Origin of the sequence: Mesorhizobium sp. L2C066B000 (genome assembly GCF_000502335.1) — a bacterium.
Lineage (GTDB): Bacteria > Pseudomonadota > Alphaproteobacteria > Rhizobiales > Rhizobiaceae > Mesorhizobium.
This window is the reverse complement of the sequence record NZ_AYWZ01000023.1, coordinates 1-51,353: the sequence shown is the minus strand read 5'-3', so window position 1 is coordinate 51,353 and position 51,353 is coordinate 1. Positions and strand designations below refer to the sequence as shown.

Below are 51,353 nucleotides of genomic sequence, written 5' to 3'. Positions count from 1 at the left end.
GACTTGGTGCAGCCGGAGCCTTGACATCGGCGGGCGCGGCAGGCGCCGGCGGCAGCCTTCCGTCGGTCCCGGAATCGGCCGGCTTCTCAGCCGGCGGCGTCAGCGCTGCAATCTCCGCTGGCGGCTTGGGGTTGAGATACGGGTCGAGTGCGCCCGATACATAGGCGGTTCCGACGATCGCGACGGTCCCACCCGCCGCGAACAGAAACGCCTTCAAAGGATTAATTGCCATATTTCCCTGCCCCTTAGCCACCTAAAGCCGGTCTAGCGTGTTTTATCTGGACCGACAAGAAAAAGCCCGGGCTTGTCAGCCTCAGGGGCTTGACCCCGCATTCAGACCCAATCACCAATCACGCATGAACACGATTCGATCCGTCTGCGTCTACTGCGGCTCGTCGCCGGGCCGCGATGAAATCTATGCCAAGGCCGGGCACCTGCTTGGCCGCTCGCTCGCCAAAGCCGGCCTGCGGCTGGTCTATGGCGGCGGCACCAAAGGCATTATGGGCGCAGTCGCCGAAGGCGCGCTCAAGGCCGGCGGCAAGGTAACGGGCATCATTCCGCGCTTCCTCATCAACAAGGAGGCGACCGAAACCGCGCTTGACCGGCTCGACGAGTTGCTGATCACCGACAACATGCACGAGCGCAAGCACAAGATGTTCGAGAAATCCGACGCCTTTGTGGCGCTGCCCGGCGGCATCGGCACGGTCGAGGAAATCGTCGAGATCATGACCTGGGGCCAGCTCGGCCATCACCGCAAGCCGATCGTCTTCGCCAACGTTCAAGGGTTCTGGGATCCGATGCTGGCGCTGCTCGACCATATGGCCAGCGAAGGCTTCATCCACACCGCACAGCGGGTCAGGCCGCTGGTGGTCGAAGACCCCGAGGCAATCGTCGCCGCCATCATGGTGGCGGGGTCGTCGGTCGATGCCCCGACGGAAGGCGTGCAGTCGGTGATTGATAAGATGTGATAGTGAATAGTGAGAGAGGCCCCGCTGCCCATCACGCCGTAGCGCGAAGATCCTCGACGATAGTGCCGGAGGCAGCGACCTCAGCTTCATGGTCCGGCTCCCGCCAGGTCTCGGCGAGACCCGCCGCATACCAGTCCTGCATCGCCGGCAGGCCGAGCAATTGCGCGGGATAGGCGGCAGCAGCACCTTCGAAAGACAATCCATAGGACTGGACGCGGAACGCCACCGGGGCGAAGAAGGCATCGACTGCGGTGAAATGGCCGCCGGCAAGGAACGGCCCGCCGAACCGGGCAAGGCCATCGTTCCAGAGATCGCCCAAACGGAACAGATCCTGCTTAAGCGCGTCCGACATCGGCAACGGTTTTACCCGCAAGCCGCAATTCATCGGGCATGCGCCGCGCAAGGCCGTGAAACCAGAATGCATTTCGGCGGCGGCCGAGCGCGCCCAGGCTCGCGCCTTGGCCTCGGCAGGCCACACGCCATGGTGGCGCTCGGCGAGATACTCGGCAATAGCCAGCGAATCCCAGACAGCCCAGCCGTCATCCACCAGGCAAGGCACGCGCCCGCTGGGCGAGAACGCCCGGTAGAGATCGAAACTGGGCCCGGTCGGAAACGGCGTCAATTGCTCCTCGAACGGAATGTCGAGGGTGCGCATCAGCACCCATGGCCGCAGCGACCATGACGAATAGTTCTTGTTGGCGATATGCAGCACGTACATCGAAAGGCTCCCTACTTCGGGGCCAACGCCACCGGGCGGATTTCACGGCCACGAAACATCGACCAGGAATACATCGCCAATGCCGCCCAGATCAGCGCAAAGGCAATTGCTTGCGTGGTGCCGAACGGCTCGTCGAAAATCAGCACGGCGATCAGGAACACCATGGTCGGTGCGATGTACTGCATGATGCCGATGGTGGAGAGGCGCAGAAGCTTGGCGCCGAAGGCGAACAGAAGCAGCGGCACCGAGGTGACTGGCCCGCAGCCGATGAGCAAAGCCATATCGGTGCCGTTGCTGGAGATGAAATGGTCCTGGCCGTTGACGACCAGGAAGACGATGTAGGCAAGCGCCGGCACCGACAGCAAAAGCACTTCGAGCAGAAAGCCCTGGCTCGGGCCGATCGGCAGCGTCTTGCGGAAGAACCCATAGGCAGCGAAGGAAAACGCCAGCGCCAACGACACCCAAGGCAATTTGCCGGCATCGACGGTCAGAACGGCAACTGCGACCGCCGCCAGCAACACGGCCGCGATCTGCAGCCGGTCGAGCTTCTCGCCGAGCAACAACGCGCCGACGACGATGCTAACTAATGGGTTGATGTAGTATCCGAGCGCGGTCTCGACGGTGCGGTCGACCGAGATCGCCCAGACATAGATGGCCCAATTGACGGAGATCAGGGTCGCCGTCAACGCCGCCATGGCGATGCTGCGTGGTGAGCGGATTGCCCCCTTGAAATCGGCGGTCCGACCGGCCCAGACCAGCACTGCAGCAGCAATCGGCACCGACCAAACGATGCGGTGGGCGATCACCTCGATCAGCGGCAGATGCGCAACCGCCTTCATGTAGAAGGGCAACAGCCCCCACAAGAGATAAGCGCCGAGCGCGAGGAGAAAGCCGTTGCGGGCTTTGGAGTCGGCGTCGGGCTGGATCGTGTCGCTGGCCATGGCAAACGCTATGGCCCAGTGGGCCATCCAAAACCATCGCAAAATTATGATGGATCAATGGACTTCCGCTGATGGTTCAAGGGGCGGCGCCAGTTCCTCGCCCCGCTTCGGGGGGCGAGAAACCCACGTCTTGCAACCCTACTCCGCCGCCACCAATCCCGCCATGTCGCGGTTCTTCATCAGCTTGTAGACGATCGAATCCATCAGCGCCTGGAAGGAGGCGTCGATGATGTTTTCCGAGACGCCGACCGTCCACCAGCGTGCGCCGGTGCCGTCATGCGATTCGATCAGGACGCGAGTGATCGCCTCGGTGCCGCCATTGAGGATACGCACCTTGAAATCGGCGAGCTCCATGTCGGCGATCTCGCTCTGGAACTTGCCGAGGTCCTTGCGCAACGCGATGTCGAGCGCGTTGACCGGGCCGTGGCCTTCGGCCACCGACATTTTCTCCTCGCCCTCGACCATCACCTTGACGATGGCTTCGGAGACCGTCTTCAACTGGCCGTTGGCATCGAAGCGGCGCTCGACCATGCAGCGGAACGAAGTGACGTTGAAGAACTCCGGCAGGCCGTGCAGCATTTTGCGCGCCAACAGCTCGAAGGAGGCATCGGCGCCCTCATAGGCGTAGCCCTCGGCCTCGCGCTCCTTGACCACCGAGATCAGCGCATCGAGACGATGGTCGTCTCTGGGCACATCGATGCCGCGCCGCTTCAGCTCGGCGAGGAAATTGGCCTTGCCGCCCTGGTCCGAAACCATAACGCGGCGGCGGTTGCCTACCGCCTCGGGCGGCACATGTTCATAGGTCGCCGGCTCCTTGGCCAGTGCGGAGGCATGGATGCCGGCCTTGGTGGCGAAGGNGTGGCGAAGGCTGAGGCGCCGACATAGGGCGCCTGCGCTTCCGGAGCACGGTTCAGCAATTCGTCGAAGGCGCGGGAAAGCCGGGATATCCCGGTCAGCGCCTCGGCCGAGATGCCGGTTTCAAACCGATCGGCGAAGGCCGGCTTCAGCGCCAGCGTCGGTACGATCGAGACCAGATTGGCGTTGCCGCAGCGCTCGCCGATGCCGTTCAGCGTGCCCTGGATCTGGCGCACGCCGGCCTCGACGGCGGCGAGCGAATTGGCAACCGCCTGGCCGGTGTCGTCATGGGCATGGATGCCGATATGGCCGCCCGGAATGCCTGAAACAATGACCTTGTCGACGATGGCGCGCACTTCCGAGGGCTGCGTGCCACCATTGGTGTCGCACAACACCACCCAGCGCGCGCCGGCATCATAGGCGGTCCTGGCGCAGGCCAGTGCGTAGTCCGGATTGGCCTTGAAGCCGTCGAAGAAATGCTCGCAATCGACCATCGCTTCCTTGCCGGCGGCAACAGCTGCTTCGACCGACGCGTTGATCGAGTCGAGGTTTTCCTCATTGGTGCAGCCGAGCGCGACGCGGACATGATAGTCCCAGCTCTTGGCGACGAAGCAGATGGCGTCGGACTTGGACTGCACGAGCGCTGCCAGGCCCGGGTCGTTGGATGCCGACACGCCTGCCCGCTTGGTCATGCCGAAGGCGACGAACTTTGCCTTCGCCGTGCGCTTCTGCTGGAAGAAGGCGGTGTCGGTCGGATTGGCGCCGGGATAGCCGCCTTCGACATAGTCCATGCCAAAGTCATCGAGCAGCTTGGCAATCGCGATCTTGTCCTCGACGGAAAAGTCGATGCCCGGCGTCTGCTGGCCATCGCGGAGGGTTGTGTCGAAGAGATAGAGGCGTTGCTTTGTCATTGTTCTGTTGGCGCGCGAGCACCCCCCTCTGGCCTGCCGGCCATCTCCCCCTCAAGGGGGGAGATCGGCAGCTTTAGCGTCGGATCTTTTCCCGCAGCGACGGAGATTTGCGAAAGGCCCGATGACAGGCAATCTCCCCCCTTGAGGGGGAGATGTCCGGCAGGACAGAGGGGGGTGCCGCGCGCTGTCATTTCCCCGCAAACCCATCCGTCGCGCGTATCAGCCGATCCAGAATCCCCGGCTCCGAATAGGAATGGCCGGCGCCTTCGATGAGGTGGAAATCCGCCTTCGGCCAGGCCTTGTGCAGGGCCCAGGCGTAGCGCGCCGGGCATGGCATATCATAGCGGCCGTGGACGATTGTGCCGGGAATATCCGCGAGCTTATGGGCAACGCGCAGAAGCTGCCCCTCCTCCAGCCAGCCGGCGTGGACGAAATAGTGGTTCTCGATGCGGGCAAAGGCGATGGCGAAGTGGTCCTCGCCGAACTTGTCGCTGGTCTCCGGCTCCGGTAGCAGCGTGATCGTCTCACCTTCCCACAGGCTCCAGGCAAGGGCGGCTTCCAGCTGCGCCTTGCCATCGGCGCCGACCAACCGCCTGCGGTAAGCGGCCATCATGTCGCCGCGCTCGGCTTCAGGAATTGGCGCCAGGAAACGCTCCCATTTGTCGGGGAACATCTCGGAGACGCCGAACTGATAGTACCATTCGAGTTCGGCGCGGGTCAGCGTGTAGATGCCGCGCACGACAAGCTCGCTGACGCGATTAGGATGCGTCTCGGCATAGGCCAGCGCCAGCGTCGAGCCCCACGAGCCGCCGAACACCAGCCATTTTTCGAAGCCGCACATCTCACGCAGCCGCTCGATGTCGGCAACCAGGTGCCAGGTGGTGTTGGCCTCGAGCGAGGCGTTGGGTGTCGATTTCCCGCAGCCGCGCTGGTCGAACAGGATGACGTCGTAAAGCTTCGGGTCGAACAATTGCCGATGTTTTGGCGAGAAGCCGCCGCCGGGACCGCCATGCAGGAACACGGCCGGCTTGGCGCCCCTGGTTCCGGAGCGCTCCCAGTAGATATGATGGCCGTCGCCGACATCGAGCATGCCGGACTCGAACGCCTCGATCTCTGGATAAAGAGTACGAAGCTCACTGTTCATTTCATTGCTCATATCTTCAGGCCGTGCGCGGGCCAGTCCGTGGTTTCGTGGTCGGGATGCTGGAAGGAGATGATCTGCTCCTGGCGGGAGTAGAAATCCGGATCCTGATGCACGGGCTGGTCAAAGATCGTTTCCACCCAAGGCAATCGGACCGCGTAGTTGACCTGGATCTGCGGCGCCAGATCGGAGCGGTCGTCGAAGGCGCCGATGGCGATCTCCAGTGCGCCAGGTTGGCGATAGGTCAGCGGTGTACCGCAGCGGGCACAGAAGCCGCGATCGATGTTGACCGACGACTGGAAGTAGGTCGGCTCCTCGCGCACCCATTCGACGCCATCCTTGGGCACTGTCACCAGGGCGCCGAAAAACGACCCGAACTGTTTCTGGCACATGCGGCAATGGCAGATGGACGCCCGGCCAAGCTTGCCCTTGATGCGGAAACGGACGGCGCCGCACTGGCAGCCGCCGGTTCGAACTTCATCGGTCATAACTTTTCCTCTGGCGGCCATTGTTCGGTGTCATGATCGGGATGCTGGTAGGAGACAAGCTCGGCAAGATAAGGCGCCGACGACATGTCGGCCATCGTGTCCTCGCCCGGCAATTGCGGAAGGGTGTCGACATAAGGCAGTTTTGCCTCCGTGCCCCACTGGATCAGCGGCACGATTTCGGCCGGATTGTCGAAGGCGCCAATGGCAAGGCCGACGCCGTCGGGCGCGGTAAAGGTCAGCGGCGTGCCGCAATTGCCGCAAAAGCCACGATCGACGTGGCTGGACGAGGCGAAATATTTCGGTTCGCCGCGCGTCCAGTCGAGTTTGGCGCCACGCACCGAGACCAGGGGCGCGTAAAATGAGCCGAACGCCTTCTGGCACATGCGGCAATGGCAGATCGAGGCGTCACCTAGCGCACCCTCGACGCGAAAGCGCACCGCGCCGCACTGGCAGCCGCCGGTGTAGATCGGCCGGTTGTCGAGGCTCATGGCGTTTCACTCCGTTTCATAGTCATTCGGGCGCATGGCAGACGGCCTCGACATTGTTGCCGTCGGGATCCAAGACGAAGGCGCCGTAATAGTCCGGGTGATAATGCGGGCGCAGCCCCGGCCCGCCATTGTCCTTGCCGCCGGCGGCGAGCGCCGCGGCATGGAAGGCGTCGACCTCGGCGCGGCTGCGCGCGGTGAAGGCGACGTGCTGATGGGTCCTCGGCTTGTCATCGCTGGCCTGCAGCCAGAACACCGGCCGGTCGCGGCCATAACCGCCGACCTTGGCGCCGCCGGTATATTCCAGTGGCACCATGTAAATCAGCGAGGCGCCAAGCGGCGCCATCGCCTGGTCATAAAAGGCTTTCGACGCGCCGAAATCGGCGACATTGATGCCGAGATGGTCGATCATGAAACAAGCTCCTCCCTTGCTGGCGCCGGCACGTCGGCGCCGGCCAAGCCGGCCTCGATCACGATGTGCTGGCAGACATTGTCGATATCGCGGATGACGTCGTTGTTCCAGAAGCGCAGGATGGTCCAGCCACTGGCACTCAATTGAGCGCTGCGTGCCTTGTCGCGTTCTGCATCTTCTACGTCGGCATGCTGACTGCCATCAACCTCGACTACGAGGTGGTGGGCCGAACAGGCGAAGTCGACAATGTAGGGCCTAATCGGTACCTGTCGGCGAAAGCTCATCCCCATCAGCCGGTGAGCCCGCAACTCATTCCACAGTTTCAGCTCGGCATCGGTCATGACGCGACGCATGGACTTTGCATTCTTGCGCTGACGCGATGGAACGAGGTCGTGACCCATGCTCAGGCCACTCCGCGCTGGCCATTAGCGAAAACCGAGGCGAGGGCTGATCTCCCCCCTTGCGGGGGAGATGTCCGGCAGGACAGAGGGGNTCCTTCACACCCCCCTCTGTCCTGCCGGACATCTCCCCCGCAAGGGGGGAGATTGGCTGTCGCTGCCGCCTTCGCCAATCTTACAACGGTGTCTCGCGCCACCCTCACCGCTTCACCTCCCACGTCGTCACGCGTTCGTTGGTGACAGGATCCTTGCCGTCCTTCAGCTGCACGCCTTGCTCCAGAAGCTCGTCGCGGATGCGGTCGGCCTCGGCCCAGTTTTTCGCTGCGATCAGTTCCAAGCGCTTGGCGATCGCCTTGGCGATCGCTGCCTCGTCGACCTTGGCCGCGCCGATATCGAAGCCGAGGAACAACAGCGATGCCTTCAGCGATGCGGCCGCTTCGTTGCCCTCCGCGGCCTCACCGGCAAGCTGCGTGAGCTGCTGGAAGGCGGCATAGGTGGCGAGGTCGTCAGACAGCGCCGCCACAACCTCCGCCGGAACTTGTCCTGCCGACGGGGAGAGATCGGCGGCGCGCTTCCATTTGCGCAGCGTATTCTCGGCCTCTTCCAGCTTGCGTACGGAAAAGTCGATCGGCTCGCGGTAATGCGTCATCAGCATCGCCAGCCGCAGCACCTCGCCCGGCCATTTGCGGCCGCCGAAAGTTTCGGTCTCCAGCAGTTCGGCGATCGCGTAGAAATTGCCGACGCTCTTCGACATTTTCTGGCCCTCGACCTGCAGGAAGCCGTTGTGCATCCAGACATTGGCCATACCGTCGGTGCCGTGGGCGCAACGCGACTGGGCGATCTCGTTCTCATGGTGCGGGAAGATCAAATCGAGGCCGCCGCCATGGATGTCGAAGACATCGCCGAGATAGGCGGCCGACATGGCCGAGCATTCGATGTGCCAGCCCGGACGGCCCCTGCCCCATGGGCTGTCCCAGCCGGGCTCTTCCGGTGACGACAATTTCCACAGCACGAAATCGCCCGGGTTCTTCTTGTGAGCGTCGACGGCAATTCGCGCACCGGCCTGCTGTTCGTCGAGATTGCGCTTCGACAGCTCGCCATAATCCGGCATCGAGGCGGTGTCGAACAGCACTTCGCCGGCGGCGACATAGGCGTGGCCGCGTTCGATCAAACGTTCGATGAGGGTGATCATGTCAACCTTGCCGTCGGCGCGGCGCGCGACGAACTCGGTGGCGCGTGGCTCGACCGTCGGCGGCAAGCAGCCGAGTGCGGCGACATCCTTGTGGTACTGATCGGCGGTTTTTTCGGTGACGCGGCGGATCGCCTCGTTGAGCGTCAGGCTTCCCGACGCGATCTCGGCGCCGAAATCGCGCAGCGCGCGGGCGTTAATCTTGTCGTCGACATCCGTGATGTTGCGCACATACGTGACACCAGCCTCGCCATAGAGGTGACGCAGCAAACGGAACAGCACGTCGAAGACGATCGCCGGACGCGCATTGCCGATGTGGGCAAAGTCGTAGACGGTTGGGCCGCAGACATACATGCGCACATTCGACGGGTCGATCGGGAGGAACACGTCCTTCGTCCGCGTTAGCGTGTTGTAGAGGCTGAGACCCTTCGATGCGTCAGACATGCGTGCCCTTCCGGCCCGTTAAGTTCTGGATGGAGTCTAACCTGTGCCAAGGCACAAATCGGCTCCAGCCTGCTGGCCGGGGCGTTTGTCCACTCTGGGGAAAGATGAGGCGAAAACGTCCGGACCAGCGCGAAGCTAGCCAATAATGCAAATGCCACAAATGGCGGAAAACGTTTTCATCGGCGGCTTTATCGCCTTGGCCGGTGTTGCCGTCAAGTCGCAACTTCCGGCAAAAGCATCGCTGGTTCATAGGTCAGGCGCCGCTGAAACATTTTATTAAACATGTCGGCACAGTCATGAAACATTCGCCGGCTAGTTCACCATAGGTCACGATTCGGTCAGATTCGGCCGGCAAACGCAGACACGGAAATGTTACCAGGGAAGAGATCGATGTCACGAACCAAGCAGGAATCGAGCCGCGCCAAGCAACCGGCGCTCGCCAACCACTATCGTGCGATCGGCCCGGCCGCGATCGTCGCCGCCCTTCTCCACACCGCGAAGAATAAAAAGCCGGCGCCGAAAATCACTTCGCCCCGCGCTGCCTGAACAGGCATCGTGCCGGCCGCCGACAAGGCGTGCGCCGGAACGGAAGGCTGAGGCGCCTATAGCGCGCCTGAAACAACAGCTCTTCCTATTGAGCAGGTTCTTCCCGAAGACCGGACCTGGCTTCTTGGGAACGCGCTCTAAAACAGCGTCATCTGACTGTCGTCCGCGCCGGGCTTCTGGCGCCTGACCTTGCCGGGCTCGACGATGCCCATGTCCTGTATCTCCGGCCCGGTGTTGGCGACCTTGTTGACGAGGTCGGAGACCGGAATTGCCTCGAAGAAATCGGGCAGCGCGGGTTTGAGCAGGTCGGCCACGTCGCGCGGTTCGAGCGTGCGGCAGTCCAGCCAGCGGGCGAAATCTTCCGGCGCGATCACCACCGGCATCCGGTCATGGATATGGGCGATGCTGGCATTGGCGTTGACGGTAAGAATGGCGCCGGTGTCCATTTCCGAACCGCCCGGCTCGGCATAGGTTTCAATCAGCCCGGCAAAGGCGATCAACCCGCCATGCCGGGGCCGTATCCAGTAGGGCTGGCCCTTCTTGCCGCTGCCGGATTGCTGCCACTCATAGAAGCCGGAGGCCGGCACCAAGGCACGGCGATGGCGCATGGCGGCTTTGAACGAGGCTTTTTCAATAGCGCCTTCCGAACGCGCGTTGATGAGCAGCGGAAATTCCCTGGTGTCCTTGACCCAGGTGGGGATCAGCCCCCAGCGCACCAGCATCGCCTGGCGATCCGGGAAATTCGAGCCCGGCATGCGCGGCGGCCCCGACAACGCCATCAGCACCGGCTGCGTCGGCGCGATGTTGTAGCGGGCCGGAAAATCCTCCAGCTCCGCCAGGCCGAGCAAGGCGGCGGTCTGGTCGGGCGTCGCGGTCAGGGCAAAGCGTCCGCACATTGGCAAGCTCGATGAATTGATCCGATCGCGAACGTGGCGATGGAACCGGCGCTGCGCAACCGCTAAAGCTGCTCGCTGCCAGCCGGTCCACAGGGTGGGCCTCACATAAGCGAATCGATATCGATGAACGAGCAGCGCAAGATACTTCCCGCAGTCTCGGTCGCCGTCGTGCGCGGCAGGACGGTGCTGCTGGTCAAACGGGCGCGGCCGCCGTCGCAGGGGCTTTATGCCTTTCCCGGCGGCAAGGTCGAGCCCGGCGAGACGCTGCAAGAAGCAGCAGTGCGCGAATTGCTGGAGGAAACCGGGCTGGGGGCGCAGGACTATCGTCCGCTTCGCGACATCCACATCGACGGCAGCGGCGAGAATCACCCGGTCGACTATCTGCTGACCGTGTTCGGCGCCGTTTATGCCGGCGGCGAAGCGACGGCCAGCGACGATGCCGAGACCGCCGCCTTCTATAGTCTTGATGAAATGGCGACGCTGCCGCTCGCGGGTGACGTCATGGAGGTGGCTGAAGAGCTTTTGGCCTGAAGCAGGCCCATATCTGCCGCTCCGAGAATCGCCTTGCAGGCGACAAAATGTTTCGTCAGATAGACTTATGACCCGCACCTCGCTGTTCCTTGCCGCATGCATCGCCACCGCCACGGCTTTTGCCGTGCAGCCGGCGCGGGCCGCCGAGTCGCCGTTCGAGCCCGGGCTGATGCGACTGGCCGAGGTGCTGGGGTCGCTGCATTTCCTGCGCAATCTGTGCGGCGAAAAGGGCGACCAGTGGCGCACCGAGATGGAAAAGCTGATCGATTCGGAAAATCCCGATCCGGAGCGGCGTGCCCGCTTCATCGCCAGCTTCAACCGCGGTTACCGTTCCTTCGGCGGCACCTATACCCAATGCACGCCGTCAGCGACCGAAGCCATCAGCCGCTACATGAAGGAAGGCGAGACGCTGTCGCGCGACATCGCCTCGCGTTACGGCAACTGACGAGCGCCAGACGGCGTTTAGCGAACGCCTTTTCGAGCACCCGCCTTGTATCCACGGCACGTTGATGCAATCTTGGTGTTGCACTTGCGCAACAGTATTAACGAAACGTTAGCGCGCGAATGCGGAATTAACTCAAACTGAAGGTTTTCATCCCGCTCACCGGTCTAATCGGCTAAGTTTGAATCGGACCGAACGCAGGCGACCAAGTTTGTAAAGACGATCAAAAAAATGTCGTATTTACAGATACTTACTTAGCCTGCGTGAGATAGGGGCAGCCCAAGCCGGATCCGACCCGTCGGACCGCCGCTTGAAAAGGTGGACATCGCAAATGGAACATGGCGTCAACGACATCGACGCGCTGGTCAGGGAAGAAAAGCGCCTGACCGCGGTGGAAAGCCATAGCGAGGCCTGGGCGGAAGGTCTGTCGGCCGGCATAGAACCTGAAATCATCGCCGAGGCAGCGCTTGAAACGGCGTTCGGCGAGATGCTGCGAGCCAATGGCGAAACCTCGGCCCTTGCCCTGCTCGATCGCATGCGTGAAAAGGTGATCGCCGGCGCCTTCGAGCCGGAGCGGTTTCGGCACTAGGCGTCGCGCGTCTCAGAGGGTGCACTGCCAGCTTACCGGTTCTTTGACGACGGCGCGCCGTTTGGGCATCATGCCTGAAGAGCCTAGGCCCGAGGAGAGGCAAGCGGTGAATTTTTCGATGTCAGGCCGGCCTCGCGGCGTGGTCCTCAGCATCTGGCTTGCCGCTTCCTGCGCCGCGGTTCCGCTGGCGCTTGTCCTGACCAGCAACCCTGCCTATGCGCTGAGCGAGATCAAGCGCGAGGAGCTTCCAGCTCCAGCCGGGCCACCAGCCAATGGTGAGGCGGCGCCGTCTGAAAATTCAGTGCCAATGCCCGATCTGCCCGGCACGGCGCCACCGGCCGCCAGCCAGCCGAAATCGCCCACGGAGCCCGAACAAAGCCAACCGGAAGCCCCCGCCAACGATGGCGGCGTGGCCAACCCGCGTGCCGATCCAGAAGCGCCGGTGCCCGAAGTCGTCTATGACCTTTCCAAATTGCCCGAGCCCGTCAGGCGCATGCGCGATCTGATGGTCGAGGCCTGCGTAAGCGGCGACATCGAGAAGCTGCGGCCGCTGATCGGCAAGGGCGACACCATGACCCAATTGTCGCTGGGCGAAATCGAGGGCGACCCGATCGCCTTCCTGAAAGGGCTATCGGGCGACAAGGAAGGTCAGGAAATCCTCGCTATCCTGGAAGAGGTGCTCAATGCCGGCTATGTCCATGTAGACGTCGGCACACCGCAGGAACTCTATGTCTGGCCATATTTCTTCGCCCTGCCGCTGGACAAGCTCAACGCCAGGCAGCGGGTCGAACTGTTCAAGATCGTCACCGCCGGCGACTATGACGACATGAAGCAGTTCGGCGCCTACATCTTCTACCGCGTCGGCATCACGCCGGCCGGGCAGTGGACATTCTTCGTCGCCGGGGATTGAACGGCGATTCCCCTGGGATGGCTACTGGCTAGGGCTAGAAAGCTCGAGGCCTGTGTCAGGCCATATGCGGATACCTTCATTTCGAAGGGCCGAAATCGCTTCGACCGCCGCGTTGGGATCCATTTGCAGCACCTCGGCGGCATGCCGCAATTCTTCCTTGTCCCGCAGCCTGTTTACCACCCAAGCCACCTTGCGCTCGATATCCACGCCATAGGCCGCCTTCGCCTTGCCAACAGCGTCGCTCGGGATTTCCTTATAGATGCCAACCAGCACTCCAAGATCGATGGCATCGCGATATGCAATTGCACGGTCCTGACATCGATCCGCGTTCGCCAGCAACTTCTCGGCAAACATATCCGCCGGGACCAGGGCGGATACATTCAGATCGTCGTCGAAATGGCCTCGCAGTTTTATGCGGCCTTCGCGGATGACTTCAAACTTGATCGTTTGGCCTTTCAACCGCACGATCGTCCGCAAGCCATATTGATCGATCTGGAAGTCCCGAACAGCCTCGACCGGCTCAGGAAAGAATGCTCTGACGCCACGTTCGGCTGCGGAGGTCCGCAATTCGCGATAGCCATCGCTGTCGGCACACAGGAAGTCCACATCCAGTGAGCGGCGATATTCCCCGAATTTCATAACGATCGCAGTGCCACCGCCGAACCAGCACTGGTTTGCGGTCAGGAAATGGCGATCCATCAATCCGAGCGCTTCGGCAATGATCTGGTGCTCGGGCCTCTTGAATTCCATCATGACGCTCGCGGTGTGTCCTGTTGATATTCCGGCTGCGAGGAACGATCAGGTGAGGGAAATCAGCCGGCGGTCAAGAGCACGCCGTGACCGAATTTGTCTGCCAAACTTTGGATAAGCATCTTCTCACGCACAGTAAGACGCTTTTGATCGACAAACCGCCAATTACGCTCATACAGCGCAAATGCCTCTTCGGCCGGAATCGGGCGTGCCGCATCGCGGTTCCAGGCGAGCGCCTGGAGCTCCGGAAACTCCGCAGGGACAATCATGGGCGCGATATCTGCGTTCATAATGCCCTTAACGTAGTGGATAGCGCTTAAAAAATCCAACGCAGCAAGAAACCGCTAAGCCGGCAGCGCCTCGGAAAACTCTACCGGCCTGCCCTGTCCTGGCGTGACGATCTCGCCTTCCCACATCACGCGACGACCGCGCACGATGGTGCCGACCGGCCAGCCGGTGACTTCCTTGCCGTCATAGGGCGTCCAGCCGGCCTTGGAGCCGGCCTGCGCATTGGTGATGGTCTCGCGGCACTTCATGTCGACAACGGTGAAATCGGCGTCATAGCCTGCGGCGATACGGCCTTTCCGGGCCATGCCGAAGATGCGCTGCGGGCCGTGGCTGGAGAGGTCGACGAAGCGCTGCAGGGTCAGCAGGCCTGAATTGACGTGGTCGAGCATGATCGGCACCAGCGTCTGCACCCCGGTCATGCCAGACGGTGAGGCCGGATAGGGCTTTGCCTTTTCGGCCAGCGTGTGGGGGGCGTGGTCGGAGCCGAGCACATCGACAATGCCTTGCGCAATGCCGTGCCAGACGCCGTCGCGATGGCGGGCCGCGCGAACCGGCGGATTCATCTGGATCAGCGTGCCCAGCCGCGCATGGTCGTCGGCGGTGAGCGTCAAATGGTGCGGCGTCGCCTCGCAGGTGGCGACATCCTTGTGCTGTTCGAGGAACACGATCTCTTCAGCAGTGGAGATGTGCAGGACATGGATGCGGGCGCGGGTGCTGCGCGCGATGCGCACCAGCCGCTCGGTGCAGCGCAAGGCCGCGATCTCGTCGCGCCAGACGGGGTGTGAGGACGGGTCGCCCTCGACGCGCAAGCCGAGGCGCTCGCGCAGCCGGAACTCGTCCTCCGAGTGAAAGGCGGCGCGGCGGCGGGTGTTGCGCAGGATCGATGCGACACCCTCGTCGTCCTCGACTAGCAGGTCGCCGGTGGACGAGCCCATGAACACCTTTATCCCGGCAGCACCCGGCAGCCGCTCGAGCTCACCGACATCATTGGCATTCTCGCGTGTGCCGCCAACCCAGAAGGCGAAGTCGCAATGCATCCGGCTGGTGGCGCGGCGCACCTTGTCGGCAAGCGCCGCCTCGCTGGTGGTCAGCGGATTGGTGTTGGGCATTTCGAAGACGGCGGTGACCCCGCCCAGAACAGCGGCGCGCGATCCACTCTCGAGATCTTCCTTGTGCTCCAGCCCCGGCTCGCGAAAATGCACCTGGCTGTCAACGACGCCGGGCAGGACGTGCAGCCCGCGACAGTCGATCGCTTCGCCGGCCGAAGCTTGGCGAAGATCGCCTACTGCGACGATGCGACCACCCCTAACGCCGACATCGCGCGCGGCTTCGCCATCATGGTTGACCACAGTGCCGCCTGTCAGGATGAGGTCGTAGGTGGTGGCCATGGGCGTTCGGTCTCTTGCGGGGGGAGTATCGTCGGCTTACGTAAAGGCCGACTGTTTTGCAAGATCAGGTTCTTTGCCGCCCATGCCTTTTGCCCTGCTCAAAGACCGCGCTCTCATTTCTGTGTCAGGCCCGGATGCCGAGCATTTTTTGCAGAACATCCTCACCACCGACCTCGACACGCTGGGCGCCGGTGCGGCAAAACCCGGTGCGCTGCTTTCGCCGCAAGGCAAGATCCTGTTTGATTTCCTGATCTCGCGTAGCGGCGAGGACGGATTCCGGCTGGATTGCCGTGCCGACGTCGCAGACGACTTCCTGCGCCGGCTGATGCTTTACAAGCTGCGCGCCAAGGCCGAGATCGCGAAGCAGGATCAAGTGCTTGTGACGGTTGCGTGGGGCGATGATTCAAGCGCCTCACCTTCTGATTCAACGACACTTGCCGATGCCCGCTTCCGCGATGTGGTTGTGAGCCGTTCCTATGGCGGCGCATCCGTAGGTGGCGATCCGGCTGCATGGCAGACGCTCCGCATCGCCAATGGCATTGCCGAAAGCGGTCCCGATTATCAGCTCGGCGATGCCTTCCCTCACGACGTGCTGCTCGACGAGACCGGCGGCGTCGGCTTCAAGAAAGGCTGCTATGTCGGCCAGGAAGTGGTCTCGCGCATGCAGCATCGCGGCACCGCCAGGCGGCGCGTGCTGATCGTTTCGGCCGACCATGCCTTGCCCGCGCCGGGCTCGGAGCTGACGGTTGCGGGGCGGCCGGTCGGCACGCTCGGTTCCAGCGCGGGCACGGCCGGACTCGCCATTGCCCGCATCGACCGGGTCAAGGCGGCGCTCGACGCTGGCCAGCCGGTACTGGCCGGTGATGTCACCGTCTCGCTCGCCATCCCGTCCTGGGCGAAGTTCAGCTTTCCCAGGGAAGCCATCGGCGCGGAGGACGCCTGATGGCTGCCGATCGCGTCGGAGCGCCACCGCGCGCGTGGCAGCGCATGCTGTCGGGACGGCGGCTCGACCTGCTCGATCCCTCGCCGCTCGACATCGAAATCTCAGACATCGCCCACGGGCTTGCCCGCGTTGCCCGCTGGAACGGGCAGACCCGCGGCGATCACGCCTTTTCGGTCGCCCAGCATTCCCTGCTGGTCGAGGCGCTGTTCAGCGAGTTGCAGCCGGACGCCTCGGCCAATGCGCGGCTGGCAGCACTGCTGCATGACGCGCCGGAATATGTCATCGGCGACATGATCTCGCCGTTCAAATCGGTAATGGGCGGCTCCTACAAGGAGTGTGAGCTGCGTCTCCAGCGCGCCATCCATCAGCGCTTTTCGCTGCCGCCCGAACTCGGCGTCGGCTTGCGCAAGGAGATCAAGCGCGCCGACCAGATCGCCGCCTATTACGAGGCGACGCTGCTTGCCGGTTTCTCGACCGCAGAAGCAACCGAGTTCTTCGGCCGGCCGCGCGGCTTCAATGCCGACCGCTTCGACTTTACGCCGCACTCGGTGACCTCCGCGCAAGCTGCCTTCCTCAAACGCTACGGCAGGCTTGAAAAGCAACGCCAGGCAACGGTTGCCGTGCATTCGGCGCAGTGAACATACGCTAAATTAACCAGCGGTAACCACAGTACCGGGTTTCGATCACGGTCAGCAGGCACGCCTCATGTCCGTTGCGCACGTCAAGGGTGGTTCGCCCGTCCGCAGACGGGGAGCCGGAGGCGTGGCCGCGCCACGGCAGATCGCCGACGAACTGCGCCACCAGAACGAGCGCTTTTCCGCGGCCGTCGAGAATATGTCGCATGGGCTGTGCATGTTCGACGCCGACGAGCGGATGATCATCTGCAACGGCAACTATATCAGCATCTTCTCCCTCGACGCGAAGATCGTGCGGCCCGGCATCGCGTTCCTGGACATTCTAAAGCACAGCGTCGACATCGGTGTCGCCTCACAGAGCGCCGAAGACCTGTATGCCATCCGCAAGCCCTATATCGAGCGCGCGCAAGCCTCGACCTACGAGGAAATACTGTCGGACGGACGTATCGTTTCCATCACGCACCGGCCGCTGGCCTCAGGCGGCTGGGTGTCGATCTATGAGGACATTACGGAGCAAAGGCGGGCCGAGCAGGAACTGAAGGAGCAGCACCGCCGCTTCGATGCGGCGCTCGCCAACATGTCGCAAGGCCTGTTGATGTACGACGCCGAAGGCACGCTGATCGTGCGCAACCAGCGCTTCCTCGACCTCTACAAGGTCACGCCTGACGACTTCCCGCTCGGCATGAGCCAGCGCGCCCTGCTCGAACAGATGGTGCGACTGCGCATCTATCCGTCGATGGACATTGACGGCGAGATCGCCAACACCAGAGCCAGCCTGCAGGCCGGTGAGGAGCGTTCGACAGACCGCAGCCTTGCCGATGGCCGAACGCTGCTGGTTGCGCGCCGGCCGCTTGCCGGTGGCGGCTGGGTGGCGACCTTCGAAGACATCACCGAGCGCCGGCGCGCCGAAGAGCGCATGAGCCACCTTGCACATTACGACACGCTGACCGACCTGCCCAACCGCTCGATGTTTCGCGAACGGCTCGACCAGGCGATGGCCGGCGATACACCGCTGGCGATCTTCTCGCTCGACCTCGATCGTTTCAAGGCCGTCAACGACACCTGGGGACACCCTGCCGGCGACTGGCTGCTGAAATGCGTGGCTGAGCGGTTGCGGCACAGCCTGCGCAGCGACACCGATATGGTCGCCCGCCTCGGTGGCGACGAGTTCGCCATCCTGCAGTTCAATCCCAAAGGCTCCACCGATGCGGAACAACTGGCAAAACGCATCGTCGCTGTCGTCAGCCAGCCGTTTCGCGACAAGGGCCGCGAGATGCATGTCGGCATCAGCCTTGGCATCGCGCTGTATCCCGGTGACGGCAAGGACGCCGACACGCTTTTGAAGAACGCCGACATGGCGCTTTACAGCGGCAAGAGCGAAGGCCGCAACGTTTACCGCTTTTTCGAGCCCGGCATGGATGCCTTGGTGCGGGCGCGCCTGGCGCTCGAAACCGATCTCGAGACGGCACTGAAGCGGCGGGAGTTCGTGCTGGAGTTCCAGCCGATCACCAACATCGCGTCGGGCAAGATCGTCGGCGCCGAAGCGTTGATGCGGTGGAATTCACCGACGCGCGGCCTGGTGGCGCCAGACGATTTCATCGCAGCCGCCGAAGACAGCGGGCTGATCGTTCCGCTGGGCGAATGGGCGCTGAAACAGGCCTGCAGCGTGGCCGCCGGCTGGCCGCCTGGAATGCGCATCGCCGTCAATGTCTCGGCAGTGCAGATCAGAAGCGCCGACTTTGCCCGCAGCGTGATTTCGGCGCTGGCCGTTTCCGGCGTGCCGGCCAGCCGGCTCGAACTGGAAATCACCGAGACCGTGCTGATGGATGAGAGCGAGACGGTGCTGAAGACGCTGAGGCAGCTGCGCGAACTCGGTATCCGCATCGCGCTCGACGATTTCGGCACCGGCTATTCGTCGCTCGGCTATCTCAGGCGTTTTCCCGTCGACAAGATCAAGATCGACCGCTCCTTCATCCACGATATCGACAACAAGGACACGGCGGCGATCGTGCGCACGATAATCGGGCTTGGTGCCGAACTTGGCATCACCGTCACCGCCGAAGGCGTCGAGACCGAAGCGCAGCTCGACATATTGCGCAAGGCTGGCTGCGTCGAGGTGCAGGGCTTTCTGATCGGCATGCCGTCAAAGGCCGCCGACATGGCCCGACTTCTCAAGACGAGGGCAGCGTCCCGGCGCGCCTGAACATCCCCGGCGTCATTCCATGCGCGGCGCGGAAGGTGCGCGAGAGATGGCTTTGGTCGGAGAAGCCGGCCGCAAAGGCGGCACCGGCGAGATCTGAACCTTGCCGGATCAGCAGATCGGCACGGCGCAGCCTGCGGTCACGGATGAAGGCAGCAGGGGTGAGACCCAGCACTTTCCTGAAATCGCGGATAACTTGAAAGCGCGTCACGCCTGCGGCTTCAGCGAGCCGCTGCAAATCGAGGTCCGAGTTCAGATGGTCTTCGATGACCTGTTCATAGACCCGGAGCCGGCTTTTCGATCCGAAGCTTTCGACCGCCTCGCGCCGCCGGCCGCCCCAATCGCCATGGCGCAGGATGAGCTTGCGCAAGGCGATCAGCATGGATGTTTCGGCGCTCGTGGCATCACCCGATGTCGAAGCCAAGTGCGCGACGCCTACTGCCTGGACGAGATCGGCATCATCGACGATCGCTTGCGAAAACAACGGCGGGCGATCCTGCCCAAGTTCGTCCGCGATCGCACCCATGAGCGAGGCCGACGGATAGAAGGTGCGGTAAGCCCAACCCTGGTCGGCACCCGCCTCGCCGTCATGCCATATCTCCGGATTGACGAGCAGAACCGTGCCCGACCGCGCGAGGACAGTCTCGTTGCCGATGCGGACCCGCTCGCACCCTTGCGTGATCAGGGCGACGACATAGGTCGGGTGCGTGTGCAGCTGGTAGCGATGCCGCGTGAAGCGCGCCTTGAGCATGCCAAGATCGCGAAAGCGCGGATGACGCCAGAACTGCGTCGTCTCCTGAGGCTGTTGAATTCCAGACACGGTCAATCCTGTTCAAGACGCTGCCGGCGCAAATCCTTTACGTGCTGGCATCGACAAGGCCGAATTTACGATAGCCGGCAAGGAGAGCGCAATGCTGCACAACGACCCCATCGCCGCCCTCACCCCGCAGGTGGTGGAATGGCGGCGTCACATCCACGCCAACCCCGAACTCGGTTTCCAAGAGTATGAGACCGTGCGCTTCGTCGCCGACAAGCTGCGCACCTTCGGGCTCGACGAGGTTCATGAAGGCATAGGCGGCACCGGCGTGGTTGGCGTCCTCAGAGGACGGCCAGGCGTGCGCGCCATCGGGCTTCGGGCCGAACTCGATGCCTTGCCCGTGCTGGAGAAGACAGGATTGCCATATGCGTCGAAGAAAGACGGCGTGATGCATGCCTGCGGCCACGACGGGCACATCGCGATGCTGCTCGGCGCCGCCAAGCTGCTCGCCGACAACAGAGCCTTCGACGGCACCGTCTGTTTCATCTTCCAGCCGGCGGAAGAAAATGAAGGCGGCGCCATGCGGATGATCGAGGACGGACTGTTCGAGCGCTTCCCCGTGGAAGCCGTCTACGCCGTCCACAACTGGCCGGGGCTGCCGCTCGGAAAGATCGCGGCCCGTGCCGGGTCGATGATGGCGGCCGTCGACACTTTCGAACTGAACTTTGAGGGGACCGGCGCGCATGCCGCCATGCCGCAGCTAGGCGACGATCCCGTGCTCGCGGCCGGCGCCTTCGTCCAGGCCGTGCAGCGCATCGTCAGCCGTTCGGTAGACCCGCAGGCGGCGCTGGTCGTCTCGATCACCCAGATCCATGGCGGCAACGTCGGCAACATCGTGCCAAGCAAGGTCTGGCTGCAGGGGACCTGCCGCTTCTTCGAGCCCGCTTTGTCGGACCATTGCGAAAGGCTGATCGGCGACATCGCGCAAGGCATTGCCTCGGCGCATGCCCTCACCGCCAAGCTCGCCTACAAGAAAGGCTATCTGCCGCTGGTCAACACGTCGGCTGCCACTGACCGGGCCGTCCAGGCGGCAACCGCGGTTGTCGGCCGCGAGCAGGTCGAGACCGCATTCAACCCGAGCCTCGGCTGCGAGGATTTTGCCTACATGGTCCGCGAAGCCGGCGGCTGCTATGCCTGGGTCGGCGCAGGAGCGGTCAGACCGGGCGAAGGGCTGCACGGCGATCGCTATGTCTTCAACGACGCCATCGTCCCCACCGTGCTCCGCTATTTCGTCACGCTCGTTGAGCAGACGCTACGCTGACGGCCGAGCGCCTCAGCGCAAGGTCTCGACGTATTTCTCGTGGAAGCTGACATAGCCGGGTTCGACGACTTTGAGATGGCGCTCGATCAGCTGGTGGAAGGCCGGCAGCTGATGGAAGGGCACGCCGGGATAGGCGTGGTGCTCGGCGTGATACGGCATGTTCCAGGCGACTTTGCGCACCAGCCAGTTGGTCAGCGTGGTGCGGGTGTTTTCCAGCATGTTGGCGACAAGCGGGCAGCGGCCATGCTCGGCCAGCAGATAGAGCCTGAGGAAGGGCTGGCCGAGCAGCGCCGGCACGATCCAGACATAGAGCAGTACACTTGCCTCGAACCACAGGGCTAGCGCGGCGACCACGACATAGAAAGCGATCATGGCGCGGGCTTCAGTGCGCACCTTGGGCAGGCCTTTCGGCGGCACGTAGCTGTCGTGGCAGCCGCCAATCGCGTTGGTGTAGAGTGTCTGCAAATGCCCCCACCACACCGGCAGGCCCGAGACGTGGACGATGTATTGCCGCATCGTCTCCGGTTTCGGGAAGGCGAGTTCCGGATCGTTCTCGGGATCCTGGGTGAAACGGTGATGGGCGAAGTGGAAATAGCGAAACCAGTCGGCGGGCAGCGCGATCGCCAGGCTGCAGACCCTTGCGGCGGCATCGTTGAGCCACTGCGTCTCGAACGCCGTCCTGTGCACCGTCTCATGCAGCAGCGTGAACAGGAAGACGATGAGAATGCCTTGCGGCAACATCAACAGCGGCCAGTACGACACCTTGGCCGCAATCAGCCCGCCGATAGCCACAATCGCGCCGAGATGGAAGGCGAGTTGGACCAGACCCGGCCCGTCCGACTTGCCGGTCAGGCGGCTGCGCTGCTCATTGGTCAGGAACGCGATGACGTCGCGATGGTCTCTGGGTTCAAACTGGGCCGATACGGTCATGGCGCCAAGCTACTCGAATAAGAAAGCTTTCGAAAGACGAGGATTTCTGCGACATGGATAAGCTGACCTTACCTATCGGATCACCCAATGACCGCGCTTCCTTCCCTGAGAGGACTTCAAGCCTTCGAGGCGGCGGCGCGCTCGGGGAGTTTCGCCGCAGCGGCGGATGAGCTCTCGATCTCGGCGGCTGCGGTCAGCCAGCTCATTCGCACCGTCGAGGAGCAGATGGGTCGAAAACTGTTCCATCGCGTCAACCGCCGCGTGGTGCTGACGGAAGCCGGCGTCGAGATGCTGCCCCGGCTGACCCTGGCTTTTCGGGAGATCGGCAGCATCGCGCGTGGCAGCGATGCCTTCCGCCCGCGGCTTGTCATATCGGTGCCGCCGTCCATGGCGATGGGCTGGCTTTCCGAACGTCTCGCCGGCTTTGTGGCCAGCCACGGCGCCGTCGACATATCCCTGCGCGGCGATGACGATCCGGTGCCGTTCGACCGCGAACTGATCGACATCCGGCTGTCCTTCGGCCCGCACTATCGTGAACACCCGACCGAAGACATTGTCAGGGACGCCGTCTACCCCGTCTGCGCGCCAGAACTCACCGCCAAAACCGACAGCCTCGCCGGCCTGCCACTGATTCACACCGACTGGGGACCGACCGGCGCGTCGTTTCCGTCTTGGCGCACCTGGTTCGAGGCGGCGGGCATAGAACCCGGCCGCGCAGTGCAGCGCGGCCTGTCGGCGAACTCGTCGCGGGCAGCGCTCGACCTTGCCATTTCAGGGCTGGGCGTGGCGCTGGCGCAAGGCATTTATTGCGCCGGGGCGCTGGAAGAGGGCCGTTTGGTCCGGGCTAATGCCCTATCGATCGCGCTGCGTCAGCCATATTGCCTGACGATCCCGGAACGCAGTGCAAGGCGCGACCTGGTGGCGGCGTTTCGCAATTGGCTGACTGAGGAATGCCGGCGGTCGGTGGGTTCGCCGGTGCTCGGCTGATGGACCGAACTGCTCAGAGATGGCCGGCCAGTGCGGCGACCATGTCCTTGTTCGTCGCCACGGGAATGATCTCGAACTCCACCAGGTCAGACCATTCGATGACCCAGCGCTGCAGCAGCGTGACGTCATCGGCTTCGACCAAAAGGAAGCAGCGGCTCATATCAGCCGCGATCCAGGAGTGGTGCACGACAAGCGCGTCCGGCTTCAATCGGCCGCGCTCGCCGCAACGGCGGTAGATCTCCTTGCGGTCGCAGCCGGTGAAATCCTCGATGACGATGAACTGCATTTTTCCCCCTCGGTTGAATTACCGCCCGGGACGGCAAACTAACGCCCGGGACGGTCCAGCCGCTCCAGGAACCATTGCGTCAGCCGCACCCAGACTTCGTCCTTTTCGCCGGAATCCTCCCAGCCATGGTCGAGGTTCGGGTTGTCGTTGACCTCGATGACGAAGACGCCATCCTTGGTTTCCTTGAGATCGACGCCGTAAAGCCCGTCGCCGATGCAGCGCGCCGCCTTCACCGCGGTGTCGACGACATGCGGCGGCGTCTCTTTCAGCGTGAAGGTCTTGATGCCGCCCTGGTCGGGCTTGCCGCTGGCCTTGTGGTTGACGATCTGCCAGTGTTTTTTCGCCATCAGATAATGCACGGCAAACAGCGGCTGCCCGCCGAGCACGCCGACGCGCCAGTCATATTCGGTCGGGATGAATTTCTGCGCGATCAGGAGATCGGAATCCTCCAGCCACTCGGTGGCGAGCGTCTTCAGTTCTTCGAAGTTGCCGCATTTCTTGACGCCGCGCGAGAACGATGAATCCGGGATCTTCAGCACCAGCGGAAAGCCCAGCGTCTGCGCCGCCAGTTCGAGGTCCGAGGTGCCGGCTATCATCACCGTCGGCGGCACCGGCACCTTGTTGTAGGCCATCAGTTCGTTGAGATAGACCTTGTTGGTGCAGCGGATCATCGACAGCGGGTCGTCGATCACCGGCATGCCTTCCTGCTGGGCGCGGCGCGCGAAGCGGTAGGTGTGGTTTGAGATCGAGGTGGTCTCGCGGATGAACAGCGCGTCGTAATTGGCGAGCTTGGCCAGGTCCTTCCTGGTGATCGGCTCGATTTCGACGCCCATCTTTTCGGCGATCTTGGCCCAGTAACGCAGCGAGGAAATCTCCGACGGCGGCAGTTCCTCATGCGGATCGACCAGCGTGGCGAAGGTGTAGCGTGCCGGCGTGCGGCCCTTGGTGTCGCGCCACTCGCGGTTGGTGTACGTCTCGAGCGCCTGCACGAATAAGGCTTCTTCCTCCTCGGCCATCCTGGCCAGCGGCAGGAAGCCGATCTTGCGGATCGAAGCCCATTCGGCGCTGTCCTTGATGTGAACCTCAAGCGCCGGAGCGCGGAACCAGTCGAACAACAGCTTGGCGAAGCGGTCCCAGACCTTCGACGGTCCGATGCCGAAGAAGATGCAGATTTTTTGCGGGAAAACGCCTCCGAGATCCTTGCGGCACTTGTTGAGCGCCAGCTCCAGTTCCGGCAGCGCGTGCTCGTAGAGCTTGCGCTCGGACAGGTCGATCATCGTCTCGACCGTCGGGATGACCTTGTGGCCGCGCGAACCGGCGAGCAGAGAGGCATAATAGCCGCGGCTCTGGTAGGCGTAATTGTTCGACAGGTTGATGACCTTCGGCTGCTGGCCGCGAAACAGCGCCGGATGCGCAAGATAGTCACGGTTGGTGATGATCTTGTGCGGCGTCGCCGCCGGGTCGAGATCGTTCTGACGGCCGGTGAGGATGACCCAGGTCATTGTTATCAGCGTTTCCCAAGAGTGATGGCAGCACGCAGTCCGTCGCGGCCGAATTGCGCCATGTTCATGAAGATGCCGTGCGGCACGGGAATGTTGGCGGCATCGAGGATGGTCTCCTGTCTTTCGTCCTCGACCCAGGGATCGTGGATCAGGATGTGGTCGCCATCGTCGCCGATAGCCAGCACCCAATGCGGCACCTTCTTGCCGAACATCAGGAAGCCGCTGATCAGCACCAGCACCAGTTTTCCCTGAGCCAGGGCGCCGCGGATATCGTCGATGGTGAATGGACGGAAATTCACCGGGATGCCGTAAAGTTCCGCGCGGCGGCGAAAGTCCACCTGGGCAAGTTCCATCACCCGGCGCTTGTCGTCGCTGCGCACCGATTGCAAGAACAGCGCGCCATAGAAGGACACGAAGATTTCCGCCGCAAGCCCGCTTTCGTAGCCGGAAACCGCAAGGCCGAAGGGCTCGCAGCCGCCTGGGCCGGACATCATGAACACGGTCGTTGCCTCGCGCCATAGGCGGATTTCCATGACCGGATCGGGCACGAAGCCGGAATCGAAATTGGCCATCGCCATCATCAGGCAGCATGGACCGCAGGTGAACTCGCAGGTCTGCTGGTAGAATGGGACCTTGGTGGCGACCGGAATATCGCCGCGCAAGGTCTTTTCGTAGCGCAGCGCGGTGGCGCCATCCTCGTAATAGTGAGGCTCGCGACCGATCTTGCGGTAGCCGCTCTGCTCATAGATGCCAATGGCGCGAAGATTGTCCTCGCGCACTTCGAGACGCAACATCATGCGGTCGTGCTCGAAGGCAGCTTCTTCGGCCGCTGCAAGCAGCATGCGGCCAAAGCCGCGGCCGCTGAAAAACGGGCTGGTGGCAAGCGAATAGAGCCGGGCGACGCCGCTGCCCTTGCGAAACAGCACGATGGCGTAGCCGGCGACACGACCATCGCTTTCGGCGACCAGCATCTCGGCTGTCTCGCGTTCGATCAACAAGCGGAAGGAGCGCCGGGAAATGCGGTCACTGGAAAAGACCGCCTTCTCGATGGCGGCGAGGTCATCGACGTCGGACGCGCGGGCCTTGCGAATCTCGGCAGGCATGCGGGTTTGGAAAACCTCGATTGGGTGGAGGAAAAGACCGCAGTCAAAAACGTCGCAAACATCAGCCGAAACGCCGATATCCATCAAGCGCTATCGCACTTCGAATAGGGCCGAATTGTGACACTTTCTACCCCGGCGCATTCCCGAAACGGAATGCGCTTAACTGGCGATACCAGCCAGAAGCTGACCGTAGGCCCGCTTGGCGACCGCAGCCAGTTGCTCGCGCGGCAGCGAGCCGACGACGGCGCAGGCATAGCCCTTGTCCAGCCAGTAGACCGCCTCGGGGCCGTCGGCCTCGGCCATGTAGGTGCCCTTGGACTTGGCTGAGGAATCAGCGGTAACGAACAAGGAGATGCGCTGACCCTTGGCGTCCTCGTAAAGCAGCATCGCTGCCTTGCCCTGGCCGGCGGGCAGCAGCCGGCCGCCAACCAGCTGGAAGCCTTCCGCCACCAGATCCGGCGCCACCAGTTTCAGGCCGACGCGGTTGGACAGCCAGGTCTGCAGGTGATCCTTGTCGCTTGCCGGCACTTCCACCGCATGGCGCTGTTCGGCGGCATAGATGACATGGGCGGCGATCGCCTCTTCGGCCAGTTGGTCATCGGCGCCATCTTCCCTGCCGATGCCGTCGATGCCGGCAAAATAGCCGCCAAGACCGCCGATGACGAGCACTGCGGCCGCCGCGGGCGCAAGCCACCAGCGCGACTGCCGCGCCGCCGCTTTGGTCGCGCCTTCACCGCTAACGATCTGCTTGAACAGCACCGGCACGGGCTCGTCGAGCACACCGGCAAAGGCGGCGCGCAACGCGGTGCGGTCGGCGGTGTAGCGGGCGCTTTTGGCCTTCATTTCGGGATTGGCGTCGATCCAGGCGTCGTAGGCGGCGCGCTCGTCGCCCGGCAGCTCGCCGTCGAGAGCCATGTGGATATCGCGTTCGGAAAAATCGCGGCGGGTCATTTCTCGACGATCCTTATCGAGCGGCGGCGCGCCGTGTCATCGAGCAGGCTGCGCAGCTCCTCGCGTCCGCGCGCTATGCGCGACATCAGCGTGCCGGCGGGCACGCCGAGAATGTTGGCGGCTTCGGCATAGGAGAATCCTTCGATGGCGACCATGACGAGAGCGGCGCGACGGTCGGGGCTGATCGCCTGCAATGCGTCGATGATCTCGCGCGAGGCGGCGTTCTCCGCCTGCTCGGCGGGGACTGCCTGCGCCTCGTTTGCGTCAAGCGGCAGGATCGCCGCCTCACCGCGCCGGTTCACCTTGCGCATCTGATCGATGAACAAATGATGCATGATCGTAAACAGCCACCTCCGGGGGCTTTCTCCCGTCTGCCAGCTTTCAAGCCGCAAGAGCGCTCGTTCGAGGCAATCCTGGACGAGATCGTCGGCGGATTCGCGGTCGCGCAGAAGCGAGCGTGCGTAGCGGCGCAAGCGCGGTATTTCGCCAAGGATTGCTGCCTTCTTTTCGTCCATGACCGCTGGTTCTGAGGTCGCCCTTGTTTAACCCGATTGAACGCGCCTTCCCGGCGCGGCGCAAGCGGCCAGCGCGAAGCGGTCTGCCGCCCCGGTCACCCAAGCACTGAGATAACGAGGTGATCGGCTAAATTATTCCCCGCAATCAACAAGAGGGCCGAATTATCCTAAATCGGTCTGCGCGAAATCATGGCCTTTGTATAGCAGTGGAAGATCGCGGCTTTTCGCGCAGGCGTAAGCAAAACAGTCCCCGAGATTCAGATCCGCCTTGTGGCCAACGGCTTTGCCGTAACGGGCACTCGCGTCAATGGCCCGAGAGCCGATGTTGTCGTCAATGGCCAGACTCTCTCCCATGATCTCCACAATGAACTCATCGATCAGATCGCGGGCATGGAGAAGGGCTTCAGCGCTGGGTCTGCGCGGGCCGGCGCCAGCCCGTGCCAATGCCTGTGTTGCTTCGAAGTGAACCAACGGAGAAACCCAGACCCGCCCGGAAAAACCGGATAGCTGCTTCAGCAATTCCTCCCACCCAGGTTCCTGGTTGAGAATGGCGACGATCACCGACGCGTCGACAAACATCAGTCTTCCCACAGCTCGTCGGTGAACTTCTTCATATCGAAATCGGGATTGGGCAGGCCAAGCTTCCTGGCCCTGTCCTGAAGACTGGCGATCCGATCGCGCAGCGGCACCTTCGCCCGATTGCGCTCAAGTTCGTGCACGAGCGCGACCCGCACCGCCTCCGTTTTGCTCGGAGCGTTCGTCTCGCGTTGCAATCTGCTGGCCAGCGCATCCACTTCGTCGTCGCGGATATAGAGCGGCATCGAATATCCTCCGTTGGATATTCATATATTCCATCTCGTATATCACCTCAAGTTGCAGCGTTGGCCTCCCTCGCCGCCCGCGTCAGCAGCCGCTGGTAGAACAGGCCGATGCCGATCAGCACGGCGCCAAGACCGATGAAGGACAGCGCCCTGAGCACGCCTTCCAGTTCCGACATGTCGAACAGGAAGACTTTTACCACGGCAATCGCGATCAGCGCCGCCGAGGCGATGCGCAGCACCTGCGACTTCAGCCAGACGCCGGCGGTGAGCAGCACGACGCCGATGATCAGCCAGAGCGCCGAATAGGTGTAGGTCTCGAGCTGCCCGAGGCCGCTCCACAGGCCGATGAACTCGCCCTTGAACACGCGCCTGACCGACAGTGTGGCGTAGGCGAAGACAAGCAATGCCGCCACCACCGCCAGCATCTGCGCATACCATGGCGGCCGCTTGTCCCTGGCATAGAGCGCCAGCCCGCCGGCGGCTATGGCCGGCAACAGGTAAGCCAGGAACAAGAGGTTGAACACCGGGATCTGGCCGGTCGATTCGTCGGTGAACAGCGGATTGAGCACCAGGAAATGCTGGAGGACGATGAAGGCGACCGAGAGCACGCCGGCGGCCATCGAGCCGTAGCGCAGCACAGAGCTTGGCGAGCGCATGTCGATCGCCAACAGTATTGCGCCGGCGCCGATGGCGATCAGCGTATAGATCGCCTGTTCGGCGAGCGTCACCGGGCCGGTGTCGATGACGCCACCATGCATGGCGTGGCGCACCAGCATGGCAACGGTGAGCAGCGCGAAAAGGGCTGCACCCGCTTCCATGGCCAGGCGCGGCCGGCCATTACCAGCTGTTGGTAGTGCGGGGGTGGTACGCGCGAGTTGCCAGGCGGCAAAGCCGAAGGCTAGCGCCGGTACGCCGTATCCCGGCAGCAGCCAGTTGAACACCCGGGTCGTCGTCAGGAACTCGGCGCCGACGATGGTCGGATCGAAGGCGACGCGGCCCAGCACGGCAACGACCGCGCCGACCGAAATCCAGCCAAGCACCGGATAGCTGCGCCACCGCGTCGCCAGCGCCGGCACGATGGCGGCAACGCCGGCAAGAATGGTCGTCCAGCCGGATCCGAAGGCCATGTGCAGCATCAGCAGGCCGGCCAGAGCCGAGCCGCAAAGCGCGAAGGAGACGGCGATGTCGCCCTTGAGCGGCGGCTGTTCGGCGCGCGCGATCCATTCGCCACCGGCAGCGAAGACAACAACCAGAAGGGCAGCTATCGCTGCGTAGACAAGGTCGCGGTCGAGATTGCCGTAGGCAAGCCACAGCGTCAGCAGAATAAGCAGCGGCGCAGCGACGCCCCATGCCGCCCAGCATGCCGCGCGGACCCGTGCTGAGGCGGCGAAGCGGCGTGCGGCCCAGAAGCCGGCGCCGATGAAGACCAGGCCGAGGCCAATGCCGATGCGCAGCGTCAACGGATTTCCGGCCGCCACCGGCATGCCGTCAAAGCCGATATTCCCCTGGGTTATGTCGGAGCCGATGGTGGTGGGCGGAATGATGCCGAGATGGATCATCACGCTCACCACGCCGGCGGCATGCAGCAGCGGCAGCGCGCGCGGCCGGTAGAGTGCGGTGGCGACAAGGGCGACGAGGACGAAGGCGCCCGGCAAGGCGCCACCGGCGGCGACCAGCGTCGTGTCGACGGACAGGCCTAGCGCTGAAAACGCAACGAAAACGCCAGGCACGATCGAGGGCCAGTCGAAGCCCGCCTTTGCAGGTTCCGCTTCGCCGCCACGACTGCCCAGCCAAACAAAGGCAAGCACCGCCAGCGTCACCGCGTCGATGAACAGGACGACGGCAAGGTCGGCGAACCGGATGACGGCAAGGTCGGCGACGAGCGTACTCATCATGTAGGCGATGGTCCAGGCGCCGGTGCCGAAGAAGGCGGCCGCAATCAGGAATTTCCAGTCGCGAATGCGGGCGATCACGGCTGTGGCGGCAAGCACGATCGCCAGGTAGACGAACAGCGCCCATGGGTTGGGCGCCTGCGAGGACACAAGCGCCGGCGTCGCCATCGAGCCGACAAGGCCGATGCCGGCCAGGGCCTGGCCGTGGACGAGGGCGGCGACAATGGTCGCCACGCCGATGGCGCCGAGCACGGTGAAGGCGAAGGCCGGCCCGACGAAACCGTAAATGGCATGCGCGGCATAGACCGTACCGAACAGGATGAAGGCGCCGGCAGCCGTCAGGATCGCCGGAATATAGGCGCCTGCAGCCCCTTGCACCGGCACCTTGAAGCCGGTGCGGCGGATGAACTCGCCGCCGCCGATCAGCACCAGGCCGAGCAGCGCCGCCAGGGACAGCCGCACTTCAGGGCCGAAAATGCCGGCCTCGATGGTGTAGCGGATCAGGAACAGGCCGCCCAGGGCCAGCGCGACGCCGCCGACCCAGACCGCCCAACGGGTGCCGAGCGCCGTTTCGACCTCTGACTGGCGGGCTGCCTTCGACGTGGCGGCAGGCGCGGATCCGGTGAATGCCGCCTTGGCCGCGGCCGACAGTTCTGGCACGGCCTCGCTGGTGGCCGCATCGGCTTCGGCGGCCGGTGCCTGGGCATGTGCCGCGTCTGCTGTTGTTGGCGAAGCTATGTCGGCAACTGGTGCGCTAGCGTGAGCGGCATCCGCCGGTGCGCTTGCAGCCTGCTCGGCCGGTTTGGCAACGGGCGGTGTCGCATGCACTCCGGACAGAACCAGGCTGCGCAGCGCTCCGAGCTCGCGCTCGATCAGACTGACGCGGCCCTGCTGGCGCAAGACGAGGACAAAAAGCACGATAACGACGACGGCGCCAATCAGGCTTTCAAACATGGCGGTTCCCCCAAACCAGGCCAGTTTTCACTGACAATTGCGGCGGCCACACGGCCACCCCAGACGGCTATTCAAGTCACGCCACCGCAATGGTGGCCGAAAAGAAGTTATCGAGCATGTTTCGTCGGCAAATTCCAGCGGCCTACGGTCTTTATCCTCACCCATCATCTGAGATAGCCAGGAATGGCATGCCGCCGCCACTTGCCCAGGAGCCATGCTATCCTCGGATGAACTACGAGGAAATCGAATGCCGAAACGAAGTGCAGGGCTGCTGATCCACCGGACAAGGGCCGGCATTCTCGAATTTCTGCTCGTCCATCCCGGCGGCCCGTTCTGGGCAAGGAAGGATGAAGGCGCTTGGTCGATCCCCAAGGGCCTCGTCGAGGACAATGAAGATGAGTTGGCCGCCGCCCGGCGCGAGGCTGGGGAAGAACTCGGAGTCAGCATCGATGGCGATTTCGAACCTGTCGGCAGCTATCGGCAAGCCGGCGGCAAGATCGTCATCGCCTGGAGTGTCGAAGCCGATTTCGATCCCGATGCCGTTAAAAGCAACATGTTCACGATGGAATGGCCGCCCAGGTCAGGCGTGACGAGGGAATTTCCCGAAATCGACAGGGCCGGCTGGTTTTCCTTCGCCGAGGCCAGCCTCAAGATCCTCGGCGGTCAGCGCGCCATCCTCGATGATTTCATGGAGCATCGCAAAGCCGGCTGAGGCTCTTGCCCTACGAGTACCCCCACCCTAACCCTCCCCACAAGGGGGAGGGAATGCTCCCGCATGCAGCTTTTGGTGTGAACCTGGACGGTTTGCGGAGGTCAGCACCCACCGAGTCTCCCTCCCCCTTCTGGCGCAGCGTCTGCCGTAAGGGCGGCCTTGCCGCCCGAATGATGCTTGCGCAAGGCGGCGAGGAAGCCGGCACGGGCATCGGGCTGTTCGATGCCGCGCGGCTCGTAGACATGGCGGGTGAAAAAGAAACCGGTCAGATGGAAGGCGTCCTCGAGTGCCGCGTGGTCCGCCCGCAAGCCGGAGCCGCGCCGCAGGAAGGCCGGCAGCGCCAGCATCTTGTCGCGCCATGGCGCGCCGGCCTGGCGCGAAACCGCGCGGCCGGATTTCGGCGAGACATAGGCCAGATCCTGCCTGGCGCCGGTCGCCGCGCACTGGCTGAGATCGAGGCCGAAGCCGAGTTCGTCGAGGATGAGCAGTTCGAAGCGCGCCACCAGTTCGCCGGCGGCATCCGAATCGTCCAGATGGGCGATCATCACGGCAAGCGTCTCATAGAGGCCGCCATGGGCGTCGCGCTCCGGCAGGAGCCTGAGATGCGCGGCCATGGTCTGCAGGCCGTAGACGGCGACTGCGCTGTCCATCAACCTGGCGGCATTCATCTCGATCGCCTCGGCCTGGAAGGTGCCGAGATGCTCGTCGAGGCGTGCCCGCCACAAAAGGTCGACGCGGTTGCCGGGCTGCAGCACCGGCTGCTGCTTGCGCGAGCGCCCGCCGCGCACCAGGCCGAGATGGCGGCCATGCGCACGCGTCATTACCTCGAGAATGGCGCTGGTTTCGCCATGCTTGCGGGTGCCGAGTATGATTCCCTCGTCGCGCCATTCCATGGCAGGAGCTTGTCACCGGTTGCGTGGCTAAATCAAGGTTTTGGCGCGCCGCGTGCGATCTGTGCTGACATTGGATCCCCACACATCGTCGAAAGGCTCCGATCACGCGAATTCCCGGTGATCGGCCAGGACGTCGTCGATGACGCGGCGCGATCGTTCCGCCTCGGCCTGGTTGGCGTCGTGTCCGGCAACGGTGATCAGCGCTTTCCACAGCGTCCAGCCGCGGCCGCGCGCCCAGGTCGCTTCATCGACGTCGATGGCAGCCCGGAATGCCTCCCGGCTCTCGCCCTGGAAGAATGTCCAGGCGATCGCCAGGTCGCAAGAGGGATCGCCGATGCCTGAGGTGCCGAAGTCGATGATGGCGCTCAAACGGCCGTTTTGGACCAGAAGGTTGCCCCAGGCGACGTCTCCGTGGAACCAGACGGGCGACCCTTGCCAGGTGGCGGCAAGGGCCGCATCCCAGACAGCGGTGGCCGCCTGGGTGTCGATCTGCCCCTCCAGCGCCTGGAGTGCTTCCCTTGTCTGGTTGTCATACACGCTCAGCGATCCGCCGCGGAAGAAATTGTGCTGGCCCGCGGGCGGCCCGCCCGCCGGATCGATCCGCCGGAGCGCAATGAGGAACTTGGCCAGATCGACCGCGAACTGTCGGCGATCGGCGATTTCGGCGGTCTTGGCTGTTTCGCCGTCGATCCAGCGGTAGACGGACCATTGCCAGGGGTAGTCCTCCCCAGGCTCGCCCATCGCCAGTGGAACCGGGATCGGCAGCGGCAGAAGCGGCGCCAGCCTGGGCAGCCAGCGGTGCTCTTTTTCGACCTGCAAGGCATATGGTGCGGCACTCGGCAGCCGCAGAGTCATATCATTGCCGAGGTGGAAGGTTCGGTTGTCCCAACCGCCAAACGTCACCGGGCTAACCGGCAGATGCCGCCATTGCGGAAACTGCGCGTTGACCAGCCGGCGCACGAGATCGGTATCGATGGTCGGTTTTGGATCAGGCATGTCATCGTCTCAAACTGCCGGAGCGGCATTTCCAGACGATGAAGCTCAATGGGGAAACTCAAGCCCCATCTCACGGTAGCGTTCGGGGTCGTCGCCCCAGTTTTCACGCACTTTGACGAACAAGAACAGGTGCACTTTCTGCTCGAGAATGCCGGCTATTTCCATGCGCGCCGACTGGCCGATGGCGCGGATGGTCTCGCCCTTGTGGCCGAGCACGATCTTCTTCTGGCTGTCGCGCTCGACATAGATGGTCTGGTCGATGCGCACCGAGCCGTCCGGTTTCTCTTCCCATTTCTCGGTCTCGATATGCGAGGAATAGGGCAACTCCTGATGCAGCCGCAGATACAGCTTCTCGCGGGTGATCTCGGCGGCCAGTTGGCGCATCGGCAGGTCCGAGATCTGGTCTTCCGGATAGTACCAGGGGCCGACCGGCAGCGCTTGCGCGAGATAGTCGAGCAAATCCTTGCAGCCGGAGCCGGTCAGCGCCGAGACCATGAAGGTGCGCTTGAACGGCACCTTTTCGTTTGCTGCCGCAGCCAGGGCCAGCAGCGCCTCGTGCTTGACCCGGTCGACCTTGTTGAGGATCAGCACCATCGGCTGGCGGACGTCCTTCAGCCGCTCGAGGATGGCGTCGGCGTCACCCCTGATGCCGCGCTCGGCATCGATCAGCAGAAGCACGATATCGGCGTCCTTGGCGCCACCCCAGGCGGTGGTCACCATCGCGGTGTCGAGCCGGCGCTTCGGCTTGAAGATGCCGGGCGTATCGACAAAGACGATCTGCGCGTTGTCATGCGTGGCGATGCCGCGCACGATGGCGCGGGTGGTCTGCACCTTGTGGGTGACGATCGACACCTTGGCGCCGACCAGTTGGTTGACCAGCGTCGACTTGCCGGCATTGGGCGCCCCAATCAGGGCAACGAAGCCGGAATGCGTGGCCTCCGCTGCCGGAGGGAGATCTTCGCTGCCGGTCACGCCGCACTCCCTTGGTTGGCCCAGATGCCCTCGCGCATAAGAAACGCCGATGCCGCCGCTTCTTCGGCTGCGCGGCGAGAGCCGCCCGTGCCGCTCGCCGGCGCAAAACCGCCGACCTTCACGGACACCGTGAAAACCGGTTGATGTTCAGGTCCCTCGCGTTTCTCGATCGCGTATTCGGGCCTGACATCGCTGGTCTTGGCGATCCATTCCTGCAGGTCGGATTTCGGATTGGGCGGCTTGGCCACCACCTTTTGCGAGCGCGGCTCCCAGTAACGCAGGACGAATTGCCTTGCGGCATCGAGGCCGCCGTCGATATAGACCGCCGCGATCAGCGCCTCGACCGCATCCGCCAGATAGTTTCCGCCCGAGCCGCGCGAGCGCGCCTTCAAGGCAGCGTCGGCCCGAACCAGATCTTCGAGCTGCATTTCAATGCCGATCTCGGAGCATGTCCGCGCATCGACCAGGGCATTGAAGCGCGGGGCGATTTCACCTTCCGGCGCCTCAGGAAACTTTTCAAAAAGCAGGTCGGCAACGATCAGGCCGAGCACGCGGTCGCCAAGGAATTCGAGGCGCTGGTTGTTGCTGCTTGCCTTGACCGCGCTGGAATGCGTCAGCGCGGTCTCGAGCAAACGGACGTCCCGGAAGGAATGGCCGGTTTTGGCTGTCACCAAATCGGCCAGAGTTTCACCCGTCGGGCGCTTCAAAGCCATCAATTCACGAAATGGAACAGGCGCGATAGGCGCACCAGCGACGGCCATTTCCAGATCTCGAGCGGGCTCGCCTTCCCGGCGATCGAGAAGAAGACGATGTTAGCGCGGCCGACAAGGTTCTCCGCCGGCACGTAGCCGACGCTGAGGCGGCTGTCGGAGGAATTGTCGCGGTTGTCGCCCATCATGAAATAGTTGCCGGGGGGCACGACGAACTCGCGGGTGTTGTCGGTGATCGAATTCGGTGTCAGGTCGAGCGTGTCGTAGCTGACGCCGTTGGGCAGGGTCTCGCGATAGACGTCGACCGGCTCAGGCACTTCCGTGATATCAGGATTTTGGATCTGGCCGGTTTTCACACGAGGCACGCCCTGGCCGTTGATGAACAATTGGCCGTCCTTCATCTGGATCTTGTCCCCCGGCAGGCCGACGACGCGCTTGATGTAGTCGAGCGACGGATCCGGCGGGAACTTGAAGACCACCACGTCGCCGCGCTTCGGATCGGAACCCCAGATGCGGCCGGAAAAGATGTCGGGGCCGAATGGCAGCGAATAGCGCGAGAAGCCGTAGGACCATTTGGTGACGAACAGATAGTCGCCTTCGAGCAAGGTCGGCCGCATAGAGCCGGACGGGATCGAGAAGGGCTGGAACAGCAACGTGCGGATGACCATGGCCAGCAGCAAAGCCTGGATGATGACGCTGACGATTTCGCCAAGCCCGCCGGATTTCTTCTCGGATTTTTCAGCCACGCTCATGTCGTCCTCGATTGTGCGTTGGATGGTATAGAGTCTCGGCGCGCGCTGGGCAACGTCAAGTCGGCGTTAGATAGCGGTCGTCTGATGCAATCAATGTGGCGCTTGTTCGGCGGGCAACGCCTCGATGATCACAAAGGCTTGAGCAAGCGGGAAATCATCGGTGATTGTGAGGTGGATCGCCGCTCTGTGCCCCTGTGGCAGGATTTTGGCCAGCCGTGCCGCCGCTCCCCCGGTCAGCGCCATCGTCGGCGCGCCGCTGGGCAGGTTGGCGACCCCCATGTCGCGCCAGAACACGCCCTGCGCGAGGCCGGTGCCAAGCGCCTTGGCGCAGGCCTCCTTGGCGGCGAAGCGCTTGGCATAGGAGGCTGCGCGGCCTTTGCGGCCTTCCGAGCGGACCTGTTCGACCTCGGTGTAGATGCGCTGGATGAAGCGCTGACCATGCCGTTCCAGCGACTTTTCGATGCGTCTGATGTCGATCAGGTCGCTGCCGATGCCGATGATCATTCCGCCGGAACTTCCCGTCCGCGGTGCCCGGCCTTATGCGCCCGCTCTGCCATGCGCTTCCTGCGCTGCTCGCGAAAGGCTGTCATCCCCCAGCGGGTGATGCCGTAGAAGATCAGCCCGAAGATCAGGCCGAGCGGCACAGCGCCGATCAGCATCGGCTCCAGCACCGGATGCCACAGTTTTGCAAACGACAGCGTGTGCATCATCTCACCAAGATGCGCAGGCGGTCCGTTCTTGGGCAGGCGCTCATGCAGGATCAGCTTGCCGACTTCCCAGGACGCTCCCCACAGCAGCGGGAAAGTCAGCGGATTGCCGAAGAATACCGCGCCGAGGGCGGCGGCCACCAGATTGCCGGCGACCACCCAGCAGAGCACGGCGGCGACGGCGAAATGGAAGCCGAGCGGAAAGAAGGAGGCGAAAACGCCGGCCGCGACGCCGGCCGCCACCGCATGCGGTGTCGCCTTCAGCCGCAGGATGCGCTTGGAGAAATATTGCAACGAGCGCGAAAACGAGCGGCGCGGCCACAGATAGGTACGCACCCGCTCCAGAATGCCATCAGGCTTTCGGCGTCGAAAAAGCACTCTGTTCCAGTTCCCGGTTCATCACGCCCAAATTGCAACCATCCCTGGCCGGGCGCGGTCGCTCCATCTTGCGCTTCGAGGGCGCAGAAAGGCAACAACGACTTTGATATAGCGACTGCCTTGCGGCGGAACAATGAAACGCCGCCGCGATGGTCTGCCGCAGGCGGGTAACAAGAGCGCCATTGGGGCGAAACTGAGGACAATATCGATGAAAGCTCCCCGACGACGGCAAGGTCCGCGCGAAGACGACGCCGAGGCGGATAGACTATTCCCGATATTCGCTGACTTCGACCAAATTGCTGTCCGGATCGCGGAAATAGACCGACATCATCGTGCCGCGGGCGCCGGTGCGCTCGACCGGACCGACTTCGATGGCAACGCCATTGGCTTCGAGACTGGCGCAAATCTCGGCAAGCGGCCTTGCGGCGATCAGGCAGAAATCGCCGGACCCAGGCATCGGCGTCTTGGCTTTCGGTTCAAAAGTGTGCGTTGCCTGATGCAGGTTGATCTTCTGCGATCCGAACAGCAACGCCGTCGGCCGGTTCGGCTCGTCGTGACGCTTCAGGCCAAGCACCCGCTGGTAGAAGGCGCAGCTGTCCTCCACCGAGCGGACCGTCAGCACGAAATGATCGATGCCGGCGATCATCGTGATGTCCCCTAAATGTTGCGGCTACCCGGCTTGATCGCCGGGATGGCGGCAAGTTCGGGCGGCAGGCGGTCGGCGGGATAGGCCGGCACCTCATATTCGGCAAGCGCGATCAGCGGCACGCCGACATTGGTCTTGCCGGCCGAGCGGTCGATGATGCAGGCCGCCGCCACGACCTCGGCGCCAATCGCGCGCAGGCAGTCGATGGTTTCGCGAATCGACAGGCCGGTGGTGACGATGTCCTCGACGATGACGACGCGCGATCCCGGCGCGATCTCGAAACGGCGCAGCCTGAACTCGCCGCCTTCGCGCTCCACCCAGATTGCTGGCACACCGAGATGGCGCGACGTCTCATAGGCCGGGATCAGGCCGCCGATCGCCGGGCCGACGACGTAGTCGATCTTGCCCGGCACCGCCTTTTGAATCTTCTCGGCCAGCGCCTTGCAAAGCCGCTCGGTCTTGTCGGCATGCATGAAGACGCGCGCCTTCTGCAAGAAGACCGGGCTGCGCAGGCCGGACGTCAGGATGAAATGCCCCTCCAGAACAGCGCCCGCCTCGCGGAAAATGCCCAGAACTTCGTCGGTATTCATAACTCGCCCCATGTCCATGGTGAATGGTTAATGGTGAATGGTGGTGAGAGCGCCTTCTTTCACTATTCACTATTCACTACACCATTCACTATTCACTATTCACTATTCACCCATTCACACGCCGCGCATCGCTGACGCTCGAATTATCCTTGAGCTGCGACAGCAGCCGGTTGAGGTGCTTCAGATCCCAGACTTCGAGATCGATCAGCATTTCGGTGAAGTCGGGCGCGGTGCGCACCATAGACAGCGTATGAATGTTGGCGTCGTTGGAGGCAACGACCTGGGCGATATCGGCGAGCGAGCCCGGCGCGTTGATGGCGGTGACCGAGACGCGCGCCGGAAAGCGCTCCTTGGTCTGCTCGTCAATGTCCCAGCGCACGTCGATCCAGCGCTCCGGCTGGTCGTCGAAGGCCTGCAGCGCCGGCGACTGGATGGGATAGATGGTGATGCCGGTGCCCGGCTGGACGATGCCGACGATGCGGTCGCCGGGCACGGCCCCTTCCGGCGCGAAACGCACCGGCAGGTCGCCGCGCACGCCGCGGATCGGTACCGCGCCATCGCGCGGCTGGTCCTTGTCCTTGCGCGCGGCTCGGGTGCCGGGCATCTGGAACAGCATGCCGGCGGCGTTGCGGATCTTCGACCAGCCCTCCTCGCGCTGCTTGGGGGCGCTGACGGTGACGCGCTCGTCCTTGTAGTCTGGGAAGACGGCCTTCATGACGTCGGTCGAGGCGAGTTCGCCGCGCCCGACCGAGGCTAGCACATCCTCGATGTCCTTGCGCGCCAGCCGGTGCAGCACCGGCTTCAGGCTTTCCTTGGTGAAAGTCTTGCCGGCGCGCTCGAAGGCGCGCTCGAGAATGCGGGCACCAAGACCTGAATATTGCTTGCGAATGGCGTTCTTGGTGGCGCGGCGGATGGCTGAACGCGCCTTGCCGGTGACCACCACCGACTCCCACGCCGCCGGCGGCACTTGCGCCTTGGAGCGGATGATCTCGACCTCGTCGCCATTCTTAAGTTCCGTCATTAGCGGCATGATGCGGCCGTTGACCTTGGCGCCGACGCAGGTGTCGCCGACGTCGGTGTGCACGGCATAGGCGAAGTCGATGGGGGTGGCGCCGCGCGGCAGAGCGATCAGCATGCCTTTCGGCGTGAAGCAGAACACCTGGTCCTGGAACAGCTCCAGCTTGGTATTTTCGAGGAAGTCTTCCGGGTTGTCGCCTTCTGCCAGTTGCTCGATGGTGCGCCGCAGCCAGGCATAGGCGTTGGTCTCCTTCGAGATCGCATGGGCGGCGCCGTTCGTCTTGCCGCCGGTGTCCTTGTAGATCGAATGGGCGGCGACGCCATATTCGGCGATCTTGTTCATCTCGCGGGTGCGGATCTGCAGTTCGACGCGCTGGCGCGACGGGCCGACAATGGTGGTGTGGATCGAACGGTAGTCGTTCTGCTTGGGCGTAGAAATGTAGTCCTTGAAGCGGCCAGGCACCATCGACCATGTGGTGTGGATGGCGCCGAGCGCGCGGTAACAGTCTTCGACGCTGTCGACGACGACGCGGAAGCCGAAGATGTCCGAGAGCTGCTCGAAGGACAGCGCCTTGGCCTCCATCTTGCGGAACACCGACCACGGCTTCTTCTGCCGGCTCTTCACCCCGGCATTGATGGCATGCTTCTCGAACAGCGCCGACAGCGCCTTTTCGATGTCGGTCAGCACACCCTTGTTGCGCTCGAATATCTCGGCAAGCCGCGCGGTGACGGCGCGGTAGGCTTCCGGATTGATGAAGCGGAAGGCGATCTCTTCCAGCTCCTCACGCATGCCTTGCATGCCCATGCGCCCGGCCAGCGGCGCGTAGATGTCCATCGTCTCCTCGGCGATGCGCAGGCGCTTGGCCTCGGGCATGTGGTCGAGGGTGCGCATGTTGTGCAGCCGGTCGGCGAGCTTGACCAGCAGAACGCGGACATCCTCCGAGATGGCCAGCAACAGCTTGCGCAGGTTTTCCGCCTGCTCGGCCTTCTTGGAGACGAGATCGAGCTTCTTCAGCTTGGTCAGGCCTTCGACCAGCTTGCCCATTTCGGGGCCGAACAGATCGTCGATCTCGGCCCGCGTCGCGGTGGTGTCCTCGATCGTGTCATGCAGCAAGGCGACGGCGATCGTCGCCTCGTCCATGTGCATTTCGGTGAGGATGGCGGCGACTTCGAGCGGATGCGAGAAATAGGGATCGCCGGAAGCGCGCTTCTGGTGGCCATGCTTCTGCATGGCGTAGACATAGGCCTTGTTGAGCAGCGCCTCGTTGACGTCAGGCTTGTAGCGCGCGACGCGCTCGACAAGCTCATACTGACGCATCATGGGCGGGTTCTCACGGTGCTGAAATGATTGATGCGCCGCACTGATGTACGGCGCATCTCATAGATAGCCACGAAACACACGGGACGGAAGTGCCGGAACCATATTCCCGGCAGGTCCAGGGCGCGATTAGTAGTCGTCGCTCTTTTCCGGGGGCACAAGGCCCTCGATGCCGGCCAAAAGGTCTTCCTCGGTCATGCGATCGAAGGTGACGTTTTCTTCCACGTCGGCGTCGGTAGCTGCAACTGCGTTGCCGGTCTGGTCGGCGATCGCCTCGCCGTCAGCCTCGGGCTCGTCGACCTCGACATGCTTCTGCAGCGAGTGGATCAGATCTTCCTTGAGGTCGTCGGGCGACAGCGTCTCGTCGGCGATCTCGCGCAGCGCCACGACCGGGTTCTTGTCGTTGTCGCGCGGCACGGTGATCGGCGCGCCCTGGCTGATCTGGCGGGCGCGGTGGCCGGCGAGCAGCACGAGCTCGAAGCGGTTGTCGACCTTGTCGATGCAGTCTTCAACGGTTACGCGGGCCATTGATTGCCCCTTTCATGCCTGGATTTGATGGAAAACAGGCGCGGTCCATAACCCGAACGCCGCCGAAATACAAGCATTATGGCGCTGTGGCCTCGTGGGCTGGCGGATGCCAGTTTCTGGGCGCCGGTGAATGCCTTGCCGGCGAAGCCCGCCTACCGGCGACGACACGGCTCCGATCACAATTGCTTGCAGTGCGCCCCGGCACCCTTGGATTGCCGTAAAACTGGCGCTATCTCGGTTGACGAAAGGTCAGCCGGTTTATTTACGAGCCGACCGATATAAACGACCCATTTCGATTAGTCCGCCACCTATTTCGAAAAAGGAATATTGCCATGTTCGACCCCCGTGAAAAAATCGCTCTTTTCATAGACGGCGCCAATCTCTACGCCACCTCGCGCGCACTCGGCTTCGACATAGACTACCGCAAACTGCTATCCAGCTTCCAGAAGCGCGGCTATTTGCTGCGGGCCTATTACTACACCGCATTGGTCGAGGATCAGGAATACTCTTCGATCCGCCCTTTGATCGACTGGCTCGACTACAATGGCTTCAAGGTGGTGACCAAGCCGGCCAAGGAGTTCACCGACTCGACCGGCCGCCGCAAGATCAAGGGCAATATGGACATCGAACTGACCGTCGATGCGCTCGAACTTGCCGATGTCGTCGACCACTATGTCATCTTCTCCGGCGACGGCGATTTCCGCACGCTGGTCGAGGCGCTGCAGCGGCGCGGCCGCAAGGTCTCGATCGTCTCCACCATGGCCTCGCAACCACCGATGATCTCGGACGATCTGCGCCGCCAGGCCGACCATTTCATCGATTTGACCTCGCTGAAGAACGAGGTCGGCCGCGATCCCTCCGAACGGCCGGTGCGCCGGCCCGAGCCGGCCGAAGTCGAAGAGGAAGACTATTGACGGCGGCGGCCTTGGACGCGGCTCCCGAACCCGACCGCGACTGCCCGCTCTGCCCGCGCCTGCATGATTTCATCGCAGACTGGCGGCAGCGAGAGCCGTCGTGGTTCAACGCGCCGGTGCCGACCTTCCTGCCGCCTGATGGCGAGGACGCCGTCGAGCTGCTGATCGTCGGGCTGGCGCCCGGCCTGCGCGGCGCCAACCGCACCGGGCGACCGTTCACCGGCGACTATGCCGGCGACCTGCTCTACTCAACGATGATCGCTCACGGTTTTGCCCGCGGCGAGTTCAAGGCGCGGCCGGATGACGGGCTCGAACTGATCGGCACCGCGATCACCAACGCGGTGCGCTGCGTGCCGCCGGAGAACAAGCCGGTCGGCGCCGAGATCTCCACTTGCCGCAGCTTTCTGGTGCCGACGATCGCGCGCTTTCCAAAATTGCGCGCCGTGCTGGCGCTGGGCTCGATCGCCCACCAGTCGACCGTCAGGGCGCTGGGCCAGCGCGTCGCCACCTATCCGTTCAAGCACGGCAGTCGGTTGCCGGCCGGCGGCGTCACGCTGTTTTCCAGCTATCACTGCTCGCGCTACAACACAAACACCGGTGTTTTGACCGAACCCATGTTTGTCAAGGTATTCAGCGACATCGCCGCCTTCCTGCGCAATTAACGCCTTCAGAACCCCGCCAGCACGATCTTGCCCTTGGCTTGCCCGGGCGCGGATGACGAAGCTTGCCGAAAGGCAGGCATGTCGAGACAGGCGCTCTCCAAAGCCTTGAGCGGCGACGGGAAGCCGGAATTGCGACAATCATGAAAGTCCCGGAAGCGCTCGGTCTGAAACCGACCTTCGTTAGCGCGCAGACTGGCCGGAACGCTGGGTAGGGCCGATCAGCGCCGCGATGTTTGGTTCCAATCTCGCGCCGGTCGAGCACGCCAGGTCAAGGCGCGGCAAACAACTCAGCCAGCTTCTCCTGCCCGCCCTTCAGCACATTCAGATCGACATCGCCGATGATACCGTCGACGCGGCCCATATTGTGGTACTGCCAGTAGATCCAGTCGTTGCGACCTGGCTCCAGGAGCAACGAGCGACGCCAGAGCGGGCGAACGTCGATTTTCCCGGCATAGGCGTCCTCAGCCTCGTCGGTCAGGTAGATGATCGCCGGCTTGCCGAACGCAGCTTCAACCGGTCCGAGGAAGGCCTGGAGTTCCGCGCTCAGCTGTTCCGGCGACGGGCGTTGCGGGCAGTTGCCGCCGAATTCGATGTCGACGACCGGTGGCAGCAGTGGCTGGTCGTGCGGCACCACCGCGATGAAATTTTTCGCCTGGTCGGCGCCCGGCCGGCAGAAGGTGAAGAAGTGATAGGCGCCGACGGCGAGGCCGGCCGCGCGCGCCTCGCGCAGATTCTTGGCGAAGGCATCGTCGACATGGTCGCCGCCCTCGGTCGCCTTGATGACCGCGAAGGCGACATCGTCGGCGGCAACGCGGCGCCAGTCGATCTCACCCTGATGATGGGAAACGTCGATACCCCTGACCGGATAGCTGTCACGATCCGGCGAGAAGGTCCGGAAATAGAAGAAGCCGCCTGCCGCGACGAGGCCGGCAAAGACCAGACTGGCCGCACCCCAGAGGATGATCCGGTTCTTCAAACCTTTCCCCATCGTGTGTCGCTGCTGCAGCTGTTCGAAACTTGAAAGCCGACGTCTGGCTTTTCTGGGACTGCCCGAGGTTCTAGCCGCGTTCCTTCATGAGCCGGCCCTTTTCGCGCGACCAGTCGCGCTGCTTTTCGCTCTCGCGCTTGTCGTGCAGTTTCTTACCGCGGCCGACGGCGAGCAGCAGCTTGGCACGGCCCTGGTCGTTGAAGTAGATTTTCAGCGGCACCAGCGTCATGCCTTCGCGATCGATGCTCTGCGCCAGTTTTGCCATCTCGCGCTTGTTGAGCAGCAGCTTGCGGCGCCGCCTGGGCTCGTGGTTGAAGCGGTTGGCCTGCAGATATTCCGGCAGATAGGAGTTGATCAGCCAGATCTCGCCGCCCTCGACCGAGGCGTAGCTGTCCTGGATATTGGCCTGACCCTGGCGCAACGACTTGACCTCGGTGCCGGTCAGCACAAGGCCGGCCTCGACCGTGTCGAGCACCTCATAGGAAAACCGCGCCTTGCGGTTTTCCGCAACGGTCTTGTTGTTGGGATCGGCTTTTCTGACCTGGTTCATGATGCGGAGAGGTGGCGCCTCATCCTTAATTTATCAAGCCGGCGTGTTTCATCGCCGCATCGATCTTCTCGGCGGTCGACGCCTCGATGGTCACCAGCGGCGAGCGCACCACGTTCTCGACCTTGCCAATTTTCGACAGCGCGTATTTGACGCCGCACAGGCCGGGCTCGAGGAAGATGGCCTTGTGCAGCGGCAGCAGACGGTCCTGCAATTCCAGCGCCTTGACGCTGTCACCGGACAGTGTGGCTTCCTGGAATTCGGCGCACAGCCGCGGCGCGACATTCGACGTCACCGAGATGCAGCCGACACCGCCATGAGCGTTGAAGCCGAGGGCAGAGGCATCCTCACCTGAAAGCTGGATGAACTCCTTGCCGCAGGTGGCGCGCTGTTCGGACACGCGCTCGACCTTGCCGGTGGCATCCTTGACGCCGACGATGTTCTTGAAGTCGTGCGCCAGCCTGCCCATCGTCTCCGGCATCATGTCGATCACCGAGCGCGGCGGGATGTTGTAAATGATGATCGGCAGCTTGGTCGCCCTGGCGACGGCAGCGAAATGCTCGTACAAGCCGCGCTGTGTTGGCTTGTTGTAATAAGGCGTGACGACCAGAGCGGCGTCGGCGCCCGCCTGCTCGGCATACTGCACCAGACCGACCGCTTCAGCGGTGTTGTTGGAGCCGGCGCCGGCGACGACCGGAGCGCGGCCCTTGGCCACATCGATGCAGACCTTGACGACATGGCGATGCTCGTCATGCGACAGCGTCGGCGACTCACCGGTGGTGCCGACCGGGACGAGGCCCGTCGTGCCCTCGCCAAGTTGCCATTCGACGAAAGCGCGAAAGGCTTTCTCGTCGAAACGTCCGCTCTTTTCGAACGGCGTCACGAGCGCAGTAAGCGAGCCTCTCAGCATGTCGTCCAACTCCTTGGAACTTGTTTGTTTATGCGTGTCATCGTCCCAAAACCGGTTCCCGCTTTTGGGCGACATGCATCGGGCGCCTTCTAGCCGAAAGCGAAGCCGCGCACCATAGTCTCGACACTGTTGCGCGGCAAGCATGCCGATGGTGCCAGCAAGCGCAATTCGAACGGCCTCGATAACCCTTTGTTTACGAGCTCTTCACGACCTAAGTCTAGGCTCTCGGGCACCTGGGCTTGCCATTTAAAGTGCCGCAACAGGGAAAGATCAGGATCATGCCGGCCAGTCGGCCACTCCGCTTCATATTGCTTGGCGCCGTTGCCCTGCTGATAGTGGGAACGGCGGCAAACGAGAGCGTCGACGAGCAGACGACCTCATCGATCCCGATGCCTGACATGCAAGATGGAGCGCAGACCGATGCGCCCTCCGCCAATATCGCCGTGTTGAAAGGCAGTCTCGACGCGTTGGCGACCGGCGATATCGCCGCGGCACGAGCGGTGCGCGAAACATTGCCGGCCAGTTCGCTGGACCGCCATATCCTGGCCTGGGCGATCGCGCTCTATGGCGGCGACCGTGTGCCGAGCAGCGAGATTGCCGATACCGCAAAGATGTTGCCGAATTGGCCGGGCACCATCGCTCTGCGCAAGAACAGCGAGCGCGCGCTTTATCGCGAAAACCCCTCGCCGCACACCGTGGTGAAAGCCTTTGACGGCAGCCAGCCGCTGACCTTTCAAGGCGTGGTCATCCTTGCCCGTTCTTATGTAGCTCTTGGCAACACCAAGGCTGCGCTTTCCGTGCTGTCGCCATTCTGGCGCACCGAGAAGCTGGAAGCCAGGGACGAGGCGGCCGTCAGCAAGGAGTTTGGCGCCATCATTCCGGCTGCCGACCATCGTTTCCGCATGGAACGGATGTTTTATGCCGACCGGGAGAATTCGGCACTGCGGGTCGCAGCACTTGCCGGCGCGCAACCGCTGGCCGATGCCTGGGCCGCCGCCTCGCGTGGCGACAAGAACGCGGCCAAGCTGTTGAAAGCGGTGCCTGCCGCGCAGCAATCGGCCGGCTATTTCTTCGCGCAAGCCGAATATCTGCGCAAGCAGCGGAAGTTTGCGGACGCCGCCGCGGTGATGATGAAAGCGCCAACGAACCGCGACGCGCTGGTCGATCCCGATGCCTGGTGGGTCGAGCGCCGCGTGCTGTCGCGCGCACTGGTCGACCAGGGCGACTGGAAGACCGCCTACAAGATCGTTGCCGCGCATGCCGCCGAAAGCCCCGCCAGCGCCGCCGAGGCCGAATTCCACGCCGGCTGGTATGCGTTGCGCGGCCTCAACGATCCTGCGACGGCCTCGACCCATTTTGCCCGCATCGCCGATCTCGCGCAGGGACCGATGTCGCTGTCACGCGCCTATTACTGGCTTGGCCGCGCGGCGGAAGTCGGCGGTCCCGGCAATGCGAAGGATTATTTCACCAAGGCGGCAGCCTATGGCACCACTTTCTACGGGCAGTTGGCGGCGGAACGGGTTGGCTTGCGCACGCTGAACATCGTCTATCCCGAGCCAAGCACTGCCGACCGCCAAAGCTTTGACGGCCGCGAAGCCGTCAGCGCCATCAAGCGGCTGCAGGAGGCGGGCTACGACCGCTATGCCGAGACGCTTTACCGCGACCTCGCCGGGCAGTTGACCAGCCCCGGCGAGCTGGCGCTGCTTGCGGTGCTGGCGGAAAAGCAGGGCAATCATTTCATGGCGCTGAAGATCGGCAAGATCGCCGGCGCGCGCGGCATCGATGTCGGCGCGCTGTCGCATCCGCTGGGCGTCATTCCCGACACCGCCGACATTTCCGGTTCGGGCAAGGCGCTGGCTTATGCGATCGCCCGCCAGGAAAGCGAATTCAATGTCGGCGCCGTCTCCAGTGCCGGCGCGCGTGGCCTGCTGCAGCTGATGCCGGGCACCGCCAAGCAATTGGCGAAGAAGGCAGGACTGAGCTTTTCCCAGGATCGGCTGACCAGCGATGCCGGTTACAATGCGACGCTGGGGGCTGCCTTCCTTGGCGAGCAGCTCGACCGCTTCGGCGGCTCCTATGTGCTGACCTTCGCCGGCTACAATGCCGGCCCTAACCGCGCCAGCCAATGGGTAGCCAAGTACGGCGACCCGCGCGGCAAGGGCATCGACGCCGTCGTCGACTGGATCGAGCGAATTCCCTACACCGAAACAAGAAGTTACGTGCAGCGCGTGATGGAGAATTACGAGGTCTACAAGATGCGTATTTCGGGGAAGTACGATATCGTTGGGGATTTGGTGAACGGAAGAGGCTGAGGCCGCAGAGCTGTCGCCACGGGCAGACGTTGGCGATCCTTCGCGCCCCCCTTGCCGGCCATCTCCCCCACGAGTGGGGAGATCAGCTGTCATTGCCGATTTCGCCAATCTCCAACGTCGAAGGAAGGGCGTAGCGCCTGAACCGCCAATCTCCCCCCTCGTGGGGGAGATGTCTGGCATTTCCAAGAGTGTCAGCTTGCCGACAACCCTCGATTTGACCGCTCCCACCCTCGCCTGTAGCAGACGGAGACAATCCGGACAGGGAGTCCTTTTAATATGTCGAGCACCGACGGCTTCTCCGACTTTTTCTACACCGCGCCGGACGGGCTCAAGCTTCACGCCCGCGTCTATGGGGAGATAAACTCAGGAACCTGGCCGGTGGCCTGCCTGCCCGGGCTGACCCGCAACGCGCGCGATTTCCATGGGCTGGCGCTTTATCTGTCGCAGCGAACCGACAATCCGCGCAAGGTCATCGCCTTCGACTACCGCGGCCGCGGCCAGTCCGCTTACGACCCTGACATCGGCCACTACACTATCGGCATCGAGGCCGGCGATGTCCTCGCCGGGCTGGCTGCCCTGGACGTCGAGGAAGCGGCCTTCATCGGCACATCGCGTGGCGGACTGATCATCCACGTGCTCGGCGCGCTGCGGCCAGCCATACTGAAAGCCATAGTGCTGAACGACATCGGACCAGTGATCGAGGCAGCGGGGTTGGCCCATATCCAAACCTATCTCGACCCGGCACCGAAACCGAAGAGCCGCGCTGAGGCGATCGATGCGCAACGCGTCGCGCACGGGGCAGATTTTCCCGCTCTGACCGAGGCGGATTGGGAGCGGATGGTGTCGGCGCTCTACCGCGAGACGGACGAAGGCCTCCTGCTGCCGGATTTCGACACGCAGCTGGTCGAGACGGTGGCGGGCCTCGACCTCAGCAAGCCGTTGCCGGATCTGTGGCCGCAGTTCGAGGCGCTGGCGGCGATACCTTTGCTTGCCATCCGCGGCGCCAACTCGAAACTCCTGTCGGCCGACACACTCGACGAGATGCAAAAGCGTCATTCCGGCATGGAAGCGATCACCGTCGAGGGCCAGGGCCATGCGCCCTTCCTGGAGACAGGCAATCTGCCGGGCGCTATCGCGGCTTTCCTGGATGAAGCGGAATGTTTGGATCGGATAAGTAATCCCCAAGATCAAATCTGATCCTGGGGTTGTCGTGGCAGTATACGAAAGCCTTGGGTAACTATTTGGCTTTCGAGCTTTTCCGGGGCGCCTTGGGTGCCTTCGCCGCTGCCGCTTTGCTTTTTTGAGCAGGCGCTGGCACTGAGGCCGTGGTCAGCGGCGATGCGAAGGCCGAGCTTTTTCCGTCGCCGGACAGCCCTTCGCCGCGGGGCGTTTCCAGCACGACGACGCAGCCGTCGAGATCGTTGGTGGCCAGATGTGCGTAGCGCATGGTCATCGAAAGCGTCTGGTGGCCAAGCCACATCTGCACGCGGCGGATGTCGATGCCGCCCTGGACCAGACGTGAGGCGCAGGTGTGACGCAAGATGTGCGGCACCACCTGGTCGTCGGCGCCGAGGCCGACCTCGGCCTTGGCATCGTTCCAGATGGCGCGAAACTGCGCCTGGCTGAGTTTGGTGAACGGACCTTTGGGCCGGCGGCCCTCTGAGGGCGGCAGTTTGATCACCTCTTTGACCCGCTCGGTCATCGGGATGGTGCGGCTGCGGCCGGATTTGGTGATCCAGAACGAGACGCGGTGTTCCTGGATGTCGTTCCAGATCAGTCCGAGCGCCTCGCCGAGACGGCATCCGGTGTCCACGAGAAAGCATGAAAGACGGTAGGCATCCTCGCTGCGGGTCCTGATGGCGGCGAACAGCCTTGCTTCTTCGTCCCTTTCGAGGAAACGTATCCGTCCCGCCCGCTCCTTCTGGCGGCGGAACTCGGGCAGGCTGTGGATATCCCCCATCTTGTAAGCCTTGCGCAGCAGTTTGCTGAGGGCAGCCATCTTTCGATTGATGGTTGCGTTGCCGTTGCCGCGCTGGCGCAAGGTGCCGATAAGGTTGTCAAGGGTGCTCTGGTCGAAGGCGCTGAACCGTTCTCCGAGGAGAATCTCGTCTATTTCGCCGATGAAGGAGCTGACATTGTACTTATGTCGCCCATCATCCCAGAGTATGTCTCGGTACGCTGAAAAAAGCTCTCCGACCCGGTGCGACTTTACTTCTCTGATCTTGTTGTAGCTGTATTTTATCTTCGCATTTTGAGAAGAGAACATTGAGAAATGTTCGGAGGGGTCGCCCTCTTGTATCGCTTCGATGGTCATAAATTGCCACACCCCCGAGTGGATAGAGTCAGACCTACCCGCTTGGAAGCGTCCTTTCAAGAGATTTAATCACGCAGTTGTGAATTCATCCACCATCAGCGGATCCCACGAACTCACCCTACGGACTGTTCAGCTGCCGATTCCCCCTGTTCCTTCTGCTTGTCTTGACCTAGTCACGAAACAAAAACAGCCCGGGCGTTGAAGCGCCCGGGCTGGTATTCACCTGTCTAAAGCCAGCCCTTAGAACGAGCGCTGGAAGCGGAGCATGCCGCCGATGGCGTCGTCGCCATCAGTGATACCGGTCCAGTTGTGGTTCAGGGTGCCACCGTCTTCACCGATGCTGCCTGCATTGACGTAGTCGACTTCGGCCGTGACCGTGAAGCCCGGGACAACGTCGTAGGCAATGTTCGCGGCGATGCCGAGGTTCTTACCTTCGTCATACGAGACCTGGGCGTTGAACGAGGTCTTCTCGTTGATGGTGTAAGTGCCACCACCCCAGACTGCCCAGTTGCCATCCCACGGCTTGTAGAAGCCGCGGCCGCCGGCCGGGAACGCATAGGTCGTATCCGTCAGGTTGTCGTCGGTGCCGTAGCCGCCCATGATGAAGAGCGACAGGTTCTGCATCGGGGTGATGTCCAAACGAATCTTGCCGGAGACTTCTTCATAGTTGCTGTCATAAGCGAGCACGCCGGTGATGGCGCCCCAGCCCTGCGTGTACTTCAGACCGCCGACGACATGCGGAACGTAGCTGTCGATAGTGCCCACGCCGTAGACGCCGTTGCCGGCAAGGTCTACCGTGCCGCCGCCCGAACCTTCTTCGAGCGAGATCACGGCCGAGAAGCCGTTGCCTGCGTCGAAGTAGTACTGGATGACGTTGGTGTCGAAATCACCGTAGGGAACGAGCGTATCCTGGATGACGTTGCCGGCGTAGCCGATGAACGTGTTGAACGCCGATTCGTCCTTACCAACGCGCAGGCCACCAAGCTGGATCCAGGCGAAGTTCAGCGAAGCACCGGTGTTGCCGGCAGGATTTACGTCACCAAGCGCGCCCGCATCACGGTTGTTGTTCTGGAAGTTGAAGCGGGTCTCGGTGTAGGTCTTCAAGGTGCCGAGCTCGGTTTCCTGGCCGGTCCAGGTCTTCAGCGAGAAGCGGGCCTTCTTGAAGTAGGTGTCATTGCTGCCGCCGTCCTCAACGTCGGCGGACGTCGCACCGTCGAACGAACCGACATCACCCACGCCGATGTCGTAACGGACATAGCCGCCGATGCGCAGGCAGGTTTCGGTGCCGGGGATGTAGAAGTAGCCCGAGCCGTAAACGTCGCAAATCTTGACGTATTCAGCCGGTTCCGGCTCGGCGACGACGACGGCGTCGGCGGCGCGCGCACCGGAAACTGCGATCA

54 protein-coding genes and 2 pseudogenes are annotated in these 51,353 nt (G+C 63.0%); 16 read left to right on the top strand and 40 right to left on the bottom strand.

Annotated elements, in window-relative coordinates; translation table 11 throughout:
- Positions 1–232 (bottom strand): annotated as a pseudogene (locus tag X733_RS0136035) (peptigoglycan-binding protein LysM); the annotation flags it as partial.
- 124 nt (positions 233–356) lie between these two features.
- On the opposite strand from X733_RS0136035, the gene X733_RS138135 reads away from it, so the two are divergent.
- Positions 357–968, top strand: coding sequence for a TIGR00730 family Rossman fold protein (locus X733_RS138135; protein WP_023705376.1), 612 nt, complete (start codon positions 357–359; stop codon positions 966–968).
- 31 nt (positions 969–999) lie between these two features.
- Here X733_RS138135 and X733_RS138140 read toward each other — a convergent pair whose 3' ends face one another.
- The 9 genes and pseudogenes from X733_RS138140 to cysS all read right to left on the bottom strand — a co-directional run bounded on the left by X733_RS138140 (position 1,000) and on the right by cysS (position 8,950).
- Positions 1,000–1,686, bottom strand: a complete 687-nt coding sequence (locus X733_RS138140) for a glutathione S-transferase family protein (protein WP_023820195.1) — start codon at positions 1,684–1,686, stop codon at positions 1,000–1,002.
- 11 nt (positions 1,687–1,697) lie between these two features.
- Entirely contained in the window at positions 1,698–2,627 is a 930-nt protein-coding gene (rarD, locus tag X733_RS138145; protein WP_023743784.1) for an EamA family transporter RarD, read from the bottom strand.
- Positions 2,628–2,765: 138 nt separating this feature from the next.
- Positions 2,766–4,393 (bottom strand): annotated as a pseudogene (cimA, locus tag X733_RS01000000166820) (citramalate synthase).
- Positions 4,394–4,580: 187 nt separating this feature from the next.
- The gene (pip, locus tag X733_RS138150; protein ID WP_023820191.1) at positions 4,581–5,537 is read right to left on the bottom strand and encodes a prolyl aminopeptidase; all 957 of its coding nucleotides are present in this window, start codon (positions 5,535–5,537) and stop codon (positions 4,581–4,583) included.
- Positions 5,538–5,545: 8 nt separating this feature from the next.
- Complete coding sequence (locus tag X733_RS138155) at positions 5,546–6,022, bottom strand: GFA family protein (protein ID WP_023684470.1); 477 nt, start codon at positions 6,020–6,022, stop codon at positions 5,546–5,548.
- Positions 6,019–6,510 carry a GFA family protein gene (locus tag X733_RS138160; protein WP_023727579.1) on the bottom strand — a complete coding sequence of 164 codons (492 nt, stop codon included), beginning with the start codon at positions 6,508–6,510 and terminating at the stop codon, positions 6,019–6,021. Before X733_RS138160 ends, X733_RS138155 begins: the two co-directional genes overlap by 4 nt.
- Before the next feature lie 22 nt (positions 6,511–6,532).
- On the bottom strand, positions 6,533–6,919 hold the full coding sequence (locus tag X733_RS138165; RefSeq protein WP_023684472.1) for a VOC family protein: 387 nt from the start codon (positions 6,917–6,919) through the stop codon (positions 6,533–6,535).
- Complete coding sequence (locus X733_RS138170; RefSeq protein WP_023820190.1) at positions 6,916–7,320, bottom strand: endonuclease domain-containing protein; 405 nt, start codon at positions 7,318–7,320, stop codon at positions 6,916–6,918. Before X733_RS138170 ends, X733_RS138165 begins: the two co-directional genes overlap by 4 nt.
- Before the next feature lie 196 nt (positions 7,321–7,516).
- Positions 7,517–8,950 (bottom strand): cysteine--tRNA ligase, encoded by a 1,434-nt coding sequence (cysS, locus tag X733_RS138175; protein ID WP_023820189.1) that lies wholly within the window; start codon positions 8,948–8,950, stop codon positions 7,517–7,519.
- 390 nt (positions 8,951–9,340) lie between these two features.
- Between cysS and X733_RS1000000168965 the strand changes: the two genes are divergently transcribed.
- A complete protein-coding gene (locus X733_RS1000000168965; RefSeq protein ID WP_023673568.1) occupies positions 9,341–9,496 on the top strand; it encodes a hypothetical protein in 156 nt (51 codons plus the stop codon).
- Between the two features lie 137 nt (positions 9,497–9,633).
- On the opposite strand, the gene X733_RS138180 is transcribed toward X733_RS1000000168965, so the two are convergent.
- On the bottom strand, positions 9,634–10,392 hold the full coding sequence (locus X733_RS138180; protein ID WP_023820187.1) for an SOS response-associated peptidase: 759 nt from the start codon (positions 10,390–10,392) through the stop codon (positions 9,634–9,636).
- 123 nt (positions 10,393–10,515) lie between these two features.
- Here X733_RS138180 and X733_RS138185 point away from each other — a divergent pair, with 123 nt between their 5' ends.
- From X733_RS138185 to X733_RS138200, 4 genes are all read left to right on the top strand, one after another.
- Positions 10,516–10,923, top strand: a complete 408-nt coding sequence (locus tag X733_RS138185) for an NUDIX hydrolase (RefSeq protein ID WP_023820186.1) — start codon at positions 10,516–10,518, stop codon at positions 10,921–10,923.
- 67 nt (positions 10,924–10,990) lie between these two features.
- Positions 10,991–11,368: a TIGR02301 family protein gene (locus tag X733_RS138190; protein WP_023820185.1), complete on the top strand. Its 378-nt coding sequence runs from the start codon at positions 10,991–10,993 to the stop codon at positions 11,366–11,368.
- A 328-nt stretch (positions 11,369–11,696) separates the two neighbouring features.
- The gene (locus X733_RS138195) at positions 11,697–11,954 is read left to right on the top strand and encodes a hypothetical protein (protein WP_023673564.1); all 258 of its coding nucleotides are present in this window, start codon (positions 11,697–11,699) and stop codon (positions 11,952–11,954) included.
- Between the two features lie 106 nt (positions 11,955–12,060).
- A complete protein-coding gene (locus X733_RS138200) occupies positions 12,061–12,864 on the top strand; it encodes a hypothetical protein (RefSeq protein ID WP_031194168.1) in 804 nt (267 codons plus the stop codon).
- A gap of 21 nt (positions 12,865–12,885) precedes the next feature.
- Here the strand turns inward: X733_RS138200 and X733_RS138205 are convergent, their stop codons facing one another.
- The 3 genes from X733_RS138205 to X733_RS138215 all read right to left on the bottom strand — a co-directional run bounded on the left by X733_RS138205 (position 12,886) and on the right by X733_RS138215 (position 15,290).
- A complete protein-coding gene (locus tag X733_RS138205) occupies positions 12,886–13,614 on the bottom strand; it encodes a nucleotidyl transferase AbiEii/AbiGii toxin family protein (RefSeq protein ID WP_023684480.1) in 729 nt (242 codons plus the stop codon).
- 62 nt (positions 13,615–13,676) lie between these two features.
- Positions 13,677–13,904: a hypothetical protein gene (locus X733_RS138210; RefSeq protein WP_027049982.1), complete on the bottom strand. Its 228-nt coding sequence runs from the start codon at positions 13,902–13,904 to the stop codon at positions 13,677–13,679.
- A gap of 54 nt (positions 13,905–13,958) precedes the next feature.
- Entirely contained in the window at positions 13,959–15,290 is a 1,332-nt protein-coding gene (locus tag X733_RS138215; protein WP_023820183.1) for a dihydroorotase, read from the bottom strand.
- A gap of 82 nt (positions 15,291–15,372) precedes the next feature.
- Here X733_RS138215 and X733_RS138220 point away from each other — a divergent pair, with 82 nt between their 5' ends.
- From X733_RS138220 to X733_RS138230, 3 genes are all read left to right on the top strand, one after another.
- Complete coding sequence (locus X733_RS138220) at positions 15,373–16,233, top strand: folate-binding protein YgfZ (protein WP_023687299.1); 861 nt, start codon at positions 15,373–15,375, stop codon at positions 16,231–16,233.
- Positions 16,233–16,871, top strand: a complete 639-nt coding sequence (locus tag X733_RS138225) for an HD family hydrolase (RefSeq protein WP_023820182.1) — start codon at positions 16,233–16,235, stop codon at positions 16,869–16,871. The genes X733_RS138220 and X733_RS138225 overlap by 1 nt, the downstream gene beginning before the upstream one ends.
- Before the next feature lie 67 nt (positions 16,872–16,938).
- Positions 16,939–19,071 carry an EAL domain-containing protein gene (locus X733_RS138230; RefSeq protein ID WP_023687297.1) on the top strand — a complete coding sequence of 711 codons (2,133 nt, stop codon included), beginning with the start codon at positions 16,939–16,941 and terminating at the stop codon, positions 19,069–19,071.
- Here X733_RS138230 and X733_RS138235 read toward each other — a convergent pair.
- Positions 19,040–19,888 (bottom strand): AraC family transcriptional regulator, encoded by an 849-nt coding sequence (locus tag X733_RS138235; RefSeq protein ID WP_031194164.1) that lies wholly within the window; start codon positions 19,886–19,888, stop codon positions 19,040–19,042. The genes X733_RS138230 and X733_RS138235 overlap by 32 nt on opposite strands.
- Positions 19,889–19,979: 91 nt before the next feature.
- On the opposite strand from X733_RS138235, the gene X733_RS138240 reads away from it, so the two are divergent.
- Positions 19,980–21,146, top strand: coding sequence for an amidohydrolase (locus tag X733_RS138240; RefSeq protein WP_023820181.1), 1,167 nt, complete (start codon positions 19,980–19,982; stop codon positions 21,144–21,146).
- 12 nt (positions 21,147–21,158) lie between these two features.
- On the opposite strand, the gene X733_RS138245 is transcribed toward X733_RS138240, so the two are convergent.
- The gene (locus X733_RS138245; protein WP_023692868.1) at positions 21,159–22,076 is read right to left on the bottom strand and encodes a fatty acid desaturase family protein; all 918 of its coding nucleotides are present in this window, start codon (positions 22,074–22,076) and stop codon (positions 21,159–21,161) included.
- A gap of 87 nt (positions 22,077–22,163) precedes the next feature.
- Between X733_RS138245 and X733_RS138250 the strand changes: the two genes are divergently transcribed.
- A complete protein-coding gene (locus X733_RS138250; RefSeq protein WP_023820180.1) occupies positions 22,164–23,063 on the top strand; it encodes a LysR substrate-binding domain-containing protein in 900 nt (299 codons plus the stop codon).
- Between the two features lie 13 nt (positions 23,064–23,076).
- Here X733_RS138250 and X733_RS138255 read toward each other — a convergent pair whose 3' ends face one another.
- The 8 genes from X733_RS138255 to X733_RS138290 form a co-directional block, all read right to left on the bottom strand.
- Positions 23,077–23,349, bottom strand: coding sequence for a DUF3303 family protein (locus X733_RS138255; protein ID WP_023820179.1), 273 nt, complete (start codon positions 23,347–23,349; stop codon positions 23,077–23,079).
- Positions 23,350–23,387: 38 nt separating this feature from the next.
- On the bottom strand, positions 23,388–24,851 hold the full coding sequence (locus X733_RS138260; protein ID WP_023692866.1) for a RimK family protein: 1,464 nt from the start codon (positions 24,849–24,851) through the stop codon (positions 23,388–23,390).
- Positions 24,852–24,856: 5 nt separating this feature from the next.
- Positions 24,857–25,954: a peptidase C39 family protein gene (locus tag X733_RS138265; RefSeq protein WP_023820178.1), complete on the bottom strand. Its 1,098-nt coding sequence runs from the start codon at positions 25,952–25,954 to the stop codon at positions 24,857–24,859.
- A 159-nt stretch (positions 25,955–26,113) separates the two neighbouring features.
- On the bottom strand, positions 26,114–26,905 hold the full coding sequence (locus tag X733_RS138270; protein WP_023709777.1) for an anti-sigma factor: 792 nt from the start codon (positions 26,903–26,905) through the stop codon (positions 26,114–26,116).
- Positions 26,902–27,420 carry an RNA polymerase sigma factor gene (locus X733_RS138275; RefSeq protein ID WP_023670250.1) on the bottom strand — a complete coding sequence of 173 codons (519 nt, stop codon included), beginning with the start codon at positions 27,418–27,420 and terminating at the stop codon, positions 26,902–26,904. Before X733_RS138275 ends, X733_RS138270 begins: the two co-directional genes overlap by 4 nt.
- A gap of 162 nt (positions 27,421–27,582) precedes the next feature.
- Positions 27,583–27,999, bottom strand: coding sequence for a type II toxin-antitoxin system VapC family toxin (locus X733_RS138280; protein WP_032911534.1), 417 nt, complete (start codon positions 27,997–27,999; stop codon positions 27,583–27,585).
- On the bottom strand, positions 27,999–28,241 hold the full coding sequence (locus X733_RS138285) for a type II toxin-antitoxin system VapB family antitoxin (RefSeq protein ID WP_023687289.1): 243 nt from the start codon (positions 28,239–28,241) through the stop codon (positions 27,999–28,001). Before X733_RS138285 ends, X733_RS138280 begins: the two co-directional genes overlap by 1 nt.
- Before the next feature lie 47 nt (positions 28,242–28,288).
- Positions 28,289–31,087 (bottom strand): DUF2339 domain-containing protein, encoded by a 2,799-nt coding sequence (locus X733_RS138290; protein WP_023820176.1) that lies wholly within the window; start codon positions 31,085–31,087, stop codon positions 28,289–28,291.
- A gap of 247 nt (positions 31,088–31,334) precedes the next feature.
- Between X733_RS138290 and X733_RS138295 the strand changes: the two genes are divergently transcribed.
- Positions 31,335–31,799: an NUDIX domain-containing protein gene (locus X733_RS138295; protein WP_023670246.1), complete on the top strand. Its 465-nt coding sequence runs from the start codon at positions 31,335–31,337 to the stop codon at positions 31,797–31,799.
- A 101-nt stretch (positions 31,800–31,900) separates the two neighbouring features.
- Here the strand turns inward: X733_RS138295 and recO are convergent, their stop codons facing one another.
- From recO to rpoZ, 11 genes are all read right to left on the bottom strand, one after another.
- Positions 31,901–32,692, bottom strand: a complete 792-nt coding sequence (gene recO / locus X733_RS138300) for a DNA repair protein RecO (RefSeq protein ID WP_023670245.1) — start codon at positions 32,690–32,692, stop codon at positions 31,901–31,903.
- Between the two features lie 102 nt (positions 32,693–32,794).
- Complete coding sequence (locus tag X733_RS138305; RefSeq protein WP_023820175.1) at positions 32,795–33,688, bottom strand: aminoglycoside phosphotransferase family protein; 894 nt, start codon at positions 33,686–33,688, stop codon at positions 32,795–32,797.
- A 45-nt stretch (positions 33,689–33,733) separates the two neighbouring features.
- Positions 33,734–34,660, bottom strand: coding sequence for a GTPase Era (gene era, locus X733_RS138310; protein ID WP_023670243.1), 927 nt, complete (start codon positions 34,658–34,660; stop codon positions 33,734–33,736).
- A complete protein-coding gene (gene rnc, locus X733_RS138315) occupies positions 34,657–35,373 on the bottom strand; it encodes a ribonuclease III (protein ID WP_023692856.1) in 717 nt (238 codons plus the stop codon). Before rnc ends, era begins: the two co-directional genes overlap by 4 nt.
- Positions 35,373–36,122: a signal peptidase I gene (lepB, locus tag X733_RS138320; protein ID WP_023670241.1), complete on the bottom strand. Its 750-nt coding sequence runs from the start codon at positions 36,120–36,122 to the stop codon at positions 35,373–35,375. Before lepB ends, rnc begins: the two co-directional genes overlap by 1 nt.
- Before the next feature lie 90 nt (positions 36,123–36,212).
- Positions 36,213–36,626: a holo-ACP synthase gene (acpS, locus tag X733_RS138325; RefSeq protein WP_023670240.1), complete on the bottom strand. Its 414-nt coding sequence runs from the start codon at positions 36,624–36,626 to the stop codon at positions 36,213–36,215.
- Positions 36,623–37,207 (bottom strand): DUF2062 domain-containing protein, encoded by a 585-nt coding sequence (locus X733_RS138330; protein WP_023670239.1) that lies wholly within the window; start codon positions 37,205–37,207, stop codon positions 36,623–36,625. Before X733_RS138330 ends, acpS begins: the two co-directional genes overlap by 4 nt.
- A gap of 265 nt (positions 37,208–37,472) precedes the next feature.
- On the bottom strand, positions 37,473–37,853 hold the full coding sequence (locus X733_RS138335; protein ID WP_023684494.1) for a VOC family protein: 381 nt from the start codon (positions 37,851–37,853) through the stop codon (positions 37,473–37,475).
- 11 nt (positions 37,854–37,864) lie between these two features.
- Positions 37,865–38,443: an orotate phosphoribosyltransferase gene (gene pyrE / locus X733_RS138340; RefSeq protein WP_023684495.1), complete on the bottom strand. Its 579-nt coding sequence runs from the start codon at positions 38,441–38,443 to the stop codon at positions 37,865–37,867.
- 106 nt (positions 38,444–38,549) lie between these two features.
- Positions 38,550–40,781 carry a bifunctional (p)ppGpp synthetase/guanosine-3',5'-bis(diphosphate) 3'-pyrophosphohydrolase gene (locus tag X733_RS138345; RefSeq protein ID WP_023670236.1) on the bottom strand — a complete coding sequence of 744 codons (2,232 nt, stop codon included), beginning with the start codon at positions 40,779–40,781 and terminating at the stop codon, positions 38,550–38,552.
- Positions 40,782–40,907: 126 nt separating this feature from the next.
- Complete coding sequence (gene rpoZ, locus X733_RS138350; protein WP_023820174.1) at positions 40,908–41,306, bottom strand: DNA-directed RNA polymerase subunit omega; 399 nt, start codon at positions 41,304–41,306, stop codon at positions 40,908–40,910.
- Between the two features lie 332 nt (positions 41,307–41,638).
- On the opposite strand from rpoZ, the gene X733_RS138355 reads away from it, so the two are divergent.
- The gene (locus X733_RS138355) at positions 41,639–42,220 is read left to right on the top strand and encodes an NYN domain-containing protein (protein ID WP_023670234.1); all 582 of its coding nucleotides are present in this window, start codon (positions 41,639–41,641) and stop codon (positions 42,218–42,220) included.
- Positions 42,217–42,882 carry a uracil-DNA glycosylase gene (locus X733_RS138360; RefSeq protein ID WP_031194157.1) on the top strand — a complete coding sequence of 222 codons (666 nt, stop codon included), beginning with the start codon at positions 42,217–42,219 and terminating at the stop codon, positions 42,880–42,882. The genes X733_RS138355 and X733_RS138360 overlap by 4 nt, the downstream gene beginning before the upstream one ends.
- A gap of 268 nt (positions 42,883–43,150) precedes the next feature.
- Here the strand turns inward: X733_RS138360 and X733_RS138365 are convergent, their stop codons facing one another.
- The 3 genes from X733_RS138365 to dapA all read right to left on the bottom strand — a co-directional run bounded on the left by X733_RS138365 (position 43,151) and on the right by dapA (position 45,327).
- Entirely contained in the window at positions 43,151–43,870 is a 720-nt protein-coding gene (locus X733_RS138365) for a GH25 family lysozyme (protein WP_023820172.1), read from the bottom strand.
- Between the two features lie 70 nt (positions 43,871–43,940).
- On the bottom strand, positions 43,941–44,420 hold the full coding sequence (smpB, locus tag X733_RS138370) for an SsrA-binding protein SmpB (protein WP_023687280.1): 480 nt from the start codon (positions 44,418–44,420) through the stop codon (positions 43,941–43,943).
- A gap of 25 nt (positions 44,421–44,445) precedes the next feature.
- Positions 44,446–45,327, bottom strand: a complete 882-nt coding sequence (gene dapA, locus X733_RS138375; protein WP_031194155.1) for a 4-hydroxy-tetrahydrodipicolinate synthase — start codon at positions 45,325–45,327, stop codon at positions 44,446–44,448.
- A gap of 278 nt (positions 45,328–45,605) precedes the next feature.
- Between dapA and X733_RS138380 the strand changes: the two genes are divergently transcribed.
- Together X733_RS138380 and X733_RS138385 are read left to right on the top strand one after the other, a co-directional pair.
- The gene (locus X733_RS138380) at positions 45,606–47,639 is read left to right on the top strand and encodes a lytic transglycosylase domain-containing protein (RefSeq protein ID WP_023820170.1); all 2,034 of its coding nucleotides are present in this window, start codon (positions 45,606–45,608) and stop codon (positions 47,637–47,639) included.
- A gap of 276 nt (positions 47,640–47,915) precedes the next feature.
- The gene (locus X733_RS138385; RefSeq protein ID WP_023820169.1) at positions 47,916–48,836 is read left to right on the top strand and encodes an alpha/beta hydrolase; all 921 of its coding nucleotides are present in this window, start codon (positions 47,916–47,918) and stop codon (positions 48,834–48,836) included.
- 40 nt (positions 48,837–48,876) lie between these two features.
- On the opposite strand, the gene X733_RS138390 is transcribed toward X733_RS138385, so the two are convergent.
- Both X733_RS138390 and X733_RS138395 read right to left on the bottom strand, forming a co-directional pair.
- A complete protein-coding gene (locus tag X733_RS138390; protein ID WP_245274548.1) occupies positions 48,877–49,905 on the bottom strand; it encodes a site-specific integrase in 1,029 nt (342 codons plus the stop codon).
- A gap of 288 nt (positions 49,906–50,193) precedes the next feature.
- The gene (locus tag X733_RS138395) at positions 50,194–51,351 is read right to left on the bottom strand and encodes a porin (RefSeq protein WP_050588725.1); all 1,158 of its coding nucleotides are present in this window, start codon (positions 51,349–51,351) and stop codon (positions 50,194–50,196) included.
- Between the last annotated feature and the right edge of the window lie 2 nt (positions 51,352–51,353).

Excerpts from the sequence above, each read along its gene's own strand:
- X733_RS138380 (WP_023820170.1), top strand. The coding sequence starts at position 45,606 with ATGCCGGCCAGTCGGCCACTCCGCTTCATATTGCTTGGCGCCGTTGCC.
- X733_RS138270 (WP_023709777.1), bottom strand. The coding sequence starts at position 26,905 with ATGACCCGCCGCGATTTTTCCGAACGCGATATCCACATGGCTCTCGAC.
- X733_RS1000000168965 (WP_023673568.1), top strand. The coding sequence starts at position 9,341 with ATGTCACGAACCAAGCAGGAATCGAGCCGCGCCAAGCAACCGGCGCTC.
- X733_RS138195 (WP_023673564.1), top strand. The coding sequence starts at position 11,697 with ATGGAACATGGCGTCAACGACATCGACGCGCTGGTCAGGGAAGAAAAG.
- X733_RS138390 (WP_245274548.1), bottom strand. The coding sequence starts at position 49,905 with ATGTTCTCTTCTCAAAATGCGAAGATAAAATACAGCTACAACAAGATC.
- X733_RS138275 (WP_023670250.1), bottom strand. The coding sequence starts at position 27,420 with ATGGACGAAAAGAAGGCAGCAATCCTTGGCGAAATACCGCGCTTGCGC.
- dapA (WP_031194155.1), bottom strand. The coding sequence starts at position 45,327 with ATGCTGAGAGGCTCGCTTACTGCGCTCGTGACGCCGTTCGAAAAGAGC.
- X733_RS138135 (WP_023705376.1), top strand. The coding sequence starts at position 357 with ATGAACACGATTCGATCCGTCTGCGTCTACTGCGGCTCGTCGCCGGGC.
- X733_RS138230 (WP_023687297.1), top strand. The coding sequence starts at position 16,939 with ATGTCCGTTGCGCACGTCAAGGGTGGTTCGCCCGTCCGCAGACGGGGA.
- X733_RS138185 (WP_023820186.1), top strand. The coding sequence starts at position 10,516 with ATGAACGAGCAGCGCAAGATACTTCCCGCAGTCTCGGTCGCCGTCGTG.
- X733_RS138155 (WP_023684470.1), bottom strand. The coding sequence starts at position 6,022 with ATGACCGATGAAGTTCGAACCGGCGGCTGCCAGTGCGGCGCCGTCCGT.
- smpB (WP_023687280.1), bottom strand. The coding sequence starts at position 44,420 with ATGAACCAGGTCAGAAAAGCCGATCCCAACAACAAGACCGTTGCGGAA.
- X733_RS138290 (WP_023820176.1), bottom strand. The coding sequence starts at position 31,087 with ATGTTTGAAAGCCTGATTGGCGCCGTCGTCGTTATCGTGCTTTTTGTC.
- rnc (WP_023692856.1), bottom strand. The coding sequence starts at position 35,373 with ATGGCTTTGAAGCGCCCGACGGGTGAAACTCTGGCCGATTTGGTGACA.
- X733_RS138345 (WP_023670236.1), bottom strand. The coding sequence starts at position 40,781 with ATGATGCGTCAGTATGAGCTTGTCGAGCGCGTCGCGCGCTACAAGCCT.
- X733_RS138250 (WP_023820180.1), top strand. The coding sequence starts at position 22,164 with ATGACCGCGCTTCCTTCCCTGAGAGGACTTCAAGCCTTCGAGGCGGCG.
- pip (WP_023820191.1), bottom strand. The coding sequence starts at position 5,537 with ATGAACAGTGAGCTTCGTACTCTTTATCCAGAGATCGAGGCGTTCGAG.
- X733_RS138215 (WP_023820183.1), bottom strand. The coding sequence starts at position 15,290 with ATGGCCACCACCTACGACCTCATCCTGACAGGCGGCACTGTGGTCAAC.
- X733_RS138305 (WP_023820175.1), bottom strand. The coding sequence starts at position 33,688 with ATGCCTGATCCAAAACCGACCATCGATACCGATCTCGTGCGCCGGCTG.
- X733_RS138205 (WP_023684480.1), bottom strand. The coding sequence starts at position 13,614 with ATGGAATTCAAGAGGCCCGAGCACCAGATCATTGCCGAAGCGCTCGGA.
- X733_RS138170 (WP_023820190.1), bottom strand. The coding sequence starts at position 7,320 with ATGGGTCACGACCTCGTTCCATCGCGTCAGCGCAAGAATGCAAAGTCC.
- X733_RS138385 (WP_023820169.1), top strand. The coding sequence starts at position 47,916 with ATGTCGAGCACCGACGGCTTCTCCGACTTTTTCTACACCGCGCCGGAC.
- lepB (WP_023670241.1), bottom strand. The coding sequence starts at position 36,122 with ATGAGCGTGGCTGAAAAATCCGAGAAGAAATCCGGCGGGCTTGGCGAA.
- X733_RS138295 (WP_023670246.1), top strand. The coding sequence starts at position 31,335 with ATGCCGAAACGAAGTGCAGGGCTGCTGATCCACCGGACAAGGGCCGGC.
- X733_RS138140 (WP_023820195.1), bottom strand. The coding sequence starts at position 1,686 with ATGTACGTGCTGCATATCGCCAACAAGAACTATTCGTCATGGTCGCTG.
- X733_RS138285 (WP_023687289.1), bottom strand. The coding sequence starts at position 28,241 with ATGCCGCTCTATATCCGCGACGACGAAGTGGATGCGCTGGCCAGCAGA.
- X733_RS138190 (WP_023820185.1), top strand. The coding sequence starts at position 10,991 with ATGACCCGCACCTCGCTGTTCCTTGCCGCATGCATCGCCACCGCCACG.
- X733_RS138240 (WP_023820181.1), top strand. The coding sequence starts at position 19,980 with ATGCTGCACAACGACCCCATCGCCGCCCTCACCCCGCAGGTGGTGGAA.
- X733_RS138165 (WP_023684472.1), bottom strand. The coding sequence starts at position 6,919 with ATGATCGACCATCTCGGCATCAATGTCGCCGATTTCGGCGCGTCGAAA.
- X733_RS138210 (WP_027049982.1), bottom strand. The coding sequence starts at position 13,904 with ATGAACGCAGATATCGCGCCCATGATTGTCCCTGCGGAGTTTCCGGAG.
- X733_RS138225 (WP_023820182.1), top strand. The coding sequence starts at position 16,233 with ATGGCTGCCGATCGCGTCGGAGCGCCACCGCGCGCGTGGCAGCGCATG.
- X733_RS138180 (WP_023820187.1), bottom strand. The coding sequence starts at position 10,392 with ATGTGCGGACGCTTTGCCCTGACCGCGACGCCCGACCAGACCGCCGCC.
- X733_RS138355 (WP_023670234.1), top strand. The coding sequence starts at position 41,639 with ATGTTCGACCCCCGTGAAAAAATCGCTCTTTTCATAGACGGCGCCAAT.
- recO (WP_023670245.1), bottom strand. The coding sequence starts at position 32,692 with ATGGAATGGCGCGACGAGGGAATCATACTCGGCACCCGCAAGCATGGC.
- X733_RS138280 (WP_032911534.1), bottom strand. The coding sequence starts at position 27,999 with ATGTTTGTCGACGCGTCGGTGATCGTCGCCATTCTCAACCAGGAACCT.
- X733_RS138260 (WP_023692866.1), bottom strand. The coding sequence starts at position 24,851 with ATGACCTGGGTCATCCTCACCGGCCGTCAGAACGATCTCGACCCGGCG.
- X733_RS138335 (WP_023684494.1), bottom strand. The coding sequence starts at position 37,853 with ATGATCGCCGGCATCGATCATTTCGTGCTGACGGTCCGCTCGGTGGAG.
- acpS (WP_023670240.1), bottom strand. The coding sequence starts at position 36,626 with ATGATCATCGGCATCGGCAGCGACCTGATCGACATCAGACGCATCGAA.
- pyrE (WP_023684495.1), bottom strand. The coding sequence starts at position 38,443 with ATGAATACCGACGAAGTTCTGGGCATTTTCCGCGAGGCGGGCGCTGTT.
- X733_RS138255 (WP_023820179.1), bottom strand. The coding sequence starts at position 23,349 with ATGCAGTTCATCGTCATCGAGGATTTCACCGGCTGCGACCGCAAGGAG.
- X733_RS138365 (WP_023820172.1), bottom strand. The coding sequence starts at position 43,870 with ATGGGGAAAGGTTTGAAGAACCGGATCATCCTCTGGGGTGCGGCCAGT.
- rpoZ (WP_023820174.1), bottom strand. The coding sequence starts at position 41,306 with ATGGCCCGCGTAACCGTTGAAGACTGCATCGACAAGGTCGACAACCGC.
- cysS (WP_023820189.1), bottom strand. The coding sequence starts at position 8,950 with ATGTCTGACGCATCGAAGGGTCTCAGCCTCTACAACACGCTAACGCGG.
- X733_RS138265 (WP_023820178.1), bottom strand. The coding sequence starts at position 25,954 with ATGCCTGCCGAGATTCGCAAGGCCCGCGCGTCCGACGTCGATGACCTC.
- X733_RS138220 (WP_023687299.1), top strand. The coding sequence starts at position 15,373 with ATGCCTTTTGCCCTGCTCAAAGACCGCGCTCTCATTTCTGTGTCAGGC.
- X733_RS138160 (WP_023727579.1), bottom strand. The coding sequence starts at position 6,510 with ATGAGCCTCGACAACCGGCCGATCTACACCGGCGGCTGCCAGTGCGGC.
- rarD (WP_023743784.1), bottom strand. The coding sequence starts at position 2,627 with ATGGCCAGCGACACGATCCAGCCCGACGCCGACTCCAAAGCCCGCAAC.
- X733_RS138245 (WP_023692868.1), bottom strand. The coding sequence starts at position 22,076 with ATGACCGTATCGGCCCAGTTTGAACCCAGAGACCATCGCGACGTCATC.